Source organism: Arsenophonus sp. aPb (assembly GCF_029873475.1).
Taxonomy (GTDB): domain Bacteria; phylum Pseudomonadota; class Gammaproteobacteria; order Enterobacterales; family Enterobacteriaceae; genus Arsenophonus.
Map to the genome: position 1 here is coordinate 519,045 of NZ_CP123499.1, position 57,671 is coordinate 576,715.

General features: G+C 37.4%; 46 protein-coding genes, 1 tRNA gene and 2 riboswitches (2 of these 49 cut by a window edge). Of the genes, 21 read left to right on the forward strand and 26 right to left on the reverse strand.

Annotation, left to right across the window (positions count from 1 at the left end):
- The 4 genes from fruA to QE177_RS02245 form a co-directional block, all read right to left on the reverse strand.
- On the reverse strand, positions 1-83 hold the start of the coding sequence (gene fruA, locus QE177_RS02230; protein ID WP_280551136.1) for a PTS fructose transporter subunit IIBC. Its footprint begins 1,615 nt before the window's first position; 83 of the gene's 1,698 nt are visible here — the first part of the coding sequence; the start codon lies at positions 81-83; the stop codon falls past the left edge of the window.
- A gap of 11 nt (positions 84-94) precedes the next feature.
- The gene (gene fruK / locus QE177_RS02235; RefSeq protein ID WP_280551137.1) at positions 95-1,036 is read right to left on the reverse strand and encodes a 1-phosphofructokinase; all 942 of its coding nucleotides are present in this window, start codon (positions 1,034-1,036) and stop codon (positions 95-97) included.
- Positions 1,033-2,169 (reverse strand): fused PTS fructose transporter subunit IIA/HPr protein, encoded by a 1,137-nt coding sequence (fruB, locus tag QE177_RS02240; protein WP_280551138.1) that lies wholly within the window; start codon positions 2,167-2,169, stop codon positions 1,033-1,035. Before fruB ends, fruK begins: the two co-directional genes overlap by 4 nt.
- Positions 2,170-3,018: 849 nt before the next feature.
- A complete protein-coding gene (locus tag QE177_RS02245; protein WP_280551139.1) occupies positions 3,019-5,490 on the reverse strand; it encodes a pentapeptide repeat-containing protein in 2,472 nt (823 codons plus the stop codon).
- Positions 5,491-6,093: 603 nt separating this feature from the next.
- Between QE177_RS02245 and QE177_RS02250 the strand changes: the two genes are divergently transcribed.
- Both QE177_RS02250 and QE177_RS02255 read left to right on the forward strand, forming a co-directional pair.
- A tRNA-Ile gene (locus QE177_RS02250) sits at positions 6,094-6,169 on the forward strand.
- Positions 6,170-6,258: 89 nt separating this feature from the next.
- A complete protein-coding gene (locus tag QE177_RS02255; RefSeq protein ID WP_280551140.1) occupies positions 6,259-6,894 on the forward strand; it encodes a hypothetical protein in 636 nt (211 codons plus the stop codon).
- A 272-nt stretch (positions 6,895-7,166) separates the two neighbouring features.
- Here QE177_RS02255 and rpoD read toward each other — a convergent pair whose 3' ends face one another.
- The 3 genes from rpoD to rpsU form a co-directional block, all read right to left on the reverse strand.
- Entirely contained in the window at positions 7,167-9,014 is a 1,848-nt protein-coding gene (rpoD, locus tag QE177_RS02260; RefSeq protein ID WP_280551141.1) for an RNA polymerase sigma factor RpoD, read from the reverse strand.
- A gap of 183 nt (positions 9,015-9,197) precedes the next feature.
- Positions 9,198-10,940 carry a DNA primase gene (gene dnaG, locus QE177_RS02265; RefSeq protein ID WP_280552191.1) on the reverse strand — a complete coding sequence of 581 codons (1,743 nt, stop codon included), beginning with the start codon at positions 10,938-10,940 and terminating at the stop codon, positions 9,198-9,200.
- Positions 10,941-11,052: 112 nt separating this feature from the next.
- Complete coding sequence (rpsU, locus tag QE177_RS02270) at positions 11,053-11,268, reverse strand: 30S ribosomal protein S21 (protein WP_026821546.1); 216 nt, start codon at positions 11,266-11,268, stop codon at positions 11,053-11,055.
- A 322-nt stretch (positions 11,269-11,590) separates the two neighbouring features.
- Between rpsU and tsaD the strand changes: the two genes are divergently transcribed.
- Complete coding sequence (tsaD, locus tag QE177_RS02275; RefSeq protein ID WP_280551142.1) at positions 11,591-12,631, forward strand: tRNA (adenosine(37)-N6)-threonylcarbamoyltransferase complex transferase subunit TsaD; 1,041 nt, start codon at positions 11,591-11,593, stop codon at positions 12,629-12,631.
- 22 nt (positions 12,632-12,653) lie between these two features.
- Here tsaD and plsY read toward each other — a convergent pair whose 3' ends face one another.
- Positions 12,654-13,310, reverse strand: coding sequence for a glycerol-3-phosphate 1-O-acyltransferase PlsY (gene plsY / locus QE177_RS02280; protein ID WP_280551143.1), 657 nt, complete (start codon positions 13,308-13,310; stop codon positions 12,654-12,656).
- 368 nt (positions 13,311-13,678) lie between these two features.
- Here plsY and folB point away from each other — a divergent pair, with 368 nt between their 5' ends.
- Entirely contained in the window at positions 13,679-14,035 is a 357-nt protein-coding gene (folB, locus tag QE177_RS02285) for a bifunctional dihydroneopterin aldolase/7,8-dihydroneopterin epimerase (protein WP_280551144.1), read from the forward strand.
- A 6-nt stretch (positions 14,036-14,041) separates the two neighbouring features.
- On the opposite strand, the gene QE177_RS02290 is transcribed toward folB, so the two are convergent.
- Together QE177_RS02290 and QE177_RS02295 are read right to left on the reverse strand one after the other, a co-directional pair.
- On the reverse strand, positions 14,042-15,280 hold the full coding sequence (locus QE177_RS02290; protein WP_280551145.1) for a multifunctional CCA addition/repair protein: 1,239 nt from the start codon (positions 15,278-15,280) through the stop codon (positions 14,042-14,044).
- Positions 15,281-15,290: 10 nt separating this feature from the next.
- Complete coding sequence (locus QE177_RS02295; RefSeq protein ID WP_280551146.1) at positions 15,291-15,914, reverse strand: TIGR04211 family SH3 domain-containing protein; 624 nt, start codon at positions 15,912-15,914, stop codon at positions 15,291-15,293.
- Positions 15,915-16,288: 374 nt separating this feature from the next.
- Here QE177_RS02295 and QE177_RS02300 point away from each other — a divergent pair, with 374 nt between their 5' ends.
- From QE177_RS02300 to hldE, 5 genes are all read left to right on the forward strand, one after another.
- Complete coding sequence (locus QE177_RS02300; RefSeq protein WP_280551147.1) at positions 16,289-16,651, forward strand: GtrA family protein; 363 nt, start codon at positions 16,289-16,291, stop codon at positions 16,649-16,651.
- Positions 16,651-17,574, forward strand: coding sequence for a glycosyltransferase family 2 protein (locus QE177_RS02305; protein ID WP_280551148.1), 924 nt, complete (start codon positions 16,651-16,653; stop codon positions 17,572-17,574). The genes QE177_RS02300 and QE177_RS02305 overlap by 1 nt, the downstream gene beginning before the upstream one ends.
- A gap of 10 nt (positions 17,575-17,584) precedes the next feature.
- Positions 17,585-19,270, forward strand: a complete 1,686-nt coding sequence (locus tag QE177_RS02310; RefSeq protein ID WP_280551149.1) for a DUF6056 family protein — start codon at positions 17,585-17,587, stop codon at positions 19,268-19,270.
- A gap of 332 nt (positions 19,271-19,602) precedes the next feature.
- Positions 19,603-22,455 (forward strand): bifunctional [glutamate--ammonia ligase]-adenylyl-L-tyrosine phosphorylase/[glutamate--ammonia-ligase] adenylyltransferase, encoded by a 2,853-nt coding sequence (gene glnE, locus QE177_RS02315; protein WP_280551150.1) that lies wholly within the window; start codon positions 19,603-19,605, stop codon positions 22,453-22,455.
- Positions 22,456-22,565: 110 nt separating this feature from the next.
- The gene (hldE, locus tag QE177_RS02320) at positions 22,566-23,993 is read left to right on the forward strand and encodes a bifunctional D-glycero-beta-D-manno-heptose-7-phosphate kinase/D-glycero-beta-D-manno-heptose 1-phosphate adenylyltransferase HldE (protein ID WP_280551151.1); all 1,428 of its coding nucleotides are present in this window, start codon (positions 22,566-22,568) and stop codon (positions 23,991-23,993) included.
- 52 nt (positions 23,994-24,045) lie between these two features.
- Here the strand turns inward: hldE and QE177_RS02325 are convergent, their stop codons facing one another.
- Positions 24,046-24,312 carry an accessory factor UbiK family protein gene (locus QE177_RS02325; protein WP_280551152.1) on the reverse strand — a complete coding sequence of 89 codons (267 nt, stop codon included), beginning with the start codon at positions 24,310-24,312 and terminating at the stop codon, positions 24,046-24,048.
- 241 nt (positions 24,313-24,553) lie between these two features.
- A riboswitch (FMN riboswitch) is annotated at positions 24,554-24,719 on the forward strand.
- A gap of 119 nt (positions 24,720-24,838) precedes the next feature.
- On the opposite strand from QE177_RS02325, the gene ribB reads away from it, so the two are divergent.
- The gene (gene ribB, locus QE177_RS02330) at positions 24,839-25,492 is read left to right on the forward strand and encodes a 3,4-dihydroxy-2-butanone-4-phosphate synthase (RefSeq protein ID WP_280551153.1); all 654 of its coding nucleotides are present in this window, start codon (positions 24,839-24,841) and stop codon (positions 25,490-25,492) included.
- Between the two features lie 314 nt (positions 25,493-25,806).
- Here the strand turns inward: ribB and QE177_RS02335 are convergent, their stop codons facing one another.
- From QE177_RS02335 to tolC, 3 genes are all read right to left on the reverse strand, one after another.
- Positions 25,807-26,967, reverse strand: coding sequence for a glutathionylspermidine synthase family protein (locus QE177_RS02335; RefSeq protein ID WP_280551154.1), 1,161 nt, complete (start codon positions 26,965-26,967; stop codon positions 25,807-25,809).
- Between the two features lie 5 nt (positions 26,968-26,972).
- Complete coding sequence (locus QE177_RS02340; protein ID WP_280552192.1) at positions 26,973-27,731, reverse strand: DUF1190 domain-containing protein; 759 nt, start codon at positions 27,729-27,731, stop codon at positions 26,973-26,975.
- Positions 27,732-27,940: 209 nt separating this feature from the next.
- On the reverse strand, positions 27,941-29,326 hold the full coding sequence (tolC, locus tag QE177_RS02345) for an outer membrane channel protein TolC (protein WP_280551155.1): 1,386 nt from the start codon (positions 29,324-29,326) through the stop codon (positions 27,941-27,943).
- 233 nt (positions 29,327-29,559) lie between these two features.
- Here tolC and nudF point away from each other — a divergent pair, with 233 nt between their 5' ends.
- From nudF to folA, 8 genes are all read left to right on the forward strand, one after another.
- Positions 29,560-30,207 (forward strand): ADP-ribose diphosphatase, encoded by a 648-nt coding sequence (gene nudF, locus QE177_RS02350; RefSeq protein ID WP_280551156.1) that lies wholly within the window; start codon positions 29,560-29,562, stop codon positions 30,205-30,207.
- A gap of 105 nt (positions 30,208-30,312) precedes the next feature.
- The gene (gene cpdA / locus QE177_RS02355) at positions 30,313-31,152 is read left to right on the forward strand and encodes a 3',5'-cyclic-AMP phosphodiesterase (protein ID WP_280551157.1); all 840 of its coding nucleotides are present in this window, start codon (positions 30,313-30,315) and stop codon (positions 31,150-31,152) included.
- Positions 31,152-31,736 (forward strand): esterase YqiA, encoded by a 585-nt coding sequence (gene yqiA, locus QE177_RS02360; RefSeq protein ID WP_280551158.1) that lies wholly within the window; start codon positions 31,152-31,154, stop codon positions 31,734-31,736. The genes cpdA and yqiA overlap by 1 nt, the downstream gene beginning before the upstream one ends.
- Positions 31,737-31,832: 96 nt before the next feature.
- Positions 31,833-33,728 carry a DNA topoisomerase IV subunit B gene (gene parE, locus QE177_RS02365; protein ID WP_280551159.1) on the forward strand — a complete coding sequence of 632 codons (1,896 nt, stop codon included), beginning with the start codon at positions 31,833-31,835 and terminating at the stop codon, positions 33,726-33,728.
- A gap of 36 nt (positions 33,729-33,764) precedes the next feature.
- On the forward strand, positions 33,765-36,020 hold the full coding sequence (parC, locus tag QE177_RS02370; RefSeq protein ID WP_280551160.1) for a DNA topoisomerase IV subunit A: 2,256 nt from the start codon (positions 33,765-33,767) through the stop codon (positions 36,018-36,020).
- 51 nt (positions 36,021-36,071) lie between these two features.
- Positions 36,072-36,806, forward strand: coding sequence for a 1-acylglycerol-3-phosphate O-acyltransferase (locus tag QE177_RS02375; RefSeq protein ID WP_280551161.1), 735 nt, complete (start codon positions 36,072-36,074; stop codon positions 36,804-36,806).
- Between the two features lie 209 nt (positions 36,807-37,015).
- The gene (gene ftsP, locus QE177_RS02380; RefSeq protein WP_280551162.1) at positions 37,016-38,431 is read left to right on the forward strand and encodes a cell division protein FtsP; all 1,416 of its coding nucleotides are present in this window, start codon (positions 37,016-37,018) and stop codon (positions 38,429-38,431) included.
- Positions 38,432-38,651: 220 nt separating this feature from the next.
- On the forward strand, positions 38,652-39,140 hold the full coding sequence (gene folA / locus QE177_RS02385) for a type 3 dihydrofolate reductase (RefSeq protein ID WP_280551163.1): 489 nt from the start codon (positions 38,652-38,654) through the stop codon (positions 39,138-39,140).
- A 264-nt stretch (positions 39,141-39,404) separates the two neighbouring features.
- Here folA and apaH read toward each other — a convergent pair whose 3' ends face one another.
- From apaH to lptD, 6 genes are all read right to left on the reverse strand, one after another.
- Positions 39,405-40,223, reverse strand: coding sequence for a bis(5'-nucleosyl)-tetraphosphatase (symmetrical) ApaH (apaH, locus tag QE177_RS02390; protein ID WP_280551164.1), 819 nt, complete (start codon positions 40,221-40,223; stop codon positions 39,405-39,407).
- A 2-nt stretch (positions 40,224-40,225) separates the two neighbouring features.
- Positions 40,226-40,603 (reverse strand): Co2+/Mg2+ efflux protein ApaG, encoded by a 378-nt coding sequence (apaG, locus tag QE177_RS02395; RefSeq protein ID WP_280551165.1) that lies wholly within the window; start codon positions 40,601-40,603, stop codon positions 40,226-40,228.
- Positions 40,604-40,626: 23 nt separating this feature from the next.
- Positions 40,627-41,436, reverse strand: a complete 810-nt coding sequence (gene rsmA, locus QE177_RS02400; RefSeq protein ID WP_280551166.1) for a 16S rRNA (adenine(1518)-N(6)/adenine(1519)-N(6))-dimethyltransferase RsmA — start codon at positions 41,434-41,436, stop codon at positions 40,627-40,629.
- Positions 41,429-42,424 carry a 4-hydroxythreonine-4-phosphate dehydrogenase PdxA gene (gene pdxA, locus QE177_RS02405; protein ID WP_280551167.1) on the reverse strand — a complete coding sequence of 332 codons (996 nt, stop codon included), beginning with the start codon at positions 42,422-42,424 and terminating at the stop codon, positions 41,429-41,431. Before pdxA ends, rsmA begins: the two co-directional genes overlap by 8 nt.
- 5 nt (positions 42,425-42,429) lie before the next feature.
- Positions 42,430-43,731, reverse strand: coding sequence for a peptidylprolyl isomerase SurA (gene surA, locus QE177_RS02410; RefSeq protein ID WP_280551168.1), 1,302 nt, complete (start codon positions 43,729-43,731; stop codon positions 42,430-42,432).
- A gap of 83 nt (positions 43,732-43,814) precedes the next feature.
- The gene (gene lptD, locus QE177_RS02415; RefSeq protein ID WP_280552193.1) at positions 43,815-46,154 is read right to left on the reverse strand and encodes an LPS assembly protein LptD; all 2,340 of its coding nucleotides are present in this window, start codon (positions 46,152-46,154) and stop codon (positions 43,815-43,817) included.
- Positions 46,155-46,337: 183 nt separating this feature from the next.
- Between lptD and djlA the strand changes: the two genes are divergently transcribed.
- On the forward strand, positions 46,338-47,156 hold the full coding sequence (gene djlA / locus QE177_RS02420; protein ID WP_280551169.1) for a co-chaperone DjlA: 819 nt from the start codon (positions 46,338-46,340) through the stop codon (positions 47,154-47,156).
- Between the two features lie 40 nt (positions 47,157-47,196).
- On the opposite strand, the gene rluA is transcribed toward djlA, so the two are convergent.
- From rluA to thiB, 6 genes are all read right to left on the reverse strand, one after another.
- Positions 47,197-47,844 (reverse strand): bifunctional tRNA pseudouridine(32) synthase/23S rRNA pseudouridine(746) synthase RluA, encoded by a 648-nt coding sequence (gene rluA / locus QE177_RS02425; protein ID WP_280551170.1) that lies wholly within the window; start codon positions 47,842-47,844, stop codon positions 47,197-47,199.
- 51 nt (positions 47,845-47,895) lie between these two features.
- Positions 47,896-50,802 carry an RNA polymerase-associated protein RapA gene (rapA, locus tag QE177_RS02430; protein ID WP_280551171.1) on the reverse strand — a complete coding sequence of 969 codons (2,907 nt, stop codon included), beginning with the start codon at positions 50,800-50,802 and terminating at the stop codon, positions 47,896-47,898.
- Positions 50,803-51,345: 543 nt separating this feature from the next.
- A complete protein-coding gene (locus QE177_RS02435) occupies positions 51,346-51,693 on the reverse strand; it encodes a hypothetical protein (RefSeq protein ID WP_280551172.1) in 348 nt (115 codons plus the stop codon).
- Positions 51,694-52,793: 1,100 nt separating this feature from the next.
- Positions 52,794-53,495, reverse strand: a complete 702-nt coding sequence (thiQ, locus tag QE177_RS02440; RefSeq protein ID WP_280551173.1) for a thiamine ABC transporter ATP-binding protein ThiQ — start codon at positions 53,493-53,495, stop codon at positions 52,794-52,796.
- Positions 53,488-55,092 carry a thiamine/thiamine pyrophosphate ABC transporter permease ThiP gene (thiP, locus tag QE177_RS02445; protein ID WP_280551174.1) on the reverse strand — a complete coding sequence of 535 codons (1,605 nt, stop codon included), beginning with the start codon at positions 55,090-55,092 and terminating at the stop codon, positions 53,488-53,490. Before thiP ends, thiQ begins: the two co-directional genes overlap by 8 nt.
- Positions 55,065-56,045: a thiamine ABC transporter substrate binding subunit gene (thiB, locus tag QE177_RS02450; protein ID WP_280552194.1), complete on the reverse strand. Its 981-nt coding sequence runs from the start codon at positions 56,043-56,045 to the stop codon at positions 55,065-55,067. Before thiB ends, thiP begins: the two co-directional genes overlap by 28 nt.
- A 108-nt stretch (positions 56,046-56,153) precedes the next feature.
- Positions 56,154-56,265: riboswitch (TPP riboswitch) on the reverse strand.
- 112 nt (positions 56,266-56,377) lie between these two features.
- Between thiB and rppH the strand changes: the two genes are divergently transcribed.
- Positions 56,378-56,908, forward strand: coding sequence for an RNA pyrophosphohydrolase (gene rppH, locus QE177_RS02455; protein ID WP_280551175.1), 531 nt, complete (start codon positions 56,378-56,380; stop codon positions 56,906-56,908).
- Positions 56,909-57,138: 230 nt separating this feature from the next.
- Positions 57,139-57,671, forward strand: partial view of a prolipoprotein diacylglyceryl transferase gene (lgt, locus tag QE177_RS02460; RefSeq protein WP_280551176.1) — the 5' portion only. The gene runs 367 nt beyond the window's last position; 533 of the gene's 900 nt are visible here — the first part of the coding sequence; it begins with the start codon at positions 57,139-57,141; its stop codon lies off the right edge, out of view.

Here is a 57,671-nt window from a genome sequence, read left to right on the forward strand (position 1 = left end):
TGTATCTGCTGACATAGTATTTGCTTAGCAAGATAGGTTCTTGCTGGCATTTGGGGTGAGTGGATAATAGCAATTGTTTTCATCAAGAAATTCCTTATATTTGAAATGGGATCAGAGCAACTTGGTTCATCATTTTTGTCAGTTGTTGCCGATCCATGCTCCTAACATTACCTTGGCTGACTGTTATGGCACTAATAGCTGTTGCTAAGCGCAAGGTATGTTCACTGGTTTGCCGCATCATTAAACCATAAATTAAACCTCCGACCATGGCATCTCCGGCACCAACAGTACTTACAACCTGACATTTTGGTGGAGTTGCTAACCAAGCACCGGATGCGTTGACCCACATGGCACCTTCTTCGCCTAAGGAAATGACAACGTGAGTAATGCCTTGAGAAAGTAATTGCTGGGCCGCTTTGGCGATTTCTTGATAGGTAGGTAAAGGGTGGCCAATCCAACTTTCTAATTCATGTCGATTTGGTTTCACCAACCAAGGATTGGCTTTTAAACCGGCAATCAATGCTTCTCGGCTACTATCAAATATGACGCACATACATTGATTACGTAGCCGTTTCATCCAGTCAGTAAAGTCATCTAAATCGATACCTTTGGGTAAGCTACCACTAACACATATCATATCAAATTGACTTAACCAGCTAAGGGAATCTTTGGCAAAATGCTGCCAATCCTGTTTATTTACTTCAAAGCCGGAAAAATTAAAATCACTAACCACACTATTTTTTTCAGTCAATTTGACGTTAATGCGAGTTCTACCTTCGATGGCATGAAAATGATTTGTGATCCCGCGCTCTTTGAAGTCGTGAAGAAAACCGTTTAGATTTTCTTTACCTAAAAAACCACCGACAGTGACATTAACATTTAGATTTTTTAATGTATTAGCAACATTTATGCCTTTACCTGCCGGATACAATCCATGGGTTTTAACTAAGTTGACAGCACCTTTTTCAATACTGTCTAACATGCCGACTAAATCATATGCCGGATTTAATGTAATGGTTGCAACTTTACCTTTCATGCAATTTTTTCATCCATATTAGCGTTAATCACTTGCTCAATGGCATGTAAGGTTGCTTGGGCGTCAGGGCCACTGATCTTAAATTGGATACGATCATTTTGACGAGCAACTAATCCAATGACACTCATTATATTATGGCCATTGGCAGGAATTCCGTTGCCATCCAAATTAGTAATAGTGACTTTGCTGTTAAATTTTTTTATTGTATTAACTAATTGTGAACTTGGGCGTGCATGTAAACCATGTTTATTATTTAAAGTAAACTCTGCTGATAACGTCCCTTTTTCTTCGTTTGTGTTAGTCGTTAGTAAAGTAAACATCCCTACGGCATCGGGTGCTTGTAGCAATTTTGCTGTTTTTTTATCGATTAATAAATTAGCTAAGTGATTTAAGGTGTTATTAGCCCGATTATCTTTGCATGATAGTGTGATAAGTAGGCAAAGTTGATGATCTTGATAAGATAAAGGCTGTTTAGGACGCGCAATTGCCATGGCTGTTTTTAGGTTACCTTTCTTACTATCACTAAGCCAGATTCCTTGACCTAAATAGAGCGGTGGATTTGTGATCACATCAACGATGAAATCATTATTAATGGCATTTGCATCCTGTAAGTGATTAATATTTAGTGCCTGGAGTGTCATAATATGGTTAGTATCTACATCTAACGTAATCATAGAAGCTTTGAAAATGAAGTCATCAAGCGACTCTTTAGCTAGCAATATATTATATATTGAATCTATTGATTTGGTGGTTGCCATTTCCTTGGCAATATTCTCATCGCTTAGAATATGTGTCAGTTGTCGTAATAAGCTTAAATGTTCCTCCGATTTAGCGGCAATGCCGATGACAATATAAGCTTTTTGGCCATTATCCCAATCTACACCTTGTGGAAACTGAAATATTTGAACGCCTGTCTGTAATACATTATGGCGCGTTTCTACCGTGCCATGAGGAATGGCAATGCCATTGCCTAAATAAGTTGAAGCTTGATTTTCCCTTTTTTGCATACCGGTAAGGTAATCTGACGTAACGTACCCAGCATTGATTAATGCTTGAGCAACTTGTGCGATGGCATGCTGTTTATGGTCGGCAAATTGTGCTAAATGAATATCTTTTTTAGACACATCAAACATGTTTTCTCCTATTCACATAAATGAGTGAAAGATTGCAGTTTTTATACAATAAAAAAACAAAGCTAATTTAGGTTTTATTTTACGCAAGCTGAATCGTTTCAATTTGCATGTAACTTTAGATAAAAACAGATATATTTATCTAATAGTAATTTGTATTTTTATGAGTTTGTTCACGAATAAAATGCTTTTTAATTTATTTAATGAAAAAATATAAGCCTAGGTTGGCAAAATAAAAAAATGAAAGTAAGTTAATTGATATAAAAATGTGATCTTAATAGTAGATTAAAATAAAAAAAATTAAATTTTAACGGTTAATGTCTCAATCTTGATGAATAGTATTAATTTTTGTTAATTAAAGTTAAATATTTATTGATATTTATTGATGTTTATTTTGGTTTACTAGAAATAGAGCAATATTTTTCTATGTGATATCAAGTTGCTTAGTCATTTAATTAATTTTTGTAAAGGTAAAATAGTAAAATAATTTACATTAATTTTAATTATTTATTAAAAATATGTAAAATCTAATGTGTTATTTGGGGTCTATAGATGAATGTTTTAATTAAATGTTAATGCTTAATGTTTTTAACATTTAAATAAAGGATAATGAGAAATATTTATTTTTAGTTAAATAAATAATTAACAACAGCAATGTCTATCTATGATTAGTAAAATCCTCTCTGTTGATTATTTAGCCCAGCTTGTGTGGGCTTTTTGTTTTTAAACAATGTCACTAGCGGAATAATGGGTTTTGCTGTTTGCATACAAACCGTCAGTAACAATCAATAAGCTAGCAAAATTTTATTTAATAATTGCCAATATATTAAGTTTTATAACCATATGATTTACCTAGTTTAAATGGAACACTTTATTGATTTTGTTTTTTAATTTGTTTGTTTTTGCTTCAAGCTTTTCTACTGCTACATTAATTTCTTGCAGAAATTCTTTTTTTGTATGATGTTTAGAGAACTTTACATCCTGTAGGTTCGCCTCAGTAAAATCTGTTCTTGTTAAATTTGCTTTACTGAACTTAGCTTTTTGGCAGTTAGCATTGGTTAAATTTGCATCAGTAAGATCGGCATTTTTTAAGCTAACGTTTATTAAAGTTGCATTAATGAATTTGGCTTTTTGACAGTTAGTGTTGGTTAAATCCGCATCAGTAATATCTGCCTTTTGTAAGCTGGTATTTATTAAAATTGCATCTATGAGATTTGTTTTTTGTAATGAGATCGCTTTTGCTAAATCGGTTTTAGTAATATTTGTTTGTTGTAATAAACTTACTGCTGAATTTATATCGCTAGGATTTGTTTTTTGTAATAAAGTAGTGGCTGCTGATTTTGCTTTTATGAGATTGGCATTAGTAAGCGTTATGTTTTTTAAATCAAGGGTATCTTTTTTGTGTAATAAGATAGCTGCGGCTAAATATCCTTCAATGGCATCTGTTTTTTGTGATAAGTTAGCTGTGATGTTCTCTTCAGTGATCTTGAGTTCGTTAATATTTATTTTTTGTAATGAAATAGCCGCTGCTAGCTTTGCTGCAGTTAATTTTTCTTTAGGAACAACTATTCCTTGTAAATACATGCCTGCTGTAAAATCTGCTTCTGTTAAATTAGCGTCAGTGATATTTGTTTCTTGTAAGATAGCTCCAGTTAAACATGTATTTTTTAATTGAGCATTTTTTAAGGTAGCTTGGTATAAATTAGTAAAACTTAAATTGGCATTGTCCAGTACTGCTTCGGATAGGTTTGCTTTTTCCAGAACTGCGCCTACTAGATCGGCATTATTAAGCTTTGCTTCAATTAGAATGGTTTTACTTAGATTTGCATTTTTTAAATTAGCATATTTCAAATTTGCCTGGTATAGGTTTGCATTTGTTAATTTTGCACCTTGCATATTTGTTGAAAATAATTCTGCTCCGCTTAGATCGGCATTCGTCATATCTGATAATATAAAATAGCAACCGGAGAAATTAGCATTGTTTAATTTTGTATTTTGCAATTTTGCATCAGATAAATCAGAGGTGATTATTTTTGTGTGACTTAAATCGGCTCCAGTAAATATCGATTTTTGAAAAAAAGTTCCTTTTATGTTTGTATTGCTAAATAAAGCGTTACTGAAATTAACATTGTCGCATTCAGATTTGAAAATCTCCGCTTGACGTAAATCGGCTTTAATAAGTGTTGCTCCTTGCATCTGAGTGGAGGATAGCGTCGCCTTATTTAACAATGCGGAATCTAAACGTGCAAAATTTAATGTCGTCACTTTAATTTCTTCGTTGGACATTTTTAATTTAGCTAATTTAGCTTCAGTTAAATTTGCCTTAACAAGTGTTGCATGATCCAAATTAGCACCAGCTATGGTGGCTCTTACTAACAATGCTGAATCTAATTTTGCATTATTAAATGTTGTGTTTTGAATTGTTGCATCGGTTAGATTAGCATTAGTAAGCGTTGCATGATCAAAATTAGCGCCAAATAGGGTAGCTCTTTCTAACAATGCTGAATTTAATGTTGCATAATTAAATGTATTCGTTTTAATTTCGCCGTCAGATAGCTTTAAGTTAATAATTTTTGTGTCAGTCAGCTTTGCGCAATTAAGTGTTGCGTGATCAAAATTAGCGCCAGCTATCGAGGCTCTTTCTAACGATACTGAATCTAATGTTGCATAATTGAATGTTGTTTTTTCAATTTTTGCACCGTTTAAATTTGCTTCTATTAATTTTGCATGATCAAATGTTGTATTTATAATATCTGTGTTTTGCAAATTTGCTGCGGATAAGTCTGTTCCATCGAAATTTACATTTAACAAATAGGCACCCGCTAAATTAATGCCGTCTAAAATTCTGGCGGATAGATCTGTATTTAATAAATGAATCCTTCCTTTCTTGATGTATATATTTGGATCAATCCGGTTATTTAATAACATGACAGTAGCAGTCATTTTAAATGCATGCTTATCGATTTCTGAAGTAAAATGTTCTCCTGTCTGTCCTTCAACGCAAACAGATAGCTTGTCTGAATGATATTGCGAAGGTTTAATGGTTACCGTGCAACCGTTAAAATTGAATTTGATTTCTTCAGGAATATGATAGCAATTTGAATTAGCAATTTTTTTTTCCAGTGCGCTGGTCATTGTTTGCATTAAATTATCATATTGCTTAGATAATTTTCTTTCCACGCCGCCTAAAGTAAAAAAATTTATGATATGTTCAAGTAATCCTTTTGGTGATGTCGCTGATACTTTTCCCTCTATGCTATTGCTATTTATTGCGTAATTAGCAAACATTGAACAACGATTGGTATCCATATTTATATATGCCATATTTTCTATTTCCCTAATAGTGTCGAATTTAAAATAAACGCGATTGGCGTATTTTGATTAACGGTGTAACCACAATAAATATATATTTATTGTTACTGAATATGTTATTAGTATTGATATATAATCAGATATATTGAATTTATACTATATAATTTTTCTAATGTTTTCTTTAAATTCAACATAATAATTTATATTAATTTAGTTAAATAAATTAATTTATGTTCTTTATTAAGATGGTTATTTGTTATAAAAGTAAGAAGCAGAAATTTTATATTATTCATGCTTGTTTTCTTGATATGATCTAACGTTAATTATAATAATCTATTATCCATAGTTAAATTTCATACGTAGGTTTTTGTAGATTTCCTAATATTCTAATGCGTTAGTTTATATTTCATTCATAACTTGCTGTTAACTTTTGAATATAAATTTATCAATAAGTTATTATTGTTCAGTTATTATCCCTCGATTTAAACTGAAATAATTAATTAACAAATTACTCACGGAAAACCATTAAATTGACTGATTTTGTTTATAAAACAAGCATATGATTTATAAAGACTAGACCGGCGCAAAAACAGCAAGTATAATGCATCCCACTTAGGCCCCTTGGCTCAGTGGTTAGAGCAGGCGACTCATAATCGCTTGGTCGCTGGTTCAAATCCAGCAGGGGCCACCAAATTTAAGCTGTTAAATCAGCGCACATTAAGCCACTTTTTAGTAAGTGGCTTTTTTGTATGTTGAATTTGGAGTGGTGATAAAATAGCGGTGGAAACGACAGCATGTGATTGGCTTGGCATTTTAACGAACGAAACTCTTATCCCTGTATCTGCTCTTGTTGCGATTTGTCTTTTCATCATAAGAGAGTTACTGGATTGTTTTCGTAAGTCAAAAGCCAGGAAGAACGAGATGCGAGCCCTGAAGAAGATTTTTGCTCGAGAATGCCAGTTAGCTTGGAATATAAGCGGACAAATTAAGGAACTATGCGAAAAGTTTGCACCCTATGAAAAAAGACCTATGCATGAATGCCCTCTAGATTTCAGTGTCTCAAAAACTGCGGCTGGTAAAATACGTTATACAGTTACAGAAAACGAAAAATCGATATCAGGAGTGCTAAGCGAGCCATTATTAGCAATCTTCACAAAGCATTTATACGATGTTTCTAAACTCGATTCTGCTTTTTATGAAAAGATGAATTTAGCTTATACCGCCGTGATTGAACTGAAACATTTCGATGACTCATTGCTGGATAATGCAGACACATCGCAGCTAAATGGGATTGATAATATTATGTACGGTTTTTCAGGATATGCCCTTGAAGAGATAGTGTGGATTGAACGAGAGCTGAAGGCTCTCTATCAGTACTGCACGGGTAAAGAGTTGACTGAAGGGCTTTTACGATAAAAATCGGCTTAAGCGGTGAATTGGCGCTAATAAGTCTAAAGTATATTTTGCTAGATTCTAGCGAGGTGTCTTAGTATTTAAGAAAGTGTGTGATCTCAAACTTCAACTAATATCATGTGAAATATATAGAATATGTCAGCCAAGGTCTACAAATTCACAAATTACAGTGGCTAAAACTTTTACTGATGATCTGTTTGCTTAATTATCGCTATCAATAAAAAAGCACCTATCGAGATAGGTGCTTTTTACTATTCTAAAGATAAATAATCGTTTTATTCATCCAAGAAACTACGCAGTACTTCTGAACGGCTTGGATGGCGTAGTTTACGTAACGCTTTTGCTTCAATTTGACGGATTCGCTCACGGGTAACATCAAACTGTTTCCCCACTTCCTCTAAGGTGTGATCCGTATTCATATCAATACCAAAGCGCATACGCAGAACTTTTGCTTCACGGGTGGTCAAGCCAGCCAGAACTTCGTGGGTGGCTGAACGCAGACTTTCCGAGGTAGCAGAGTCTAAGGGTAGCTCTAAGGTCGTGTCTTCAATGAAATCACCAAGATGTGAATCTTCATCATCGCCAATTGGTGTTTCCATTGAAATAGGTTCTTTAGCAATTTTTAGTACTTTACGGATTTTATCCTCAGGCATTAACATGCGTTCTGCTAATTCTTCAGGTGAGGGTTCACGTCCCATTTCCTGAAGCATTTGGCGAGAAATGCGGTTCAGTTTGTTGATCGTTTCAATCATGTGCACTGGAATACGGATAGTGCGCGCCTGATCAGCAATTGAACGGGTGATCGCCTGTCGGATCCACCAGGTTGCATAAGTTGAAAACTTGTATCCACGACGGTATTCAAATTTATCGACCGCTTTCATTAGACCAATGTTGCCTTCCTGAATCAGATCGAGAAATTGGAGGCCTCGATTGGTATATTTTTTAGCAATAGAGATAACTAAACGTAAGTTAGCTTCAACCATCTCCTTTTTCGCGCGACGCGCTTTTGCTTCACCAATAGACATACGGCGGTTAATATCTTTTACTTGTTCAATGGTTAAACCGGTCTCTTCTTCAATCTGTTGTAGTTTTTGTAAAGAGCGTTGTATCTCTTCTTCGACTTCAACTAATTTTTCAGACCAGGGTTTATTCATTGCTTTTGCCGCAGCTAACCAATTAACATTAGTTTCATTACCTGAGAATAAGGTAATAAAGTTTTTCTTCGGCATTTTGCATTGTTCAATACAGAGTTTCATGATGAGGCGCTCTTGAGAGCGAACACGCTCCATCATATCACGCATATTGTTTACTAAATAATCAAACTGTTTTGGTACTAAACGAAACTGTTTGAAAATCTCAGACAACTGCTCAATTTCTGCGATTGAATTAGCATGGTTACGGCCACTTTTTTGAATTTCAAGGGACGTGCGTTCATATTGTTCACGAAGCTCTGAAAATTTTTGCCGAGCGAGTTCTGGATCGACATTGTTTTCATCACTGTCGTCACTATCATCATCTTCGTCTTTATCTTCATCTTCGTCATCATTTAGGGCTTCTTCCGGTAAAACCGAACCGATATGGGTTGCTGTTGGTGCTAAATCTTCTTCAGCGTTAGGATCAACAAAGCCGGTAATAATATCAGATAGGCGGGTTTCATCTTTTTCAACACGTTGGTATTGGTCTAATAGATAAGCGATAGCTTCAGGATATTCAGCGACAGAACACTGAACCTGATTAATGCCATCTTCGATGCGTTTAGCGATATCAATTTCGCCTTCACGGGTCAGTAGTTCTACGGTACCCATTTCACGCATGTACATTCGCACAGGATCGGTTGTGCGGCCTATTTCACTTTCAACACTGGATAATACCTGGGCAGCAGCCTCAACAGCATCATCGTCAGTATCAGTGGCGGTTTCTGCAAGAATAAGATCGTCGGCATCAGGCGCTTCTTCCATCACTTGAATGCCCATATCATTAATCATTTGGATGATATCTTCGATCTGATCTGAATCGACGATATCTTCCGGCAGATGGTCGTTGACCTCAGCATAGGTCAGGTAGCCTTGCTCTTTACCTTTGGTAACTAGTAGCTTCAGCTGTGACTGCGGGTTATGCTCCATAAGACGGTATCCACACTTCATAATTTGGGTTGGTGTTGGTCGGCGAAAACAAGTCAGCCAACAATAAAATTAAAGGGAACTTAATTATTTTATGTGCCATGCCCTTTAAATCATGGCAACTTACAGGCGTTTGCCCTACTTTATGCGGCACTTAAGCCGGATGTTTTTTACTTTTCAAGATTACTATTTTATTTTTGCAACAGTAATTAAACGAACTTCTTCACGTTCTTCACTGGTTAAACCTTCTGTTCGCTCTTTTGCCATCAGAGATTCGAACCTTTCATCAAGTGCGGTAATCAATAAATGCTCCAAGGCATCCTTGAACATTTTTTCCGCTATCTCTTCTATCTCTATATCGTTCCAAGTTGCCAGTTTTTCAAGTTGTTTAACAAATTTATTATTACGATAGCATTCCAGTAATTGACCAGTAGTTATGCCAGGATGAGATTGACAAAGCTCAACTAACTCTAAAAACAGCATTAATCCTGGTAACTGTGAGTGCTTAATGCCATCAAGAGTAGGAATTAAGTTCACAAAATTTGGATTCTGGACCAATAATGCGATCAATATTCGCATGGTTGTTGGTTTAATTTTTGGTGCCTGATAATTTATTTTTTCAGCCGATCCTTTTTCAATCATGGCAAGAATACGCGAAGTATCAGGAATACCAATAAAACTACCCAATTCTTGTGCTAAATATAACTGTAAAGTGTCACCAGGCACTTTTTTAATTAAAGGCATAGCAAGACGATTGAATTTTGCTTTACCTTCATGACTAGCTAAATCAACTTGTGCAACCAATGTATCAAACAAAAATGTAGACAAAGAGTGTGACTTATCCATTCGTTGTTCAAAATTTGCTTTACCTTCTTTGCGTATTAGCGAATCAGGATCCTCACCATCAGGTAAAAACATAAATTGTAACTGGCGGCCATCACTCAAATAGGGAAGCGCTGTGTCAAGCGTTCGCCATGCGGCTTCGCGACCTGCTTTATCCCCATCATAACAACAAATAACCGTATCCGTTGTTCGGAAAAGTAACTGGATATGCTCTGCCGTTGTTGATGTACCTAATGATGCTACGGCATAATTAATACCGAATTGCGCCAGAGCAACAACATCCATATAACCTTCGACAACTAATAGTTTAGAAAGTGCCGGATTATTTTGGCTTGCTTCATATAGTCCATATAATTGGCGGCCTTTATGAAAAATCTCAGTTTCTGGTGAATTGAGATATTTTGGTAATGTATCATCTAAAACACGACCACCAAACGCCACAACACGTCCTCTACGATCTCGGATCGGAAACATTATGCGTTCCCGAAAGCGATCGTAGGTACGACCATTATTATTGGTAACTAACATACCGGCAGCATCTAGCTGTTTATGGCTCTCAACATGTTTAGCAAAATGCTTGAGTAGATTGTCCCAGCCGGCTGGTGCAAAACCGATAGAAAAACGATGAATTACTTCATCACTTAAGCCACGTTGTATTAAATATTGTTTTGCATTATGTGAGTCTAATTTATTCAATGAATGTTGATAAAATTGATTAATATCATTCATTAATTGATAAAGATTTTGCCGCTGATGCCGCTCTATTTGATTTGAACTGTTACCCGTTTCATATGGAATTTCCAGCCCATGCAGGGTAGCAAGTTCTTCAATTGTTTCGACAAAATCAAGCTTGTCATAATTCATCAGAAAATCAATGGCATTACCATGGGCACCACAGCCAAAACAGTGATAAAATTGTTTATCGCCATTAACAGTAAATGAAGGCGTTTTTTCATTATGAAATGGACAACACGCGTGATGGTTTTTGCCTTGCTTTTTTAGCGGCACTTTAGTATCAATAAGATCAACGATATCGGTTCTAGCCAATAAGTCATTGATAAATGTACGCGGAATTCGTCCAGCCATAAACTCTTCATTGATGAAAGATAACAAGCCGTGCTTCTTATTAGGAAGCACGGCCTTTTTGTAATCACTTAATCACTGCTGTCGAATTGTTACGGTTGCTGAACCGTAACAATTAGTACAAACGAGTACGACGTGCGTTCTCGCGAGCCAATTTTTTAGCGTGCCGCTTTACTGCTGATGCTTTTTCACGTTTACGTACAGTCGTTGGTTTCTCATAGAACTCACGACGGCGCACTTCAGCTAATATCCCTGCTTTTTCGCAAGAACGCTTAAAACGACGCAGTGCTACGTCAAATGGCTCGTTTTCACGTACTTTAATTACCGGCATGTGCCTTTCACCTCAAAAAAATCGGTTTTTGCTAGCAATATCATAGCCAGCTCTCTTCAAAATGGTGCGGAATTTTACTTCAATGTGTAGGGCTTTGTAAAGTGCTGTATAAAAACGAAACGCACAAAATCAGCCAATTAATTATTTTTAATGAAAAAATAGTTGGCATAGTTTAGCTGATAATGGATAAGCCATACAAATTATTTATGTTAATTATAACTGATTTAATCCAGATAGACAGTTATTTATTTGCTGAGAAGTTGCACCTTTTTTACATAAATAGTGATAAACTTGCGTTATTAGCGAAGGTGGTGAGTAATATATGCGTGTTTTAGGTATAGAGACATCTTGCGATGAAACTGGTATCGCGATTTATGATGATCAAATAGGTTTGTTAGCCAATCAATTATATAGCCAGGTAAAATTGCATGCCGATTATGGCGGCGTGGTGCCTGAATTAGCTTCTCGCGATCATATTCGTAAAACAATTCCTTTAATTAAAGTGGCACTACAACAAGCGGGTTTAACCGGCAGTGATATTGATGCCGTTGCTTATACCGCAGGTCCAGGTTTGATCGGCGCTTTATTGGTGGGAGCAACAATTGGGCGTTCATTAGCGTTTGCCTGGCGAGTGCCGGCTATCGCGATTCATCACATGGAGGGGCATTTACTGGCGCCCATGCTGGAAGAAAACCGCCCTGAATTCCCTTTTGTGGCATTATTGGTTTCCGGTGGGCATACCCAGTTAATTAATGTCATAGCAATTGGTCAATATCAGCTATTAGGCGAGTCAATTGATGATGCTGCGGGTGAAGCTTTTGATAAAACAGCAAAATTATTAGGTTTGGATTATCCAGGCGGGCCGGCATTGTCATTGATGGCCCAACGAGGACAGGTTGGTCGTTTTGTATTTCCTCGTCCGATGACAGATCGCCCTGGACTAGATTTTAGTTTTTCAGGTTTAAAAACGTTTGCTGCCAATACCATTCGTAATAATAATATGGATCAACAAACCGCTGCGGATATTGCTCGGGCATTTGAGGATGCTGTGGTGGATACATTAGTCATCAAATGTAAACGTGCTTTAGAGCAAACGGGGGCTAAGCGGTTGGTTATGGCCGGTGGTGTAAGTGCAAATCGCACCTTACGGGCGAAAATGGCAGAATCGATAACAAAAATTGGCGGACAGGTTTTTTATGCTCGACCAGAATTTTGTACCGATAATGGTGCAATGATAGCACTAGCTGGCATGATCCGTTTAAAAAGTGGCGTCAGTGACAGTCTGGATATCACTGTTAAAGCGCGTTGGCCATTGGCAGATTTGTCACCGTTAACATTTACATCGCTACATAAATCAACTTAAAGCATAAAAATTAATAGAATGCTCAATCATTTTTTTCTTGCTTTTTAGAGGCTTGAATAATTTCTTTATCAGTTTTTTCGCTTTTTTTCTTTATTTTTTGCCATATACGGCTCTCTTGCCCCCGCCATAGACGCTGAATGTTATCATGATGACGAAAGAGGATTAAACATGAAAGCATTGCCACCGGGAAGGTGAATTCCGGCTTGAACCACCAAACATAGAAGGGCGCTAATAGAGCAGTGACAATAGCGCCTAATGATGAATATCCGCTGAGTAGAACAGTAAGCAGCCAGGTACCCGCGATAACACCAGATAAACCCCAGCCAATGGCGACAATAGAACCAAAAGCAGTAGCAACCCCTTTTCCGCCTTTAAAATGAAAGAAAATAGGGTAAATATGGCCTAAACAAGCGGCAATGGCGATAATTCCAAGATAAAAGGGAGGGACATTTAAATAATAGGCTAACCATACTGGGATCATTCCTTTTAGAATGTCGCAAATGAGCACAGCTACAGCAGCTGCTTTACCACCGATTCGTAATACGTTTGTTGCTCCAGGATTCTCGGAACCATGGTGTCGAGGATCAGGAAGACCTATCAATCGGCAGATCAAGACCGCGCTCGAGATTGAACCACAGAGGTAGGCGAAGATAATCATGCCAAGTGCGATTGCACTCATATCACTACTCCAAATAATCAAGACCTTTTTTAACTTAAGGTATTAATAATACTTGTATTTTATCGAAATATTATTTGCATACCGAATTTTCAAGTTCATGGTAATATCAGAACATTAATAAAATATACAGTATAGTTGTTAGTAAAACTAACAAATATCTATCCTAGGTTTATTTTTTAAGTTGTGGTGAATTATTTATTCAACCTTTTGGTTTTTTGGCAATATTTAGCAGCATAATAATTTTTATTCTCCTATTATTAACGCAAATTTTACTAAAATGTGTGATCATAGAGTCATTTTCCCAATGATAAAAGATAAGTCTGTGGATAGTATCCATTGGGATAGATTAAAACATGAGAGAAGGGTAAATGGATATTATATTTATTGAGCAGTTATCAGTATTCACAACCATTGGTGCTTATGATTGGGAACAAACTATTCAACAAAAACTGTTACTCGATATCGAAATGGGATGGGATAATCAGCGGGCAGCTAAAAGTGATCAAGTCGAATATTGTTTAGATTATGCTCAGGTTAGCCAAGTGGTAATTAACCATATAGAGACACAAAAATTTGCCTTGATAGAACGGGTTGCGCAGGAGGTTGCTGATATTATTTTAAATCAATTCAATAGCTGTTGGGTACGCGTTAAAGTCTATAAACCTGGTGCGGTGGCGCGGGCTAAACAGGTTGGTGTGATTATAGAGCGAACAAAATCGGCTTAGGCTAACTTAAATAGGTAAAATGGTTTGTTGCAGCCGCCAATCAGTTAATGCCTGAATACGCTGCTGGGTGAGCGCATCCCTGATCGCGATACCTTTAATACCCTGTTCAATCAGATTTTTACTGGATACTTGTTGTACTGTTTTAAATGCTTCAATAACAAATTTAGCTTGTGGATAAGTAATATGCTCTTGTCCCATCCAGCCGCGGGCATCGGCTTCACAAGCAATAATCAGTTGATTGACGCGATCTGGTTTCCGCCAACTATCTAATTGATTGAAGAGGTTAATCATACTTTCAGGTGGTAACTGGTTAATTTGGTGGATTTGCTGATGAAAACGGGCAACTAATTTAGCTAACTCTTTCATTCTATTAGGAATACGTAACCGGTTACACATAGCCTCAATCAAGGGAATAGCCTTGATGGCATGATCCCCATGATCAGGCCATTGTTCGGGCGGGGTCAATGCCTTACCAAAGTCATGGCAGAGTACAGCGAAGCGAATTTCGATATTGTCAGTTAATGATGCTGCCATTTTTAAGGTTAACAGGGTATGTATTCCGGTATCCATTTCAGCATGTGATTCTGCTGCGCTGGATATGCCAAATAATTGATTAATTTCAGGAAAAAGAGTAGCTAGTGCACCACAATCACGTAAGACATGAAAATAAGTTTCTGGCGCAGATGATTGTAATGCTTTCTCTGTTTCGCTCCACACTCTTTCTGCACTAATTGTACTAATTTCATGATTAGAAACCATTTTTTTCATCAAAGACTGTGTTTCATTGGCAATAGTAAATTTTTGCTTAGCCAGTCGAGCAGCAAAACGCGCCACTCTAAGTATCCGTAAAGGATCTTCGGCAAAAGCTGCGGAAACATGGCGTAATAAACGGTTTTTTATGTCTTGTTCACCCTGGAAAGGATCAATCAGTTGGCCATCTTCAGTTTGGGCGATGGCGTTGATAGTCAGATCTCGACGTAACAAATCCTCTTCTATCGTGACATCAGGTGCGGCATAGCAAGAAAAGCCGGTATAGCCTACACCCGTTTTGCGTTCTGTACGGGCAAGGGCATATTCTTCACGTGTTTTGGGATGGAGAAAAACGGGAAAATCCTTACCAACTTGCTGGAAACCTAATTTGATTAAATCATCTGGGGTAGCGCCGACCACGACCCAGTCACGATCTGAGACTGGCAATCCTAATAGCTGATCTCTTACCGCGCCACCAACAAGATAAATCTGCATGCTATTTTCTTCAATTCATCCAGCGATCATTGCGTTTTTTACGTCGAGGAATAATATGAGGTAACAACAAACCAAAAATTAAACCAGCACCGGCAACCCCACCGCCATACATAAACCACTGCAAAATGAGTTCACGGCGATTATCATCAAGATTAATTTGCGCAATTTCTAATTTTTTTCCTGAGCGAATTAATTCATTTTTTAGTTTTTCGTTTTCTGCAGTTAGGTTAGCAATAATTTGATCACTGGCGGCAACTTTGCTTTGCATTTCACTGGTTTGATTATTCCAGTTACTATCAATGTTAGTTAATTTTTCACGTAATTCTTGATTTTCCTTTTCGAGCATGGGAATACGTGCTTTTACACTGGGTGTTTGGCTGAGTTGATTTTTTGGTAACCAGGCGACTCGTCCTTTATAATCGCGAATTTGAGCATAACCGGTTTCTTGATCAGTGCTTAATAATTGAACTTGATCACCGCTTTTTAGGCTACCAATAATACGATAATCGGTTCCAGGCCCTCGGTGGATAAAGGTGGGGAGTTCATCAGAAACATAAAGCGTTTCTTCTGCTTGCGTCGTCATTGAGAGGTTAAATCCTATCAATGCTAGGATAAATAAAAGAAATTTTCTCATTGTATTCAACTATCTTCAAACTGTGAAAAAAAGTACTATTAGCTGATACTAATGCGTTAAATGTATTGATGCAAATCTAAAAAAGTAAAATAATGATTCTTTTAATTGATTTGCCATTATTAATAATATTTCATTTTTTATTATTTTCAGCTAAGAATGCTGGTATAAAATCCTATTTTTGGTTGTTTTCCCTTAATTAAATCTTAATTTTTAAACTGCGAGCAGATAATATTAGTTATAATGTGATTTAAGTATAAGTCTGGAAAGTATAGATAAACTAGAATTTTTTATCCTTGGGAAGACACAGTATCCGACAATTTGGATTAAATTAAATAATATTGAGAGCATATTTCTTCTGTAGGATTGAAAAGTCAATGATATGTCAATTTAGCCGCTATTTTATTGTTGGACTTGTAAACACGTTGTTGCATTGGGGAGTATTCGTATCACTTGTCTATATAGTAAGCATTTCACAGGCCTCAGCTAATCTCGTTTCATTTATCATTGCTGTAACATTTTCATTTTTTGCTAATGCAAAATTTACTTTTAGGAAAAAGGCTACAGTCGTTAGATATTTTACATTTGTTATATTTATGGGGATGTTAAGCTATTATATTGGCTATATGGCAGATAAATTTAATGCACATCCTCTTGTAACACTTATCGTATTTTCAATAATTAGTCTTGTCGTTGGATTTCTGTACTCAAAATTATTTGTTTTTAAAGGCATCGAATAATGAAAATATCATTGATTGTTCCGGTTTTTAATGAAGAAAAAGCGATTCCTATTTTCTATAAAACCGTTAGGGAAAATAAAGATCTTAAAAAGTATCATATTGAAATTATTTTCATTAATGACGGCAGTAAAGATACAACCGAGAATATTATCAACGCTCTGGCAGTGACTGATAATCTCATTATTCCATTAAGTTTTACTCGAAATTTTGGTAAGGAAGCCGCTTTATTTGCTGGCTTAGAGCATGCTACAGGTGATGCTATTATTCCGATCGATGTTGATTTGCAAGATCCCATAGAAGTTGTGCCTAAATTAATTGAAAAATGGCAAGAAGGTTTCGATGTTGTATTAGCTAAAAGGGTTGATCGTAGTAGTGATTATATTTTAAAACGTAAATCAGCAGAGTGGTTTTATAAATTACATAACGTTATTAGTAAACCCAAAATTGAGCAAAACGTTGGTGATTTTCGATTAATGTCTCGAGAGATAGTGGAAAGTATCAAACTATTACCTGAACGAAATCTTTTCATGAAGGGTATCTTTTCTTGGGTGGGTGGTAAAACCGCAATTGTAGAATATAATCGTACAAACCGTTCAGCTGGCAGTACAAAATTTAATGGTTGGCAGTTATGGAACCTTGCTTTGGAAGGTATTACCAGCTTCTCTACCGCACCATTACGAATTTGGACATATGCTGGTTTTTTTATAGCTAGTATCGCTTTTTGTTATGGTATATATATGATGATCGATAAAATATTTTTTAATAATCCGGTTCCTGGCTATCCATCGTTACTCGTATCGATTCTATTTTTAGGTGGAGTTCAACTAATTGGTATTGGTGTGTTAGGTGAATATATAGGACGTATTTATATTGAAGTTAAACAAAGACCCAAATTTATTTTAAGACGTTCTAAATTTAAATAGAGTTAATAGTATGAAAAATAAAAAATATTTTTTTTTAAATGCATTTATTATTTATGTCATTATTTTGATCCCTTCATTACATACTCCTATGCAATCAGATGATTATTCATATTTTATAAAAGGAATATCATTTGACAAAACGCTTGCTCACTATATGAGTTGGAGTGGTAGATTAGTAACAGATTTTACATCATCTTTTTTATTAAATTATTTACCATATACATTATATGAAATGGTTAATGCATTTGTATTTTTACTAATGTGTATTGCGGTTTCGTTAATTCCTCTATTAATTGCAAACTCAAATAAAGGTGAGAAAAAATGTTACTATCCCTCATCTATTATTCTATGGTTAGTCTTTATGGCTTATTGGATTGCTAATCCACAACTGGGTCATACAAGCTTTTGGATAGTAGGTTCGGCAAATTATCTATGGACAAGTATGTGGGCCAGCCTATACATCTGTTATTTACTCTATTTAGCTAATGTAAAAAATGTAGTAAATAAATTTCACTATATTGGCCTGTTTATTTTAGGTTTTTTAGCCGGTTGCTCTAATGAAAATACAAGTGTCAGTGTGGTATTGTTTACTATATTTGTTTTCTTTATAGAAAAAACGCGGAGAAAAACGACTGTTACCGGATTAGTAGCATCAATAATTGGTTCGGTAATTATGCTTGGCGCACCAGGGAATTATGTTAGGTTAAGCAATCCATTAAATGCATATTGGACTGAAGTGTCAACAATAAAACAATTAATATGGCATGTTGTTGGCCGTATGCCTGAAGCTATAGCAGTTTATTTACATATTTATTTACTATTAATCGCGGTTAGTTTATTTTTACTATGGCAAGCTGATAAAGTAAAAATAAATAAAAAAGCTCTAGGTTACGCTTCATTATTTATCATTTTAAGCATCTTTGCTAATCTTGTTTTGACAAAATCGCCAGGTATAGGAGGAAGAGGTTTAAATACAGGGCTATTTTTTTTACTCCCTTCTGTAGCTATTCTTGTTTTTGAATTATATAAATTACCTGTTAAATCAAAAATATTTGCTAAATCAGCATTGTTATGCTACTGCGCACTTTTTTTTATCCCATCATATTTGCTATTTACCTTCATGATGATGCAAGCAAACATACAGCATGAAATACAGGAAGATATTATTTTAAAAGGTAAAAAACAACGAACTGAAAATATTAGCATACCTAACTACTTTATTACCCGTCTTCTGAAAAAGAGTGATGTATTTGATCTTTATAAATCTCATTATATGCCTTTATTTTATGGCGTCAAAAAAATCACCTGGGATCCTTCATATTTCAATTATGCAATTCTAAAAACAGTCACTCCTACTATCATAAATAAGAATTTAACAGGAGATTTGAATTTAATCGCTGTTTATAGTTATAAGAGTATCGAACAAAAAAATAGAATGACTTTTGAATTTAATAAATCTATAAGTTCTTATGCACAAAATGGAGATGATACCCTTTTTATCCGTTTGGTTGATAAAAATAATAATTTTATTAATCAAGAGATTCCACTATATAAGGAAAGTAGAATTGATGATAAATATTATTTTGATATTGATACAAAAGGATTGAACTTAAACAATATCAAATTAATTAGCTTTGGTTTTTATAATTCTAAAGCGAAACAACATTCGCAACGGTTTGAGCTAGCGTTACCTTAATAGGTACAAGCAAATCAAAGTTTTCTATAGTCGATGATTAAACTGTTTGAATTGGTTAGTTTTTAAGAAATTGGCAGTGTTTTTAGTGCTAGTATTGAGTAAGATGGATTGATGTGATAAAGCATAGGTTTTATCACGTTATCAAAATTTTTTGATACTAAATTTTTTCATTTGCCTGCCACATTCTGCCTGTTTTTTGAGCTGTGCATTGATCTTTCATTACTAAGGTTATGATGGGTGGCTTTTAATGCAGAAATCTTTTTTAACAACAATATATCTATCTTTTACCCAATGGCTTACAGCGTTAACACTACCCTAATGAAAGGCATTTTATGAAATTGCTGCCATTAATATTGGTTCAGCAGGCGCAATGGGTGGTAGATGATTTTCAGCGTCACGTGCCGGAGCTTTTACCGCTATCGCCCCAGGAAAAAACTTTTTTTGCTTTAAGCGATTTTGCCTATCAGCAGATCAAAAACCATCCTGCCTGGTGGGTGGCCATACGTCAACAGCCACCGCAAATAGGCGAATGGCAACATTATCATCAATGGTTAACCAAACAGCTGGCCAATATTGCTGGTGAGGAGGAGTTGCAGCGGATCCTAAGGCAGTTTCGTCATCAAATGCTAATTAGGATCGCCTGGTTACAACTATTCCATGATGATAGCAATAGTCAGTTGCAGATATTGCAGCATCTGAGTGAGCTAGCCGAAACGTTAATTATCGCTGCGAGAGATTGGCTGTATGAGGAGTGTTGTCAAAATTGGGGAACACCTTGTGATCCAGAGGGACAGCCACAACCACTGCTAATCCTTGCTATGGGCAAGTTAGGCGGTAGAGAGTTAAATTTTTCGTCCGATGTCGATTTGATTTTTGCCTTTCCTGAAAATGGGGTTACTCAAGGGGGACGCCGTCAGATGGAAAATAGCCAGTTTTTTACCCGACTAGGTCAAAAATTAATTAACTTATTGGCGCATAAAACGATAGATGGTTTTGTCTATCGGGTTGATATGCGCCTTCGTCCGTTTGGTGATAGTGGGCCATTAGTCTTTAGTTTTGCTGCTTTAGAAGATTATTATCAGGAACAGGGACGCGACTGGGAACGTTATGCGATGATCAAAATGCGCATTATCGGTGATGATAACTCAGTTTATCGCGATGGGTTAAAAAATATGTTGCGTCCCTTTGTTTTTCGACGCTATATCGATTTTGGTGTTATTCAATCGTTGCGTAATATGAAAAACATGATTGAGTGTGAAGTCCGTCGCCAGGGTTGGCAAGATAATATTAAATTAGGTGCCGGTGGTATCCGTGAAATAGAGTTTATTGGCCAAGTTTTCCAGTTAATTCGAGGTGGCCGTGAACCTAGCTTACGCTCGCCGGCTTTGTTACCCACATTAATCGCTATTGATGAGCTTTCATTGCTGACAACAGAACAGGTAACGCAATTAACGGATAATTATCTGTTTTTACGGCGAACAGAAAATATATTGCAATCTATTAATGATCAACAAACTCAGATGTTACCTGAGCAAGCTTTACAACAGGCGCGACTGGCATGGGCGATGGGGTTTGACGGTTGGCCGGCATTTTATCAGCAACTTATAGCTAGAATGCAAAGTGTCCACGCGATATTTGTGCAAATTATTGGTCGAAATGATGAGAAAAGCGATGATACTCTGTTAACATTTTTTGTTTATTTCTGGCAACAAATTAGTAGTGAAAGTGAACTGGAAACCCTATTATCTGAGTGTAAAGACGAGAAAAAACAAAATATTATTAAACAGTTATGGCCATTTCGCCAAGATTTAGCTAAGCGAACCATTGGTCCCCGTGGCCGCGAGGTACTTGATCAATTAATGCCAAAATTGATAGCTAAAACCTATCATAGAGATGATATTAATCGAATTTTGCAACGAATTATTCCCTTGCTTATCAGTATAGTTAGTAGGACAACTTATTTAGAATTAATTTTAGAATCTGAACAGGTATTAACGCATGTGATCCGTCTTTGTGCAGCATCACCAATGATTGCTGAGCAATTAGCTCGTCATCCATTATTACTAGATGAATTAATCGATCCCTTCTCACTTTACCAACCATTACCCGTTACCGCTTATCGCAATGAATTACGTCAATATTTATTGCGCATTGATGAAAATGATGATGAACAGCAGCTTGAAGCATTGCGGCAATTCAAACAAGCTCAGCTTTTACGCATTGCTGCTGAAGATATTGCTGGCGTGCTTCCGGTGATGAAAGTGAGTGATCATTTGACCTATTTGGCCGAAGCTATTATTGAAGTAGTGGTACAACTAGCGTGGAATAAATTAACTAAGCGTTATGGTAAACCTGCTCATCTATTTCAACAACCAATTAGTGTAACCGGTTTTGCTGTTGTAGGTTATGGTAAACTGGGTGGCTTTGAATTGGGTTATGGTTCTGATCTAGATTTAGTTTTTTTGTTTGATTGCCCATTAGGTGTTGTTACTGATGGGCAACGCCTCATTGAAGGCCACCAGTTTTATTTACGACTCGCTCAGCAAATTCTTCATCTTTTTAGTACGCGAACTTCTTCAGGTATCCTTTATCAGGTAGATGCTCGTTTGCGCCCATCGGGTGAATCTGGCATGTTGGTTAGTACGTTCCAATCATTCGAGGATTATCAGAAAACGCAAGCCTGGACTTGGGAACATCAAGCTTTGATCCGAGCACGAATAGTTTTTGCTGAACCGACATTAGAACAAGCATTTAACCGAATTCGACGAGAAGCTCTGCTGATACCAAGAGAAAAAACGATATTACGTCAGCAGATCGTTGAGATGCGACAAAAAATGTATCAGCATCAAGCTAACCGGCAGCAGGCATATTTTGATTTAAAAACTGATCCTGGCGGTATCATTGATATTGAATTTATTGCTCAATATCTAGTATTACGTTACTGCGCAGACAAGGTAGAATTACTGCGTTGGTCAGATAATGTGCGTATTTTTACCCTGTTAGCTGAATATGCTGTAATGTCTAGCGAGGAAGCTGAACAGCTAATTAAGATTTATACTGAAATGCGAGACACATTGCATCATTTGTCATTACAGGCGTTGCCCAGTAAAGTGTTAGTCTCTCAGTTTGAACAGCAACGTGAAAAAGTCCTGCTTAGTTGGCAAAAATGGTTTTATGCTAGTTAAGTTGAAATAGAATTGACTGGCCGTACTTTTTAGTATGATTGATAGAGCTGGGCTATGTTACTATTGGTAGCAATTTTGATTGCGGTAATTTATTTGTAATTGGAGTATGGATGAAAATCACTCTCCCTGATTTTAAACAGGCTAGTATTTTGGTGATCGGCGATGTTATGTTAGATCGCTATTGGTATGGATTAACTAACCGAATTTCGCCAGAAGCGCCCGTTCCGGTCGTTAAAGTGGAAATGAAAGAAGAACGACCTGGTGGTGCGGCTAACGTTGCTATGAATGTTGCTGCTTTAGGCGCTAATGTTCGTCTGGTAGGGCTGACAGGTATCGATGAAGCCGCTGAAGTATTAACCGAGAAACTCAATCAAGCTAATGTGTGTTGTGATTTTGTCACCTTATCAACGCATCCTACTATTACTAAGCTGAGAATTCTATCGCATAATCAACAACTTATTCGGCTTGATTTTGAAGAAGGCTTTGCTAGTGTCGATATAAATCCGCTATTAGATCGTATTCGGCAAGTTTTGCCACATGTTGGAGCACTGGTACTGTCTGATTATGGTAAAGGTGCGTTAGCGCAAATTTCGCAGATCATTGCATTAGCAAATGCTGCTCAAGTACCCGTACTTATTGATCCGAAAGGCAATGATTTTGAACGTTATCGCGGAGCGACTTTATTAACCCCCAATATGTCTGAATTTGAGGCGATTGTTGGTAAATGTGCTAGCAATGCTGAAATTGAGCAGAAAGGGATGAAGTTAATTAATTCCCTTGATCTTAAGGGATTACTGATCACTCGTTCTGAACGAGGGATGACATTGTTGCAACGTGAAAAACCGCCTTTACATTTACCGACTCAAGCGCAGGAAGTTTATGATGTTACCGGCGCCGGCGATACGGTTATTGGTGTTTTGGCTACGGCGTTGGCGGCACGACAGGATTTTCATCAAGCTTGTGTATTAGCTAATGCAGCGGCTGGAGTCGTGGTTGGAAAATTGGGTACTTCAACGGTGTCACCTATCGAGTTAGAAAATGCCATTCATGGTCGCGCTGATGATGGTTTTGGGGTGATGAATGAGCAGCAACTAAAGCGTGCGGTTGCTGCTGCTCGTAGCCGTGGCGAGAAGATCGTGATGACCAATGGTTGCTTTGATATTTTACATGCCGGGCATGTTATCTATTTGGCCAATGCGCGCAAGTTAGGCGATCGGTTGATTGTTGCTGTCAATAGTGATGCTTCAACTAAACGGCTAAAAGGTGATGAGCGTCCTATTAATCCATTAGCTCAACGTATGACTGTGTTAGGAGCGCTAGGTTCGGTAGATTGGGTGGTCCCATTTGAAGAGGATACGCCTCAACGCCTGATCAGTGAAATCTTACCTGATGTATTAGTTAAAGGTGGTGATTATAAGCCGGAAGATATTGCCGGTAGCCAAGAGGTCTGGGCGGCAGGTGGCGAAGTTAAAGTGCTTAATTTTGAACAAGGGCTGTCTACAACAAATATCATTAATACAATTATGAAAAATGATTAATATTTTGGCGTAAAAAATAGCAATGCCACGATAGTAGTATCGTGGCATTTTGTTATTCATTTTTGTTTTCGTTAGCTAACGGTTTTTTTTCTAATTGTTCGATGCGTTTTTCCATTTCGATCATTTTTTCACGGGTTCGCAGTAAAACTTGTGTTTGAATATCAAATTCTTCGCGTGAAACTAAATCGAGTTTTCCTAATTGGGACTGTAATGTTGCCCGTAGCTTTTTATCAAGATCTTCACCTAAGTCACGTATCCCTTGCGGTAAGGTATCTTTGATCTGGCGAACAACTTGTTCTATTTTTTTCGCGTCAAGCATTACTATATCCTTTCTGGTCACAAATTATAATTTATAGGTTATTTAATAGCAGATCTTAAAATAATCAGCTTACTTTGACAAAATTATTTTTAATAAATTTGGTACTAAAAATGGTGCTGAATTAGCGGAAATAACCACTTAATAGCAAGTTGGCTGATTATATAAATCAAAATGCTATCTGACTGATATATATTTTGTTATTGTTGATTGCTACAGAATTATATTCACGATATAGTTTAGCTGTTTATCTCAGGGCGGGGTGAAATTCCCCACCGGCGGTGATATTTATTCTGCTAATTGAATAATCAAGTCCGCGAGCGTTCCATTATAGCAATGTGCAATGGAAGTCAGCAGATCCAGTGAGATTCTGGAACCGACGGTTATAGTCCGGATGGGAGAGAATAACAATATCTGTAGTTTTGAGCTCTGCCAACTATGCGCAGCTTTTAAAGATACTAGTTTGATTTTTTTACTCCCAAGCTCGCCCTGGTTCTGGTAATTTAGTATTTATTGATGAGGTTTTACCATGAATCAGACGTCACTTTCCGCGTATGGCAATCCAATTGAACGTATAGAGCTTGCTCTTAAGGCATTACGTCAAGGTAAAGGTGTGATGGTACTTGACGACGAAGGCCGTGAAAACGAGGGTGATATTATTTTTGCCGCTGAAACGATGACAGTTGAACAGATGGCATTAACTATCCGCCATGGCAGTGGAATTGTTTGTCTTTGTATAACGGAAGAACGCCGTATGCAACTGGCATTACCAATGATGGTCGAAGAAAATTCTAGTCAGTTCCAAACCGCATTTACTATCACTATTGAGGCTGCCGAAGGGGTTACAACCGGTGTTTCGGCCAGTGATCGTTTAATGACTATTCGTAAAGCCATTGCCAATGATGCAAAACCGTCTGATCTTAATCGGCCAGGGCATGTTTTTCCGCTCAGAGCCCAAGAAGGAGGGGTATTGCAGCGTCGTGGTCATACTGAAGCGACCATTGATTTGGTGACTTTAGCAGGTTTTAAGCCAGCAGGCGTTTTATGTGAGTTGACAAATGACGATGGTACCATGGCTCGTATGCCAGAAGTGCTTATCTTTGCCAAGCAACATGATATGCCGGTAATAACGATTGAAGATCTGGTAACCTATCGTCAGCAATTTACTAAAAAGGCGGGTTAGTAGACTCAATCAGCCATTTTCCATAATTAAATTTTATTCTATATATTTTTTATAGTTAAACCAGTATTGTCATAGTGGAAAATGTCTATCGAATAACAATCACATTGCAAATGTATGGACATAGTGGAAATATAGGGCGATTGGTTAAACGAATAAATTGGCTTCCCCGAACTGAGGCGGCAGTGCTCAGATAAAAAATAGTTGCTAATTAATTTGTCCGTCTGACAATTTGATTTTTCAATCTGTCAGTTATAACAGTGATAACAGCAAGATAATGATTACCTTGTCATTATCTTGCACTTATGTTGCAACGATTAGTTTAGAATAATATGTGGGTAAAAACGGGATAGATCTTGGGTAATTAATTGCTTGTCTTCTCGAATACCAATTCCTGCTGGTTGATCATTTACCAGCCAACTACCGATTAATGTATAGTTATTTTCAAATTGTGGCAGGGGATAAAATTGTTGAATAATCATACCTTCTTCGCCATATGGGCCGTCTACTGAGGCAATTTCTCGTTCATTATCAATGATACGAATATTTGCCCCTTCGCGCGAAAAAATAGGTTTGATCACATAGCGATCTAGTTTTGGCGGATTAGCTGCTGCAAAATAGGCAGGTAAAAGATTGGGATGATTAGGAAACATTTCCCACAGCATAGGTAATAATGCCTTGTTAGAAATAATGCTTTTCCAGGCTGGTTCTAACCACCTTACTCCGGCATCGGCTAACTTAGTAGAAAAAATCTCTCTAAACATAAACTCCCAAGGATATAATTTAAACAGATTGCTAATAACTTGGTTATTAGGATCGGTAAATTGTCCTTTTTCACCTAAACCAATTTGATCAATATAGAGAAATTCGGTTGCAATATTGGCTTCGTGAGCACAGTCTTGAAGGTATTGGATGGTGCCGAGATCTTCGTCACTATCTTGGCAGCAGGCAAAATGTAACCAGTTAAAGCCAAATGATTGACGTAATTGCGCAAAGCGTTCAATAAGTTGTTCTTGTATGCTATTAAATTGATCAGCATTGGCCGGTAAATTGCCAGCATTGATCTGATCTTCTAACCAGATCCACTGAAAAAATGCGGTTTCATATAAAGATGTGGGTGTATCTGCATTATTTTCTAATAATTTTGCTGGTCTTTTACCGTCATAAGCTAAATCCAATCGGGAATAGAGTGAAGGTTGATTAGTTTTCCATGAGTGATTAACAAATTCCCAACAATGTTTAGGGATCTGAAATTTTAGCAATAATTCCTCGTTACTAACCACTTTTTCCACCACTTGCAGGCACATTTGATGTAATTCCGCAGTGGTTGCTTCAAGCTCTTCAACTTGTTGCATAGTAAATTGATAATAAGCATTTTCACACCAATAAGGTTCACCGTATAAGGTGTGAAAATGAAAACCAAATTCAGTTGCCTTTTCTTTCCAGTCAGGCCTTTCAGTGATGGGCATCCTTATCATCGCCATTAGCCTCCCATAGAACGCTGAGAAGACGAAGTGGTACTTTGACGCTGCATGTGAGCCTGTTGTTTAGCAACTGATTCGCCAAAACCACCGCGAGTGATAGTGGTCGTTGTTGCCGGTTTGGGGGCAAGAGCCGATGGTGGTACGGTCATTGTTCGACCTCCCGCTACCGCTGGCCCATAGTTTTTGCCGCTGGCATCAACGAATTTGCCATTGGCAGGACTAGCAGGATTGCTGGAGCTAAACAGAGGTTGCGCTGCAGGCGCTGGGGCAGTTGCACCACCGCCCATTAGACGTCCCATCATATAACCTGCCATTAATGGCATCCAGAAACTACCACTTTGTCCACTGGCTTGATTTTCTGTCAAACCAGCTTGAGCTGGAGTTTGTGTTGCAGTTTGAGTTTGCGATGCAGTTTGATTTTGTGTTGCAGTTTGCGTTGCGGTTTGGCTGGAAGCCTGAGTACATTTTTCTTCACCAAATTCAGCCACACAATCTTCACGTGTCGCATATTTAGGTGCAGTTTTCGCTGCTTCCTGCAATGCATTTTTATAAGCAAGCGAACATTGTTCACTTTGAGCGGGGTTTTTCTGGGCACAATCCTCCGCATTAGTATATAAAGAGACGCTTTCGTCGCTTTGTTCACAAGCGGACAACATAAATACCGTACTAATTGCTAAGGCAACAGGTGCTAAGCGGTAGGCGCGCCAGCTTTTACGAAAAGCATTTTGATTAATATTCTTCGTGCGCTTTATTTTCATCATCATTTACCTATCCTGAAGGTCGAAATAAAAATCGTGAAACAAGGATAGAATAGGGTAATTACGATGGAAATTAAAGCAAAAAGCTGGCACAAATATGGCTATCAATCGGATTATTTATTTTAAGTGGTAAAAATACAACTTTTCTAATTAATTTTCGCTACACTAAAAAACCCACAATATGTGGGCATTAATAAGTGAGTATTTATTTAATGTATTTGTGGAACATTCATCGGATTAATAATTGTATCCGGTGAGGTTGATAATGTTTTGCCTAAGCTATTATTTAAACGGATTAAATCGCTTTCATTTAACGTCCCGCGGGCATATTGGATTTTCAGATCATTAATCAGATAGTCATAACGTGCATTAGCTAGATTCTGCTTTGCCTGAAAAAGGGTTGTTGTTGCGTTCAACACGTCCACGATAGTTCGGGTGCCGACTTGATAGCCTGCTTCCATCGCATCTAACGAACTTTGTGCTGAAATGACTAATTGCTGGTATGCTTTGATGCTACTAATAGAAGAAATAACATTATTATAGGAAGAGCGTACTATCTGAATAACATTGCGATAAGTACTTTCAAGCTGTTCGCTGGCACTAATATAACCATACTGCGCTTGCTCAACACGTGAGTTAGTTCTGCCACCGGTATATAACGGCACGCTTAACGTTAGTCCAACGCTATTTTGGCCAGTATAGCTAGGGCCATTTCTGTTCAATATTTGCTGATTAGCACTACCGTGATAATGGGTGTTATTAACGCCCGTTGACGCTTCTAAACCAAGGGTAGGTAAATGTCCTGACTGTTCATAGCGAATATTTTCTCGCGACAGATCTTGTGATAAACGTGCGCTGAGTAAACTTAAGTTGCGCGTTTCAGCATCTTTTAATAGTTTTTCTACTCGAGCAGGTGTTTGCGTGCGGAAGTGATCAATATTTAAAGCGGCTAATTGGCTGTAATAGATGCCGCTAACTTGGCGTAACTTTTCCAGCGCATTTTCTAATTGATTACGGCTCGATACTTCCTGCGCCAATACGCTATCATAATTAGCACGGGCGTTTTGTACATCAGTAATAGCCACTAATCCTACGTTAAAACGTTGTGTTGTTTGATCTAACTGGCGATAAACGGCTTTTTTCTGAGCTTCAATATAGTCTAATAAGTCAATTGCGCGTAACACGTCAAAATAAGCTGTGGCAGTATCAAGAATTAATTTTTGTTGATTAGTTTGATAAGTAACATCAGCAATACCGGCGGTTTTTTCTTGTATGTCTAACTGTTGCCATTTTGACATATCAAAGATAGTTTGGGTGAGTTTAAGATTGGCACCAAGTTGGTTGTTTTCCGTGTCACGGTTATCACGATAACCGCTATTATAGGTGAAATTTGCACCTAAACCTAATTGCGGAAGTAAAGGACTTCGTGCTTCATTAATTTTTTCAAATGCTTGGTTACGTTCTGCTAACGATTTACGTAAATCTGGATTACTTTCTTTTGCTTTCTGATAGACTTGCAATAAATTTTCAGCTTGCCCAGAGGCGCTTAGTCCCATTAGGCTAATGGTGATAAAAAGAGAGATAAATTTTTTCATTCTTATTCCTTGATTATGCAATTTATTATGCAATTTTTTGCTTTAGTTATCTCAGAAAAACATGAATACCGCTAATTTTAGCAGAATATGTCATTATTCCATGGTAGCTGTTTGTGCCATCTATCATGTTAAATCTGGTCGATGTTACATTATTTATAAGTTAATTTCCTTAAAAAACGTTATATAAGTCTCACTTTTTTGTCAGTTAATGCATATAAATTCAGAGAGTTTCTATGAGTGATAAAAAAAATTTACCCTTCAAGTTTAGCCAAAATGATGTGGAAATTACGGCTAAGTTCGATCTTTATAATGGTTTTTTTCGTTTTGTAGAATACCGCTTTCGCCATAAGTTATTTAATGGGGGTTGGAGCAAGGAAATTCGGCGTGAAGTTTTGGAACGGGGCAATGCAGGCGTTATTTTACCCTATGATCCTTGTCTTGATAAAGTTGTGTTAGTCGAACAAGTACGGCTTCCAGCGATTGAAACTAGCAAAACACCGTGGTTGTTAGAAGCTATTGCTGGCATGGTAGAACAAAATGAAAGCTTAGAACAGCTAGTTCGTCGCGAAGCTAAAGAAGAAGCGGGTATTACCATTTTGCGTTGTCATTATGCACTAAGTTATCTTACCAGCCCAGGTGGCACTACTGAGCGTATTTATGTTCATATCGGTGAAATTAATGCAACAGTAATCAAACCGGGAAGTGTACATGGATTAAGCAGTGAAAATGAAGATATTCGTGTTCATGTTGTTAGTCGCGAACAAGCTTATCAATGGGTAGAATTAGGGGTAATTGATAATGCGGCTACTGTAATCGCAATACAGTGGTTACAATTAAATTATCTTAGGTTGAAAAATAATTGGTTGAATAACTTAAAATAACTACTTATTCATAATATAAAAAAGAAGTGTGTATCAGCCGACAGTTATTGATAAAGTATTAATGTTAAAATAACGTATAAAGTAGGTAGAAACTAAGGAAAATGCTTGGATAGTCTGTTCAAATTTACAACAAAGCAAAAAAGTCTGGTGAGGATCTTGCAAATTACCGATACTCACCTTTTTGCTAATGTTGATGATACTCTACTTGGTGTCAATACTTTTGCAAGTTTTCATGCAGTGATTGATGCAATTTTAGCCCGCGATGAAAATGTTGACCTGGTTGTCGCTACCGGTGATTTGGCCCAAGATCAATCCGCACAAGCCTATCAGCATTTTGCAGAAGGGATCAAGCGGTTGTCTGCTCCTTGTGTTTGGTTACCGGGCAATCATGATTATCAACCGGCAATGGTAGCTACTTTAGCGAAAGCAGGAATTTTACCCTCTAAACAAGTGCTAATTAATGATAATTGGCAAATCCTTATGTTGGACAGCCAAATACAAGGGGCTGTACATGGAAAATTATCCAAACAACAGTTGTTGTGGATGAAAAGCTGTTTTGATGCCTACACGGAGCGTAGTCATTTACTGATGTTACATCATCATCCTTTACCATCGGGTTGTACCTGGCTTGATCAACATTGCTTGCGTAATTCTCATATTTTGGCTGACTATTTAAAGCAATATCAACAAATTAAAGCGATCTTATGTGGCCATATTCATCAGGAAATAGATGAATATTGGCAAGGAGTTCGCATGATGGCAACACCATCAACCTGTATCCAATTTAAACCTCATTGTACTAATTTTACATTAGATAGCATGGCACCGGGCTGGCGTTATCTTAATCTCTCAAGCAATGATGCCGGTGAAAATGTGTTGAATAGCCAAGTTTTCAGATTGGATAGTGATAAATTTCGCCCAGATTTGGATTCAGGCGGTTATTAATGTCAAAATTAATTTATATTCATGGTTTTAATAGTTCCCCTTTATCACAGAAAGCAAATAACTTAAAAATTTGGTTACAGCGACAACACCCAGAAGTGCATATGCTGATACCCCAACTTCCTTGTTATCCGGCAGCAGCAATTGAGTTTTTACAGAATCTCGTAACAGCCCATGCGGGAGAGCCGATTGGGTTGTTAGGTTCTTCCTTGGGGGGGTATTTTGCTATTTGGTTATCGCAGAAATTTAATTTACCTGCTGTTATTGTCAATCCAGCTGTACGTCCCTTTGATTTGTTTCAACAGTATTTAGGTGAGCAAGTCAATCCTTACACAAACGAACGCTACATTTTGCAACCCCATCATTTAAATGAACTACAAAAGATACAAATTAAGGTATTAACAGCGCCTGATTTAATTTGGTTATTACAACAAACAGGTGATGAAATATTGGACTATCGTCAAGCTGTTACCTATCTTATGGAGTGTAAGCAAACAATAGAGTCAGGAGGTAACCATGCTTTTGTTGGATTTGACTACTATTTTCCACAAATTATGCGTTTTTTAGCTTTGGCAAAGACAAAATAAGTAAAAAATTATCCAAAATAGCTGAATGACTGTTATTATCATCAGTATCTCAGCATTTATTTGCCTAATTAATCGTCAATTACCGCAGAAAATAATATGACTCAATCTAATTATAATGCAGAGGCAATCGAGGTCCTCAGTGGTTTAGAACCTGTACGTCGTCGGCCAGGAATGTACACTGATACCTCTCGACCAAATCACCTGGCTCAGGAAGTCATTGATAATAGTGTCGATGAGGCGCTTGCCGGTTATGCTAAACGTATCGATGTCATCCTGTATGAAGATCAGTCGCTGGAAGTGATTGATGATGGCCGAGGTATGCCTGTTGATATTCATCCCGAAAAGAAAGTACCTGCTGTAGAGCTGATTTTGGGGCAGTTACATGCCGGGGGAAAATTTTCTAATAAAAATTATCAATTTTCTGGCGGACTACATGGTGTTGGTATTTCCGTAGTGAATGCGTTATCAAAACGTATTGAAGTAACCGTCAGTCGTGATAGCCAAATATACCGAATTGCTTTTGAAAATGGTGAAAAAGTCCAGGAACTTGAGGTAATTGGTAGTTGCGCTAAACGGACAACCGGTACTGGTGTGCGTTTTTGGCCAGATAGCCACTTTTTTGACAACCCACGTTTTTCTATTTCGCGTTTAGTGCATGTATTAAAAGCTAAAGCTGTGCTATGTCCTGGTGTTGAAATCATCTTTAAGGATAAAATAAATAATACTGAGCAGACATGGCGTTATAACGATGGCTTGACCGACTACCTAATGGAGGCAGTGAACGGTTTAGTTACTTTACCGGAAAAAGCGTTTGTTGGTAATTTTGCCGGCCAATTAGAAATGGTCGATTGGGCATTGCTTTGGTTACCAGAGGGTGGGGAACTATTAACCGAGAGTTATGTTAACCTTATTCCAACTGCACAGGGTGGTACCCATGTTAATGGATTACGTCAAGGTTTACTGGATGCGATGAGAGAGTTTTGTGAATACCGTAATTTACTTCCTCGCGGTGTGAAATTGACTGGTGATGATATTTGGGAACGCTGTGCTTATGTCCTATCAGTTAAAATGCAAGATCCACAATTTGCCGGCCAGACTAAAGAACGTCTTTCTTCTCGCCAGAGCGCTGCCTTTGTTTCCGGCGTAGTAAAAGATGCTTTTAGTTTGTGGTTAAACCAAAATGTTCAAGAAGCTGAGCAATTAGCGGAGCTCACCATCTCTAGTGCGCAAAGGCGTCTACGCGCAGCGAAGAAAGTTGTGCGTAAAAAACTGACCAGTGGGCCTGCGTTACCCGGTAAATTAGCAGATTGTACTTCTCAAGATCTTAATTTCACTGAGCTATTTTTAGTTGAGGGTGATTCAGCCGGGGGATCGGCTAAGCAAGCTCGTGATCGTGAATATCAGGCGATTATGCCGTTAAGAGGGAAAATACTGAATACTTGGGAAGTTTCTTCCGATGAGGTTTTAGCTTCACAGGAAGTCCATGATATCTCAGTGGCTATTGGTATTGATCCAGACAGCAATGATCTTAGCCAGCTCCGTTACGGTAAAATTTGTGTTCTTGCCGATGCAGATTCCGATGGGTTGCATATTGCAACATTACTCTGCGCACTTTTTGTTCGTCACTTTCCCGCTTTAGTCAAAGCAGGACATATTTATATTGCTATGCCACCTTTATACCGTATTGATTTAGGTAAAGAAGTCTATTATGCCCTTGATGAAGGCGAAAAAGCGGCTGTTCTCGATAGGCTCAGCTATAAGCGCGGCAAACCGAATGTCCAGCGGTTTAAAGGGTTAGGCGAAATGAATCCGACTCAATTACGTGAAACCACACTTGATCCTAATACACGCCGCTTAGTTCAACTCATTATTAATGATGATAATTATCAAGAAACACTCGCGATGATGGATATGTTATTGGCGAAAAAACGGGCAGAAGATCGTCGAAATTGGTTACAAAATAAAGGCGATGCGATAGAAATTGAAGTGTAATCGACACTGTTAACCAAAGACTAAGGAATCAAATGAATGAGTGAGATAACTCACGATGGTGTAGAACAGCAACCACTTTATACCTTTACCGAAAATGCCTATCTCAATTATTCCATGTACGTCATCATGGACAGAGCATTGCCATTTATTGGCGATGGGTTAAAACCTGTTCAACGCCGAATTGTTTATGCCATGTCTGAGCTTGGTTTGAACAATGCGGCTAAATACAAAAAATCAGCACGTACAGTCGGTGATGTATTGGGGAAATATCATCCACATGGTGATAGCGCTTGTTATGAAGCTATGGTGTTGATGGCACAACCGTTTTCCTATCGTTATCCATTAGTTGATGGACAGGGAAACTGGGGAGCACCGGATGATCCTAAATCCTTTGCTGCTATGCGTTACACTGAATCAAGATTGTCAAAATATGCTGAAACGCTACTCAGTGAATTAGGATTAGGAACGGTAGCCTGGACGCCTAACTTTGATGGAACATTAACTGAACCCAAAACACTACCGGCAAGATTACCCAATATTCTGTTAAATGGTACGACTGGGATTGCGGTTGGTATGGCAACCGATATTCCACCGCATAATGCGCATGAGGTAGCAAGCGCATTAGTTGCTTTACTGGAAAATCCAAAAGCCGATCTTAACATGTTGATGGACTTTATTCCTGCGCCTGATTATCCAACAGAAGCAGAAATTATTTCATCAAAAGAAGATATTCAAAAAATTTACCAAACAGGCCGTGGTTCTATTCGGTTACGCGCTGTTTGGGAAATAGATGATGGTCATGCTGTTATTACTGCCCTGCCTCATCAGGTTTCAGGTGCTAAAGTGTTAGAGCAGATTGCCTCACAAATGCGCGCCAAAAAATTACCGATGGTAGAAGATCTTCGTGATGAGTCAGATCATGAAAACCCGACACGTTTAGTGATTGTACCAAGAAGTAATCGGATTGATTTAGAACAAGTGATGACCCATCTATTTGCTACGACGGATCTAGAAAGAAGCTATCGGGTCAATTTGAATATGATTGGCTTGGATAATCGTCCAGCAGTTAAAGGACTGGTTGAAATTTTAAATGAATGGTTATTATTTCGACGGGAAACCGTACGTAACCGCTTAAATCATCGTTTAGAAAAAGTATTAAAACGCTTACATATCCTTGAGGGTTTATTAATAGCTTATCTGAATATAGATGAGGTTATTCATATTATCCGTAATGAAGATGAGCCTAAAGCCGTATTGGTGGCTCGTTTTGCTCTTTCAGAAACCCAGGCTGAATCTATCCTGGAATTGAAATTGCGTCATTTGGCTAAACTAGAGGAGTTTAAATTACGTGGCGAGCAGGATGAGTTAGCGAAAGAGCGTGATCAACTACAAGCTATTTTGGCTTCTGAGCGTCGTTTAAACACCTTAATCAAGAAAGAAATTGAAACGGATGCACAGACTTATGGTGATGATAGGCGCTCACCGCTTAAGGAGCGTATTGAAGCAAAAGCCATGAATGAGCATGATATTTTGCCTTCAGAGCCGGTTACTATTGTCCTTTCTGTTATGGGATGGGTGAGAAGCGCAAAAGGTCATGATATTGATCCGACTAATCTTAATTATAAAGCGGGAGATGGTTTCCGTAGTGCAGCAAGAGGTAAAACTAATCAACCGGTTGTCTTTCTTGATAGCACGGGGCGTAGTTATTCACTCGATCCGCTTGATCTTCCTTCTGCAAGAGGGCAGGGAGAACCCCTTACCGGCAAATTGGCGTTACCGCTTGGTGCAACGATTGAACATGTATTGACCGCCGCTGAAGAGCAAAAATATTTGTTGGCATCGGATGCGGGTTATGGATTTATCTGCACCTTTAGTGATTTAGTGGCAAAAAATAAAGCAGGTAAGGCATTAATTACCTTACCGAATAATGCTAAGGTACTGGCACCATTAGAAGTCAATAATGAACAGCAAGATTTATTATTGGCAATTACTAAAGCGGGCAGAATGCTGATATTTCCTGTTAGTGATCTCCCTCAGCTTTCTAAAGGAAAAGGTAATAAAATTATTAATATTTCAGCGGCTCAATCAGCCAGCGGAGATGATTTACTAGTTTGGTTAATGTTTTTGCAGCCTCAGTCTTCAATTACGCTCTATTTTGGCAAACGAAAACTGAAATTAAATCCAGAAGATTTGCAAAAATATCGTGCTGAACGAGGTCGTAAAGGTTCTGCATTACCTCGTGGATTACAGAGTATTGAGCGTATAGAAGTAACTCCTCCTAGTAATGGCTAATCTTCGATTGTTTTTATAGGTGTGTGAAGTAACTTATTACTTGAGGTAAATATGTTAGCTATTGTTCGTATCATTATTGTGATCCTTTTTACGATATTGGTTTGCGTGTTAGGTTGTTTTTATTGCTTATTAAATCCAAGAAATCCAAGCCATGTTATGCGCTTTGGCCGGCTGTTTGGTAAATTATCTTATGTTTTTGGTATTACTATTATTAGTCGAGTGCCTGCTGAAGCTAAAGATTACGGTCCCAGTATCTATATCGGCAATCATCAAAATAACTATGATATGGTGACGATGTCAAATGCAGTACAGCCAAATACCGTTACTGTTGGAAAAAAGAGTTTAGTATTTATCCCTTTTTTCGGTCCGCTATATTGGTTGGCTGGTAACATTCTCATTGATAGGGCTAACCGAACTAAAGCGCACAATACTATTTCACAGGTTGTTCAACAGATCAAAAAAAGAAAAATTTCGGTTTGGATGTTTCCTGAAGGAACTCGTAGTCGTGGTCGAGGGTTATTGCCATTTAAAACCGGTGCATTTTATGCCGCAATTGCAGCGGGTGTTCCGATAGTACCGGTCTGTTTATCGGCAACAGAAGGGCGTATTAAACTAAATCGTTGGAATAATGGAGTAGTGATTGTCGAAATGTTACCGCCTATTGACACAACAAAGTATAATCGGGAAAACGTGCGTGAATTGGCAGATTATTGCCATGATTTATTTAAAGCTAAAATTGCAGAATTAAATAAAGAAGTAGCAGAAATAGAGCAAAAAATGAAATAAAATTGAAGTTCATTTTTCAAGTAAATTAGTTTCTAAATTGTAATATTTAACAATATATTAATATTTGGCGTTGTAGCAATCTATCGTCTTAATTGAATAGAGTTATCAAATAATTGTGATAACACAATTACATACGGATAGTAAAATAAGGATCTTTCCTTGATGAACAATGAATGGCGCTAGCTTATTAATGATTTTGTGGAGAGGCTATGTCACTAAGTCGGCGTCAATTTCTTAAGCTATCAAGTATAGCGATGAGTGTTTCTATGCTTCCTGCTGCGGCTAGAGCAGAAAAAAATGCAGGATACCCATTATTACCAATCCCGCCTTTATTAGAATCTCATTTTGGTCAACCGCTGTTTCTAACGTTGAAAAAATCTTATTGGTCTTTTGATGGTAGCCATCGCACTATGACGATTGGTTGCAATGGTTATTATTTGGGGCCAACCATTCGAGTAGAAACGGGTAGCGATTTGAAATTGGTATATAGTAATCGACTTTCTGAAGAAGTTGCTATGACAGTAAGTGGGTTACAAGTTCCAGGTACTCAAATTGGTGGGGCAGCCCGATTAATGTCACCCAATGTTGATTGGTCGCCGGTATTGCCAATCCGTCAACCGGCAGCGACCTGTTGGTATCATGCTAATACACCTGGCAAAATGGCAAGACAAATTCATGATGGCTTGTTTGGCATGTGGATTGTGTCAGATAAAACCAGTAAGAATTTAAATATCCCTAATCATTACGGTGTTGATGATTTTCCTATTATTATACAAGATAAACGGTTAGATAGTTTTGGAAAGCCACACTATAAAGCGACAGCGGAAGGTTTTTTAGGTGATACCTTATTAGTTAATGGTGTACAAGAACCGTATATTAAAGTTGCTCGCGGCTGGATCCGCTTACGGTTACTTAATGCATCAAATTCAAGGCGCTATATATTGGAAATCAGTGATAAGAGGCCATTTTATCTGATAGGCAGCGATCAAGGGCTACTACCTGCTCCTATGAGTATCGAAAGATTACCCATGGCGCCTGGCGAGCGTAGAGAAGTGTTAATTGATATGTCCAAAACAGAGTTATTGACAATAACGGCCGGAAGAGCGGCAGGTATTATGGATCGTATTAAAGGACTATTTGAACCGTCAACTTTATTAAATTCGACCAAAGTTTTAACCATCTGTTCTTCAGGGTTATTATCATTAGTAACTGATCATTTACCAGAGACACTGGTTAATGATACTAGCCAAATCACGTCGACTATTCGTAATCGTGAAGTGACCCTTAGCAAACCTTTTGGCATTAATGGTATGATGCGGGATGTAAATCGTATTGACTTAATCACTCAGCAGGGAGCATGGGAACGCTGGATAGTAAAAGCACATGAGCCTCAAGCATTTCATATTGAAGGTGTTCGTTTCAAAGTTATTAATCATAATGGTGTTGTACCAGGCCCAGAGGATTATGGCTGGAAAGATACAGTTTGGATAAATGGATACAGTGAATTATTAGTTAATATGCTACAGCCGTCTTATGATCATTTTCCTTTTTTGTATTTTAGTCAAAATTTAGAGAAAGCGGATAAAGGCTCAGCTGCGCAGATGGTGATCAACCCATCAGCTTAATTTATTTCTATAATATAGAATATTTTTGTAGCTGATTAATAAAAAAGTAATTGTATTATTTTATGTTTTTATTATTTCGATTGTTATTTATTATTTAAAATTATCTATATAATAGTAATTAATCATTTGATAATTTTTATAAAAATGTAGATTTATCGAAGAGTGATTGGATTTATTAAATGTAAAATCCAATTTTCTATTATGCCAATATGGTGACCTAATGAATATTAGTTTAATCGCAGCAATGGCGGCGGATCAGGTGATTGGTTTGGAAAATAACATGCCATGGGTGTTATCCGGTGATTTAGCCTGGTTTAAGCGTAATACGTTAAATAAGCCAGTTATAATGGGACGTATAACTTACGAAGCGATAGGTAAACCTTTACCTCAACGTTTGAATATTATTCTTAGTCAAACACATTCGAGTAATGATAAAGGCGTTGTTTGGGTTAACTCAGTTGATGAGGCACTAGCCGCAGCTGGAGAAGCAGACGAAATAATGATTATAGGTGGGGGAAAAATTTATGAATTATTCTTACCTCAGGCAAATCGTCTTTATTTAACGCATGTAGATGCGGAAGTGATTGGTGATACCTATTTTCCTGTTTATGAGCCTGATGAGTGGGATTCAGTATTTACTGAATACCATGAAGCAGATGAAAAAAATTCTCATAATTATTGTTTTGAGATATTAGAACGTCGCTCATAAAGCTAAGTGAAACTACTAATGGTAATAAAAAAATCGAAGGCTAATACTTCGGTTTTTTATTATTAATTTGAATTAGGTGATGTTAAATATATAAATAAAAATTAAATTTGTATTATTAATTAAATAATTTAAGTCAAATAATTATAAATACTGATTTATTTAAATAGGCTTATAACCATTATTTTAGTAATATTAAAACAAAATTAATTAGTTTATTACTTAGTTATTCTATTATCTGCTGTTTGGCAGCAAGTATAGTGTTAGTTATTTTTTTGTAAATGCGGGCTGGTTAAAATACTTTTGGTCTTCCCAGCGTAGTAAAGTCAGTTTACCTCCCCAGCAACAACCGGTATCAAGAGCATAAATCCCTTTAGGCGTTCCTTTCCCTTCTAGGGAAGCCCAATGACCAAAAATAATGGCATATTCTGGCGGTATTTTTCGCGGCAGATCAAACCAAGGCTTTAAAGGTGGAGGGGTATTTTCAGGTTTATTTTTCCAGGACATATTTAACTGACCGTCAGGAAAACAATAGCGCATGCGGGTTAGGACATTGGTACTAAAACGTAAACGGGATAATCCTGTTAGGTTGGGTGACCAGTTGTTCGGCATATCGCCATACATAGAGTCGATAAATAAAGGATAGCTATCACTACTAAGAATAGCCTCTACTTCTCTAGCACACATCTGAGCTGTTGCTAAGTCCCATTGCGGTGTTATCCCAGCATGTACCATGATGATTTTTTTCTTATTATCTACTTGTAATAAAGGTTGACGTCGTAACCAATTAACTAATTCATTAGCATCAGGGGCTGTCAGTAATTTTTTCAGTTTATCTTTGGGTTTATTATGGCTAATGTTGGCATATACACCGATAAGATGCAGATCATGATTACCTAGAACCATTCTGACGGATGCGCCTAATGTTTTAATATAACGTAAAACTTTGAGAGAATCCGAACCGCGGGCGACTAGATCACCTGTGAGCCATAAAACATCTTTTTGTGGCTCAAATTTTACTTGTTTAAGAAGTGCTCTAAGTTCACGATAACAACCGTGAATATCTCCGATAAGATAAGTAGCCATAATTAATTTATAAGTGTTGGAATAGCAAGACGAAAGACTGGGATATCAACATAAAAGTTTTTACCATTATTATCTAACATTACATAATGGCCTTCCATCGTTCCCATTGGCGTTTCTATAATAGCGCCACTTGTATAACGATATTCGGCGCTGGGTTGAATGATAGGTTGTTCTCCTACGACACCCTGGCCTTGTACTTCGGTACGTTTACCATCACTATTGGTAATTAACCAATAGCGACTTATTAGTTGTACCGGTGAACGGCCAAGATTGCGAATAGAAATTGTATAGGCAAAAACAAACCGGGCTTCTTCTGGTAAAGATTGATTTTCAATATAGACACTTTGAACTTGTATGCAGATGTTAGGTTCATTTAACATAGTGCCCCCAAAGTTTATCACTATTAGATCGTGGTTTTAGCCAATTTGCAGGCTAAATTACAATAATTTTCTACTGAGATATTTTCAGCGCGACAGTTTGGATCAATACCTAATTGTTCAAAATCCTGCACGCTAAATAAATCACTTAAACTATTACGAATAGTCTTACGTCGTTGATTAAATGCCTGGGTAGTAATACGGCTTAATAATTTGACATCACAAATAGGGTAAGGGTTTCGTTGATGAGGAATTAAACGCACAACAGCTGAATCCACTTTTGGCGCTGGTGTAAAAGCCGAAGGTGGTACGGCTAAGATAGGGATTATCTGACAATAATATTGCGCCATAACGCTAAGACGACCATATGTTTTAGTATTTGGTCCTGCGACTAAGCGATTGACAACCTCTTTTTGTAGCATAAAGTTCATGTCAGCGATAGCATTAGTATATGTAAAAAGATGGAACATTAAAGGGGTTGAAATATTGTAAGGAAGGTTACCGAACACTCTAAGGGGTTGACCTTTTTCTTTCGCTATTGCGCCAAAATCGATCGTCATTGCATCGTCTTGTATAATTGTTAGTTTAGCACTAAGTGCAGGATGTGCAGCTAAACGAGCAGCAAGATCACGATCTAACTCTACTACGGTCATATTCTCTATGTGCTCACTGACAGGTAATGTCAGAGCGCCTAAACCAGGACCAATTTCAACAATAGCTTGATCAGGTTTTGGGTTAAAAGCAGTAACCATATTGTCAATAATAAATGGGTCAGTTAAAAAATTTTGCCCAAAGCGCTTACGGGCAAAGTGCCCTTGATGGATTCGTTTATTCATTGTTATTTTGTATCATGCTAATAGCTAATTTTAAGGCAGTTATAAAACTGTTTGCATTTGCTTGCCCACTTCCTGCCAGCTCGATGGCTGTACCATGGTCAACCGATGTACGGATAAAGGGTAAGCCTAAAGTAATGTTCACCGCATGACCAAAACCCTGATATTTTAGCACAGGTAGACCTTGATCATGATACATCGCTAAGATTGCATCAGCTTGGTTCAGATATTTTGGTTGAAAAAGGGTATCTGCCGGGAAAGGGCCATAAAGTTGCAATCCTTCATGGCACAATTTCTTGATAACTGGGATAATAGTATCGATTTCTTCATGTCCCATATGCCCGCCTTCTCCGGCATGTGGATTTAATCCACAGATATAAATAGCGGGTGTTTTAATGCCAAATTTAGATTTTAACTCGTTATTTAAAATATAAATAACTTGTTCTAGGCTCTCGAAAGTAATGGCATCAGCAACCTGTTTGAGCGGTAAATGGGTTGTTGTAAGCGCAACACGTAATGTTTCTGTCGCTAACATCATGACCACTTTTGGCGTTTTACTTCTGTCCGCAAAAAATTCGGTATGACCGGTAAAAGGAATGCCTGCATCATTGATAATTCCTTTATGGACAGGGCCGGTAACTAATGCTGAAAATTCACCGGTCATACAGCCATCACATGCGCGGCTAAGTGTTTCTATTACATAAGTGCTATTTTGTTTATTTAGTTGGCCTGCTTTCACCGGTGTGGGTAATTTTATTGGTAAAACCGTCAATGTCTTGGCAGCTTGGCCGTTATTTGGTGATTCAGGTGAATAGATAGTTAATTCTAGTTCTAAACCCAGTTGATTAGCTCGAGTTATTAGCAGATCTGGATCAGCACAAGCAACTAATCTAACTGGCCAATTTTGTTGAGCGAGTTCGATCAAAAGATCAGGACCTACCCCGGCCGGTTCACCCGGGGTGAGAACGATAGTGTTAGTTATTTTTCCCATAAAAATTACTGTGCATCACTATCATTAAGAATTTTTACATAGGCAGATGCGCGTAGCTCTTGCATCCAAATTTGTGCTTCTTCATTAAATTTACGATTGAATAACAGACGGTAGGCATGATCTTTTTGTGCTACATCGGTTTTATCAACTTGGCGAGTATCTTCCAACTGAATAAGATGCCAACCAAAAGAAGAGTGGATTGGCTGACTTATTTCCCCTTTACTTAACCGCATTAAACCATCACGAAATGCTGGATCATAAACATTAGGCATATTCCAACCAAGTTCACCACCTCGTAACGCAGAACCAGGATCTTGTGAGTATTTTTTAGCTGCTTCGGCAAAAGTTATTTGACCCGTTTTAATTTGCTGCGCAATTTGTTGTATTTTTGCGTGCGCTTGTTCGCTATTCATAATAGGTGAGAGCTTAATAAGAATATGGCGAGCTTTTACTTCGGTGACTGAAATGGGCATATTGCCACGTTGTATATCATTAAGTTTTAAGATATGAAATCCGACACTAGAACGTATAGGTCCAATGATGTCACCTTTTTTCGCATGCTGAACTTGTTGAGCAAAAACGGTTGGCAATTCTTCAGCCTTACTCCAGCCCATTTGCCCACCTTTTAAGGCATTAGGGTCGGCAGAGTAAGTAATGGCCAGTTTACCAAAATCAGCACCTTGCTTTAATTGAGCAATAATTTTATTTACTGTATCCATTGCTGATTGACTTTGTGCATTAGTTGGATTTTCTGGTAATGGGATTAAAATATGGCTTAAGTTTACATTAGCATCCTGGCCAGCTTGCGAATTTAATTGGGCAGCCAATGAATCGACTTCTTGCGGCAAGATAGTGATCCGCCGACGAACCTCATTATTACGTACTTCTGCGATCATCATTTCTCTACGAACATCGCTACGGTAATTTTGTAAATTGATGCCATCCATCGACAATCGTTGCTGCAATTGGCCGATAGTCAACCCATTTTGTGCTGCAATATTGGCGATAGTAACATCTATGGCTTGATCAGGGATTTGAATCTGCATTTTTTCGGCTATTTGCATAATAATTTTGTCTATAATCAAGCGTTCTAATATTTGGTGACGTAATGCATTTTCATCGGGAATTTGTTGCCCTGCATTTCTGGCGTTTATTCTCACTATATCTAACATACCATCTACGTCACTTTGTAGCACAACCCCATCGTTAACGATAGCAGTCACTTTATCCAATTGTTGTGGCGCTGCTAGTGTGGCGGTACTGACTGAGAACAACAAGCCAATAATCAGTTTTCTCCAATAATTCATAAAATTCTCATTTTGTTCGATTATATTACGGTTTTATCCTATTTCAGGATTCTTCTATTTGCTAGATGAAAATATCAATTTTATTAGAAGGCTCGTTGATAAGGTAAAATACCACTAGCAAGCATATCCTGACTTCCCAAATTATGATTATTATTTAGGCCTTTTAGTTCCACATTGATTGACCATCGATTATCATAGTCACTACTGAAGTTTTGTTGTTGCCATCCCACAATTTTACGCTCATAGCCCATATTAATTGACCAGCAGCAAGTACTATATTGTAAACCGATTAATCGACTCGCGGGTTGGTTTTCTTTCAAATCATAATAGTATGAGCCGACAAAGCCCCACTGATCACCTAAAGGCCAACTCACTACTGCCCCTATTTGGGAAATTCCTTTTTGAAAGGCTGGCGCATTTTTGACAGTTGCTTGAATATAATCGCGATCGACGAAACGATAATTCAGCTGCACTAAGCGATCTGAATCTAGACGATATTCTGTTATCACATTACCCATAGTAATATCACCCAGACGTCTATCATACTGGAGTCCGCCACGTAATCCCCAGTTATCAGTTAGTCGTAAATAAGCATCGCCCGCCCATAATAGTGAGCCAGTATTACTTTTATCTTCAATAGGTAAATCAGAATCTTCAGTTCTTGGACGTTCAAAATAGTATATTTGCCCGACAGAAAAATTAAACCGTTCAGTTAATTCTTCATCATAAATACGCGTAGTAATACCAGTCGTCAATTGGTTAGCTGAAGCGATACGATCAAGTCCACTATAGATGCGGTTACGGAATAAACCGTTATAGTCAGCCTGTAATAAGGATGAATCATAGTTATTAATATCACTTTGATCGCGATAAGGCACGTAAAGATATTGAACCCGAGGTTCTAACGTTTGTACATAATTGCTATTTATCAATAGGTCGCGTTCAAAAACCAGTTTTGCATCCGAAGTTAGCGAGGGTAAAATACGAGTAACCTGTTTTTTCAGATTGCTATTAGCCAGGTTGGCAGGGATATCTTGATCATAATAGGTCGCCATCACTTTTACAGTATTGTTAATACTTGCCCAATCATTAGATAATGGCAGATTAAGTTCTGGTTCGATATGTAACCGGGTGGCATCCGGATTATTGGCTCCAACACTAGTAATACGCGCTGCTTGAGCATAAGTTTTTAGATCAAATGGCCCCAAATCATTTTTATAATAATTAAGGTCTAATTGAGGTTCCGTTTTATAGGCTTTACTATTAGGGGAATCAACAAAAACCTGAAATTGTTTATGGGTTAAGGTTGCATTCCAGTTTGGTTGTGCATAACCGACACTGAATTTTTGGGTGGCATAACCGTCAGTACTGTTACCATATTTAGAAGTAAAATCGGTGAAATATTTTGAATCACTAACTTTTGTATAATCAATATTAAAACGCCATACCTGATCAAGTACGCCAGAATGACCCCAATATAACAACCAGCGATCATCACTATCACGAGCGGGATATTTGCCACTATTTTTATCTTTAATATAGCTGCGATCGTGCTTTAGCCAATCAACGGCAAGTGTACCGGCTCCAGCAATAGTCAGATAACGAAATTCATTATTCAGTTTTACGCCACGAAAGGTCATAAATTGGGGTGTAATAGTGGCATCGTAATTAGGTGCAATATTCCAGTAAAAGGGCAGCGCGAAATCTAATCCTGAACCTTTAGAATAACTACCATTAGGTAATAAAAAACCGGAACGACGCTTGTTGCCAATAGGTAATTGTAAATAAGGGCTATAAAAAACCGGCACATTAGCAATACGAAAGCGTGCATTCCATATTTCGGCAACTTCTTCTTCGCGATCTAAAATAACTTCTGAGCCAACAACACTCCAGCTATCATTACCAGGGAGGCAAGCAGTAAACATACCTTTTTCTAAAATGGTATAGCGATTTTCACCGCGCAATTTCATTTTATTTGCATAACCCCGACCCTGTCGGCCTACCATTAAATAGTCACCCTTTTCAACATCGGTATCTTTATTATTTAGATTTGACCATGCTTTAGGCCCTTTTAGAATAATTTGTGGATCATCATAATGTACATTTCCGGTTGCCACTACCGTACGCACAGGGTTTTGGCTTGTTGTTGCTGTTTGGGTCAACTTAACTTCATCGGCGGTAAGGGTCTGGTTACCTTGTTGAATATCTACATTGCCTTTATACTCGATGAAATGAGGATATTCACCAGCCACATCTTTTGCGGTGATATGGACGGGTAGATCATTGGGATTACCTTTCACGATGGGTTTAGTATATACCGGTACCCCTAGCATGCATTGTTCTGTTAGATCAGCATGGGCCTGTTGGCTATGAATAGCTATCCAAATCATGGTAGCAAGTAGTGTCGGGTGACTTTTTTTCATCATTCTGTATGTAGTTCCTTCATCGATATTATCGTGTAGGCAAAAGTTCAACAATTAACGTACTTAACTGTTCTTGTCTGTATAAAACCATCAGCTATATATTTCAGGTTATTAGGCACAGAGTAGAATGAGTAGTATGATAATGCAAAATTATACTCAGGGCATTGGGGAATTGAGAAGTTTATGCGGTATTGGGGAAAAATTATTGGTGTAATGTTGGGGATCATGTCTGGCACTCATATTTGGGGTGTTATCATCGGTTTCATTATCGGTCATGCCTATGATAAAGCATCAGAACAGCAAAATTTAGAGAAAACAGGCGCTAAACAGAACCGTCAGGCACTTTTTTTCGTCAGCACATTTCAAATTTTAGGCCATTTGACTAAAGCAAAAGGCCGAGTCACTGAAGTTGATATTAAACTAGCAACAAACCTGATGGATAGAATGCAATTGCATGGTGATGCCAGAATTTCAGCGCAAAATTCTTTTAGAGAAGGCAAGGAGCAAAATTTTCCTCTAAGGGATACACTGAAGAAATTACGTCGAGCTTGTTTTGGTCGATTTGATCTTATTCAGATGTTTCTGGAAATTCAAATACAAGCTGCTTTTGCTGATGGCGCTTTACATCCTAATGAGCGAAAAGTGTTGTTTATTATTGCCGAAGAGCTAGGTATTTCACATAATCAGTTTGAACAATTCTTACATATGATGGAAGGCGGCCGAAGGTTTGAGCATAGTAGTAACTCTTCTTATGGTTCCAATCGTTACCGACATACTGCTCAAGGACCAACATTAGCGGATGCTTGTAAGTTATTAGGTGTGCAACCTAATGATGAACAAACCAAAATTAAACGTGCTTATCGCAAATTAATGGCTGAACATCATCCAGATAAATTAGTTGCGAAAGGATTACCACCAGAAATGATGGAAATTGCTAAGCAAAAAACACAATCAATTCAAGCTGCTTATGATTTGATCAAAAAAGAACGTCACTTCAAATAATTTATAGTGTTAAACGTTAGTTGAATAAGTGTTCCAGCTGTTAAAAATCTGCTTTACAAGTGAAGTGGATAGGTGATCTATAAATGGGGTGAGTAATGTAAAGCTCTTCTGCATGTAATTGTAGACGTGAAGAGAGTATTAGCGCCGCTTGATGGGCATAAAATCGATCACCAATAATAGGATGGCCGAGTGAAAGTAAATGAACACGTAATTGGTGGGAACGACCTGTAATCGGAATAAGTTTAACCAGCGTTGTTTGTTCTTCGTAAGCTAACACCTCGTATTTAGTTTGTGCTTGTTTGCCGCTTGTAAAACACACTTTTTGTTTAGGTCGATTTGGCCAATCGCAGATCAGTGGCAGATCGATAAGTCCTTTTTTATTGGTAATGTGACCCCAAACTCTTGCCTGATAGATTTTTTCTGGTTCTCTTTCGCGGAATTGACGTTTTAACTCTTTTTCTGCGGTTTTATTCAATGCCACGACCATAATTCCGCTGGTTGCCATATCAAGACGATGAACAGATTCAGCGGTTGGAAAATCCGCCTGAACCCGTGTCATAATACTATCTTTATGTTCGGCCGCTTTACCTGGTACTGATAGCAAACCACTAGGTTTGTTAACCACAATAATATGCTGATCTTGATAAAGAACATGCAGCCAGGGATCGGTAGGCGGATTGTAAAACATATCAGTTGCTCCAACGTGGCCAGAAACTTTATTGTTTCTGGCAATAAATAATTACTGATGGGTAACAATCACCAGGCGTATAGCATCTAATCGCCAATTAGCTTGCTCAATATTAAGCAATAGTTGTTGGCGTTCATGCTCAATAGCGCTTAATTCATCAGGGCGAATATTCGGATTGACAGATTTTAATGCCTCTAATCGCGAATACTCTAATGATAATGTTTTATCCGCTTGCGCTTTTGCTTCGGCAATCAATATACTTGCTTCTTTTTCTATCATGGTGTTAGAAAGTTGGAGTATATTATGCACCTCTTTTTGTACGGCATTTACTAACTTACTACCCGTATGTCGATTGACTGTATTTAGCTGACGGTTAAAACTTTCAAATTCAACTTGCTTAGCAAGATCATTGCCTTTTAAATCCATTAGGATACGGATCGGTGTTGGGGGTAAAAAGCGAGTAACTTGTAGATTTTTGGGTGCTTGTGCTTCAACAACATAAATCAATTCAGTAAGCAGTGTTCCGACCGGTAAGGTTTTATTTTTCAATAGTGACACCGCACAACTGCCAATTTCGCCTGAAAGGATCAAATCCATTCCATTACGAATAATGGGGTGTTCCCAGCTAATAAATTGGGTATCTTCTCTCGAAAGTGCTTGAGTACGATCGAAGGTAATAGTACAACCATCTTGAGGCAAGCCAGGAAAATCAGGTATCAACATATGTTCAGCAGGCGTAAGAACGATCAGATTATCGCTACGATCCTCTTGGTTAATACCAATGATATCAAACAAATTTAATGAAAAATTAATTAAATCGATACTATTATCTTGTTTTGCAATTTGATCAGCTAATATTTGTCCAGCTTTGCCGCCATTAGAATTCATTTCTAATAAACGATCACGTCCTTGCTCTAATTGGGTTTTCAGTTGGTTATGTTTTGCTCGGCAAGACTTAATAAAATCCTCAAAGTTATCAAGCAGGGTAGGATTAGCCAAATACTCAATCAGTTGCGGATAATATTTATCATAAATAGCGCGTCCAGTTGGACAAGTATACTCAAAGGCATCAAGCCCCTCATGATACCAACGTAGCAAAATAGCTTGGGCAGTATTTTCAAGGTAAGTTACACTAATTTGGATATCTCGGTTTTGGCCGATACGATCCAGGCGACCAATTCTTTGCTCAAGTAAATCAGGATTAAAAGGTAAGTCAAACATAACTAACTGGTTGGCGAATTGGAAATTACGTCCTTCAGAACCAATTTCAGAGCACAGTAATACCTGAGCGCCTTGTTCCTGGGAGGCAAAATAGGCTGCTGCCCGATCCCGTTCCAGTAATGTTAGATTTTCATGAAAAACGGCTGCTCTGATCGCTTCCTTTTCTCTTAGTACCTGCTCCAATTGTATGGCAGTCGTCGCTTGAGAGCAGATAACTAAAACTTTTTCTTGCCGATGAGTTGTTAAGAACTGCTTAAGCCATTCAACTCGGGGATCAAAATTCCACCAAGTTGCATTTTCACCTTCGAATGTCTGATAAATTTGCTCAGGGTAGAGCATCTCCTGAGCTCTGAAATCAATGGATTTCTTAGCATTCATTATGCCAGCAACTTTAATTGCTGTTTGGTACTGTGGGGGTAACGGTAATTTAATAGCATGTAATTCACGCCGAGGGAAGCCTTTAACACCATTACGGGTATTGCGAAATAGTAAACGACTCGTTCCATGACGATCCATCAACATGTTAATCAATTCCCAACGTGCTTTTTCACTTTCTTCATTATCACTGTTACTGGCTTTAAGCAGGGGCTCAATATCTTGCTCTTTAATTAATTCTGTCAGTAAATTTTGCTGCTTATTATTTAATTTTTCACCAGAAAGCAACAAACTAACGGCTTCGGCAACAGGACTATAATTTTGTTGTTCTTCAATAAAGTGTTGATAGCTATGAAAGCGATTAGGATCCAGTAAACGCAGACGAGCAAAATGGCTCTCTTGCCCCAGTTGTTCTGGAGTTGCGGTTAATAACAGCACAGAAGGAATTTGTTGAGCGAGTGTGTCGATAGCTTGGTACTCACGGCTAGGCGACTCTTCACTCCATACCAGGTGATGGGCTTCATCAACAACCATCATATCCCAACTGGCTTCAAGTAGATGATCAAAACGTTTTTTATTGCGGCGAACGAAATCAAGCGAACAAATAACCAACTGCTCTGTTTCAAAAGGATTCTCACTATCGTGTAAGGATTCGGTATAACGGCTGTCATCAAACAGTGAAAAATGCAAATTAAAACGGCGCAGCATTTCGACTAACCATTGGTGTTGCAAACTTTCAGGTACAATAATCAAGACCCGTTCAATACGCCCAGCAAGTAGTTGTTGATGGATGATCATTCCTGCTTCAATGGTTTTGCCTAACCCAACTTCATCTGCTAACAAAACGCGTGGATGATGACGTTTACCCACTTCATGAGCAATATAAAGTTGGTGGGGGATCAAATTGGCACGAATACCTCTTAGTCCACCGGTTTGGTGACCAAATTGTTGGTATTGGAAACGCAAGGCGCGAAAGCGTAATGCAAAACGATCCATTCGATCAAGTTGACCGGCAAACAAGCGATCTTGTGGTTTATTAAATGTTAATTTGCTATCAAGAAACACTTCGCGCAGACTGACATTTTTTTCATCGGAATCGATACGAGTTCCTGTATAGACAAGTACTCCCTCGTCTTGTTGTACATTGTCAATTTTCAGCTGCCAGCCTTCGTGGCTGGTGATCAGATCGCCTTCATTAAACATAACGCGTGTAATTGGTGCATCCTGTATGGAATAAAGGCGATTTTCTCCGCTTGCGGGGAAAAGTAATGTAACCATGCGGTTGTCAATAGCCACCACGGTACCTAATCCAAGTTCACTTTCTGTATCGCTTATCCAGCGTTGACCAAGAATAAATGGCATAAATTTTAACTCAGTTTATCCGTATGTTTGAGAAAATTATGGGTTGTTCGTTTTGCAGAAAGTAAATTATATTAATCATAAAATAATATCTTACTCTCTTTTTGAAAGGACTGTATATTAATAAATGCGGTGCCAATAGTCACCTATAAAAATGCTTTTTGATAAGATATTATCATTTATTTGTGCTGTATCAGAGAATGTTAACGTATTAAGCAGATGAAAAAAAGAACAAATCACCATTTTTTATTATTCTGCATCCTACTGTTTTTGCCCATTAATTTATAATTAACTGGTATATAAAGCAAATTATATAGATGTTATGGCTAATTAAATATTGATAAAATAAAGTATAAAAAATAAAAATGCTATATAATGTGAAAGTCTATGTTGTGGTAAAATATTTTTATAGTATTTATTAAAATTATTGACATAAACCTTAAAACCCAACTTAATCTAATAAATATTAGTATAAATAATACATCAATATTAGATTAAGATTGGGTAGTTAATTAGCTTTTTTCCATAATCCGTGGAAAAATATAATTAATCGTCATTCTTTAAAAGCAAATTAAAGCGGAAGCCATCGACTCTTTCAAATTCTAGTTCAAGAGGCAGAGTATCTGAATTGACTTCAATTTGATTTTCAGTAGCATTATACTCAAAGTATGTAGCAGTGTTAAATTTAACTAAATTATATCTATCATAAATGACAAGATGAGCAACATGTTGCATACCATCATCAAGAATTTTACCTACTGTTACAAAATCTTTGTCTGAATCGATATACGCTGCTTCATCAATCCCGTGCACACGGATAAACGCACGGTAAGGAAAACCATCACCAGTTTTGTTTAAAAAACGAATGGCTAATTGTTCTTGATTATTTGACATATATAACCTCATTTATTGTTTGGTATATTAAAATTTGACTAATAAAATGCGCATTTATATTTCATATAAAACATGAACTACATTGCTTTAAGTGATATATAAAATCAAATTCAAAATTTAGCATTTTCATTATTAAATTTTGTTATTGTTTTTTTATTTTTATAGAAAAAATGGATTCTTATATAAAGTTTAAAATTAAATTTTATTCATGTGAAAATAAAGATAGAGATATAAAAGCAGGATGAAAATAATCATAAAATTAATGAAGTTATTATAATATTTTAAATTTTTAATTATTATTTTTTTAAAAACATAAAAAATGTATAGATGTAATGAATAATCAATTTAACGAAGTATTCATCATCACTTATTAATAATATTTGAGTTGTTTAGTAAGCCAAAATCAGCTTGATTATTTTTGATTAATTACTTTCAAATATTAATTATTTGTATCTTTGTCGTCACTAAAAATGATTATTTAACCTATTGATTATTGTAATTAGAGAGTAACAATTTTATCTTTTAGCAAGGATGTGATATGTAATAAAATATCCAGTGGAATTTGGTCTTATATTTAATAAATTTCTACACTATTTTAAATACTCCATTTAACATAATGTTTATTTTTATCAACGCTATATAACATTTAGTTTAATTTTTTATTAAGTAGATAGCGCTTTAATCGCTTATTTCAATTTTATTTTTCCTGCAGGCGAGATGAGATAATGAATATTAAGATAAGAAAAAATGATGAGATAAATTACTATCAGTTTTATTTACAGAATTGTTGATTATTCTATATCATTAAAAAATAAATAATTATAAAAAATTGTTGAAATTTATGATGTATTTATGTTTTTTTAAATTTATAACAAAAAATTTTTTGTTACTTAATATTTTTATATTTAAAGCCCTTTTTTATTTAAATAAAAAAAACAAGCGGATACATACCTAACAAAATTGTGACAACATATATCTTTGTGTCATAGAAAATTTTATTACCTGTTATTAATATAACGGACAGCATTATAAAAGTAAAAAATATCATTCAATTATCTGACAAAGAGTGAATTAATAATTAATTAATTTTAGAAGTAATATTAGGAATGAGATATACCTAACAGTATACTTGCTGGAGTTAACCCATTAATTAAACAGTCAGGTTGACCATCATAGGCGATTTTCCCTTCTGCAATGACGATAGCGCGAGTTGCTATTTGACTAGTATCTTCCAAATTATGGGAAACCATTAACAAGGTCAATTGGCGTTCATCACACACCTGTTTAAGTAATGTTAACATTTCATTACGTAATGCCGGGTCAAGAGCAGAAAAAGGTTCATCTAACAATAAAATCGGTTTTTGGCGGATCAAACAACGCGCTAATGCAGTACGTTGGCGTTGCCCGCCTGATATTTGAGCGGGTAAACGAGTCATACAATTATTAAGCGAAACTTGTTCTATGATCTGCTTTACTGCGCGATGCTGAGCTTGATCCAAATGTAAATTTGCTGAAATACCTAACGCAATATTTTGCCAAACAGTTAAATGAGAAAACAGATTATTTTCCTGGAAAAGGATGGAAACTGGCCGCTTGGCGGGTGGGGTAGCCGTATGATTTTGTTTATTTAGCCAAATTTCACCCTGCTTTGGATATTGAAATCCGGCAATCAAATCTAGTAGCGTACTTTTTCCTGCGCCACTAGGGCCCAATATTGCCACCCGTTCAGCTTTATTTACTTTAAAATCAAACTGCATAGTTAGATTTTCATAACAATAAACAAGATGATCTAATTTAATCATGCTCTTTTCCTGATAAATATTCTAATAAACTGAATAAGCTGAAACAAAGTAATAGCATTAACAATGCAGTAACAGCCGCATCATTATTACGGTAAGAGCCTAGTTGTTGATAGAGATAATAAGGTAGGGTACGAAAGTTTTCATTACCAAACAGTGCAATAATACCGAAATCACCTATTGAGAGTATACAGGCAAAAGCGAAGGCTTGTCCTATTGTACGTTTTAAGGCTTTTAATTCAATTAAAACTAGTCGATTTATGCCTTTGATCTGTAATGAAAGGCATAATAAATTATAGCGCTCAGCTAAGTCATACATCGGATTCTCTAATATTTTTAAGGCATAGGGAATAGCCATTAATGCATTCGTTAAGATGATTAAACTATAAGGTGAATAAGTTAAACCAAGGGTATTATTTAGTAATAAAAAGAAGCCGGTTGCTAAAACGATGCCTGGCATAGCAAGTATTAATAATCCACTTAATTCGAGGGTTCGATAGGATAGTATTGAGCGGCGCCGACGTAATTCCCGACTACTCCAAAGCAGCATCAAAGTAAAAATAATACAAAGTAGGCCAGCACTAATCGCGATAAAAACCGAATTAATAAATGCTTGCCATAAGCCTGGTTGTTGTAACATGTGTAATAGTGTTAAATTTAAACCATCATTGATAATTGCCAATAAAGGTGGAAGTAGGAAAAATATTGCAATACTAATCAGTAGCGTGTCCCACCATTTTTGCCATCGATTATCAGCTGGGTTTTTCCACTGAAATTGTCGACTAACGCCGACGGAAAAGATAACATTTAATTTTTGGCTTAATAATACTAAACCTAAACAGCAAAAAAGTTGGATCAGAGCCAGCAAAGCAGCTTTATGTAGATCAAAATCATAACTTAATGATTGATAGAGAGCCAATTCAATAGTGGTTGCAGCAGGCCCCCCGCCAAGCGTCAGTACAGTAGCAAAACTAGCGAAGCACAGCATAAAAATTAGGGTGGATGTTGGTAAAATTTGTCGTCTAAAATAAGGCCATTCAACAATACGAAAATACTGCCACTGGTTCATGCCTAGTTGCGCGGCAAGCTGGCGTTGCTCAACAGCAATACTTTTTAGTGCGAGCAATAACATTCGGCTAGCTAATGGTAAATTAAAAAAGATATGTGCTAATAAAATACCTTTTAGGCCATAAGGCGTAAATTGGTAATTAATACCTAACCATTGACAAAATTGAGCGATCCATCCCACTCGACCATAGACAGTTAATAAACCAAAAATAGCCACCAGAACAGGCAATACCAGTGTCATCGAGCATAAGCGTAAAAATAGTGTACGACCTGGAAAATGGCGCCGAAAAAGGGCTTTGGCTAAAAATATCGCTGGGATAACCGATAATAAGGTTGATAGTAATGCTTGCCAAAAAGTAAAACCAATAACATGCCATAAATAGCTATCATCAATAAATTCTCGCCAACTTATTTGAGGGGCATGAAACCATAAAGTGCTGAACGTGACTACAGCAATAGTGATTAATAGGCCGGACACGACTATGCCAGGCCAAAGTGAACTGCCTATTGGTGGCTGACGGCATTTTGCCATAAATAGATCCAATCATTGCGATGTTGAGTAATATCTTCTGCATTAAATTGTAATGATTTTTTCGGCACAGGTATTTGTTGATAAACGTTAGGTAAGGGAATATCAATAACCGGATACATCCAATTGGTTGTCGGTAACGTTTTTTGAAAGGTTGGCGATAGCATAAATTGCATGAATTGTTGTGCTAGTTTAGGTTGTTTGCTCGTTGCTAATTGGGCAGCCACTTCAATTTGCAGATAGTGCCCCTCACTAAATATTGCTGCGGCATAATTATTTTTTTTATCATTTAACAGATGAAAACCGGGTGAAGAGCTATAACTAAGGACAAAGTCACTTTCACCTTTTAAGAACAGTCCATATGATTCGCTCCAACCTTTGGTGACTGTTACGGTTTTTGCGGCTATTTTTTGCCAAGCTTGGACACTATTTTCTGCATAAATTTTTTGTATCCAAAGTAACAACCCTAAGCCTGGTGTACTGGTACGTGGATCTTGATAAATAATTTTCCATGGTTGGGGACTATTAATCAGTTCATCGAGACTTTTTGGTACTTCAGAGACCCGCGTTTTATCATAAATAAAAGCAAAATAACCATAATCGTAAGGGATAAAAATATTGTTATCCCATTTTATGGGTAATTTTAATTGACTAGTGTCTATTCGACTCTCAGTAAATAAGCCAGTTTTTTTTGCCAGATCAATTAAGTTATTATCAAGTCCGAGGACAATATCGGCAGGACTATTTTTTCCTTCCATTCTAAGTCGATTTAATAACGCTACTCCATCATTTAGACCAATTAGTTTGAGCTTACAGTTACATATTTGTTCAAAGGCAGGCTTGATTGTAGGCCCTGGCCCCCAATCTGCAATAAAAGAATCATAAGTGTAAACGGTTAATATCGGTTTTGCTTGGAGCGCGAAAGCCGAACAACAAATTAAGCTAGCACTAACTATTTTTAGTAGTACATTCTTCAATACTCAGTTCTCCTATATAATTAAATAACAGTGATGCTATAGGATCTGAGGAATAGACAGTAATGAAGCTATTTATTGATGAATAAATCATTAGAGTGGCTCAAATCCCTACGCCGATGTTAATCGGATCAGGTTCGACGAGTTTTTCTCAGCCAGCTATTAACAATATTGAACATAGCTAGCACCCCGTTGAGATGACCTTATTGTAAGATGTTATCTTATAATTGCAAATACTATATTTGATAAAGGGTTACCATATAGAGTAGTATGAAACAATAAGCTATCTTTTAAATTTTTAACGAGGTAGTCAGATGGTTGACAATGATGGCTACCGCCCGAATGTAGGAATTGTAATTTGTAATCGACAAGGCCAGGTATTATGGGCTCGTCGCTATGGGCAACATTCATGGCAGTTCCCTCAAGGGGGCATTAATCCTGAAGAATCGCCAGAACAGGCAATGTATCGGGAATTATTCGAAGAGGTTGGGTTGGATCGTAAAGATGTTAAAATATTGGCATCTACCCGGAACTGGTTACGTTACAAATTACCTAAACGTTTGGTGCGTTGGGACACAAAGCCAGTTTGTATTGGGCAAAAGCAACGTTGGTTTTTGTTACAATTGGTTTGTAATGAACATAATATTAATGTGCAAACAAGTAAAACGCCTGAATTTGATAGTTGGCGTTGGGTAAGTTATTGGTATCCTGTTCGTCAGGTTGTTTCTTTTAAACGCGATGTTTATCGACGTGTTATGAAAGAATTTGCTCCGATCGTTATGTCACTGCAAAGTAGTGCAGTGACATCATATAAGAGTTATACCTATAGGCGTAAACGTGGCTAAATAAATTTAATAAAAGTAGATTAATATTTTAATAGCCGCTTTTTGTCGTTTATAAAGCAAAATGAGAGTAGTGAAAGCTACGCTGGTTTATTTTTTGGCAAAATTTGCTCGCCAAAATACGCAGTGAATAAATTGGTTAATGAATTTAATCAATAGAAAACCATTAGATTTTTTAAACAGCATGCATCATGCAATTCTATCAAACTCTATAAAACTAAAGAGTGGAGACGATGAATAATAGTTATATTGTGTTTCCTAATATTGATCCTGTTATATTCTCGATTGGTCCAGTAGCCCTTCATTGGTATGGTTTGATGTATTTGGTGGGATTTGTTTTTGCTCTATGGTTGGCAAAGAGAAGGGCCGGCAAAGCGAATAGCGGTTGGACGAAAAATGAAGTTGAAAATCTGCTCTATATTGGTTTTTTAGGTGTCTTTATTGGCGGGCGTCTTGGCTATGTTTTATTTTATAATTTGCCTGTCTTCCTGAGCAATCCTCTTTATCTATTTAAAGTCTGGGACGGAGGAATGTCTTTTCATGGTGGGTTAATTGGGGTGATATGCGCCATGTGGTGGTATGCTCGTAGGACTCGCCGCCATTTTTTTCAAGTTGCCGATTTTGTTGCGCCACTAATTCCCTTTGGATTAGGCATGGGACGTATTGGTAATTTTATTAATGGCGAGCTTTGGGGACGTGTAACATTAGACACGCCATGGGCAATGTTATTCCCAGGCTCACGGGGAGAAGACATTCAGATTGTCAG

What these genes read in the sequence shown, in the direction of transcription:
- fruK (WP_280551137.1), bottom strand. Translation starts at nt 1,036, where the DNA reads ATGAAAGGTAAAGTTGCAACCATTACATTAAATCCGGCATATGATTTA.
- fruB (WP_280551138.1), bottom strand. Translation starts at nt 2,169, where the DNA reads ATGTTTGATGTGTCTAAAAAAGATATTCATTTAGCACAATTTGCCGAC.
- QE177_RS02245 (WP_280551139.1), bottom strand. Translation starts at nt 5,490, where the DNA reads ATGGCATATATAAATATGGATACCAATCGTTGTTCAATGTTTGCTAAT.
- rpoD (WP_280551141.1), bottom strand. Translation starts at nt 9,014, where the DNA reads ATGGAGCATAACCCGCAGTCACAGCTGAAGCTACTAGTTACCAAAGGT.
- dnaG (WP_280552191.1), bottom strand. Translation starts at nt 10,940, where the DNA reads ATGGCTGGACGAATTCCGCGTACATTTATCAATGACTTATTGGCTAGA.
- rpsU (WP_026821546.1), bottom strand. Translation starts at nt 11,268, where the DNA reads ATGCCGGTAATTAAAGTACGTGAAAACGAGCCATTTGACGTAGCACTG.
- tsaD (WP_280551142.1), top strand. Translation starts at nt 11,591, where the DNA reads ATGCGTGTTTTAGGTATAGAGACATCTTGCGATGAAACTGGTATCGCG.
- plsY (WP_280551143.1), bottom strand. Translation starts at nt 13,310, where the DNA reads ATGAGTGCAATCGCACTTGGCATGATTATCTTCGCCTACCTCTGTGGT.
- folB (WP_280551144.1), top strand. Translation starts at nt 13,679, where the DNA reads ATGGATATTATATTTATTGAGCAGTTATCAGTATTCACAACCATTGGT.
- QE177_RS02290 (WP_280551145.1), bottom strand. Translation starts at nt 15,280, where the DNA reads ATGCAGATTTATCTTGTTGGTGGCGCGGTAAGAGATCAGCTATTAGGA.
- QE177_RS02295 (WP_280551146.1), bottom strand. Translation starts at nt 15,914, where the DNA reads ATGAGAAAATTTCTTTTATTTATCCTAGCATTGATAGGATTTAACCTC.
- QE177_RS02300 (WP_280551147.1), top strand. Translation starts at nt 16,289, where the DNA reads ATGATATGTCAATTTAGCCGCTATTTTATTGTTGGACTTGTAAACACG.
- QE177_RS02305 (WP_280551148.1), top strand. Translation starts at nt 16,651, where the DNA reads ATGAAAATATCATTGATTGTTCCGGTTTTTAATGAAGAAAAAGCGATT.
- QE177_RS02310 (WP_280551149.1), top strand. Translation starts at nt 17,585, where the DNA reads ATGAAAAATAAAAAATATTTTTTTTTAAATGCATTTATTATTTATGTC.
- glnE (WP_280551150.1), top strand. Translation starts at nt 19,603, where the DNA reads ATGAAATTGCTGCCATTAATATTGGTTCAGCAGGCGCAATGGGTGGTA.
- hldE (WP_280551151.1), top strand. Translation starts at nt 22,566, where the DNA reads ATGAAAATCACTCTCCCTGATTTTAAACAGGCTAGTATTTTGGTGATC.
- QE177_RS02325 (WP_280551152.1), bottom strand. Translation starts at nt 24,312, where the DNA reads ATGCTTGACGCGAAAAAAATAGAACAAGTTGTTCGCCAGATCAAAGAT.
- ribB (WP_280551153.1), top strand. Translation starts at nt 24,839, where the DNA reads ATGAATCAGACGTCACTTTCCGCGTATGGCAATCCAATTGAACGTATA.
- QE177_RS02335 (WP_280551154.1), bottom strand. Translation starts at nt 26,967, where the DNA reads ATGATAAGGATGCCCATCACTGAAAGGCCTGACTGGAAAGAAAAGGCA.
- QE177_RS02340 (WP_280552192.1), bottom strand. Translation starts at nt 27,731, where the DNA reads ATGAAAATAAAGCGCACGAAGAATATTAATCAAAATGCTTTTCGTAAA.
- tolC (WP_280551155.1), bottom strand. Translation starts at nt 29,326, where the DNA reads ATGAAAAAATTTATCTCTCTTTTTATCACCATTAGCCTAATGGGACTA.
- nudF (WP_280551156.1), top strand. Translation starts at nt 29,560, where the DNA reads ATGAGTGATAAAAAAAATTTACCCTTCAAGTTTAGCCAAAATGATGTG.
- yqiA (WP_280551158.1), top strand. Translation starts at nt 31,152, where the DNA reads ATGTCAAAATTAATTTATATTCATGGTTTTAATAGTTCCCCTTTATCA.
- parE (WP_280551159.1), top strand. Translation starts at nt 31,833, where the DNA reads ATGACTCAATCTAATTATAATGCAGAGGCAATCGAGGTCCTCAGTGGT.
- parC (WP_280551160.1), top strand. Translation starts at nt 33,765, where the DNA reads ATGAGTGAGATAACTCACGATGGTGTAGAACAGCAACCACTTTATACC.
- QE177_RS02375 (WP_280551161.1), top strand. Translation starts at nt 36,072, where the DNA reads ATGTTAGCTATTGTTCGTATCATTATTGTGATCCTTTTTACGATATTG.
- ftsP (WP_280551162.1), top strand. Translation starts at nt 37,016, where the DNA reads ATGTCACTAAGTCGGCGTCAATTTCTTAAGCTATCAAGTATAGCGATG.
- folA (WP_280551163.1), top strand. Translation starts at nt 38,652, where the DNA reads ATGAATATTAGTTTAATCGCAGCAATGGCGGCGGATCAGGTGATTGGT.
- apaH (WP_280551164.1), bottom strand. Translation starts at nt 40,223, where the DNA reads ATGGCTACTTATCTTATCGGAGATATTCACGGTTGTTATCGTGAACTT.
- apaG (WP_280551165.1), bottom strand. Translation starts at nt 40,603, where the DNA reads ATGTTAAATGAACCTAACATCTGCATACAAGTTCAAAGTGTCTATATT.
- rsmA (WP_280551166.1), bottom strand. Translation starts at nt 41,436, where the DNA reads ATGAATAAACGAATCCATCAAGGGCACTTTGCCCGTAAGCGCTTTGGG.
- pdxA (WP_280551167.1), bottom strand. Translation starts at nt 42,424, where the DNA reads ATGGGAAAAATAACTAACACTATCGTTCTCACCCCGGGTGAACCGGCC.
- surA (WP_280551168.1), bottom strand. Translation starts at nt 43,731, where the DNA reads ATGAATTATTGGAGAAAACTGATTATTGGCTTGTTGTTCTCAGTCAGT.
- lptD (WP_280552193.1), bottom strand. Translation starts at nt 46,154, where the DNA reads ATGAAAAAAAGTCACCCGACACTACTTGCTACCATGATTTGGATAGCT.
- djlA (WP_280551169.1), top strand. Translation starts at nt 46,338, where the DNA reads ATGCGGTATTGGGGAAAAATTATTGGTGTAATGTTGGGGATCATGTCT.
- rluA (WP_280551170.1), bottom strand. Translation starts at nt 47,844, where the DNA reads ATGTTTTACAATCCGCCTACCGATCCCTGGCTGCATGTTCTTTATCAA.
- rapA (WP_280551171.1), bottom strand. Translation starts at nt 50,802, where the DNA reads ATGCCATTTATTCTTGGTCAACGCTGGATAAGCGATACAGAAAGTGAA.
- QE177_RS02435 (WP_280551172.1), bottom strand. Translation starts at nt 51,693, where the DNA reads ATGTCAAATAATCAAGAACAATTAGCCATTCGTTTTTTAAACAAAACT.
- thiQ (WP_280551173.1), bottom strand. Translation starts at nt 53,495, where the DNA reads ATGATTAAATTAGATCATCTTGTTTATTGTTATGAAAATCTAACTATG.
- thiP (WP_280551174.1), bottom strand. Translation starts at nt 55,092, where the DNA reads ATGGCAAAATGCCGTCAGCCACCAATAGGCAGTTCACTTTGGCCTGGC.
- rppH (WP_280551175.1), top strand. Translation starts at nt 56,378, where the DNA reads ATGGTTGACAATGATGGCTACCGCCCGAATGTAGGAATTGTAATTTGT.